We start from the raw sequence: 53,911 nt of genomic DNA on the forward strand, positions 1-53,911 counted from the left end.
GCTTCCCCTCCTCAAGTCGCCCGACCCCTGCGGCCGGACTGTCGACGCGCGCAATGTATCCGGTGGCCCCAGGCGGACGTCCTGCCGGTTCGGGCCGGCGCGCGCGAACCGCTCACCGGGGCATCCCGCTCCGTTTATCGGATTGGTAAAGAACGCCCGCCTCATCTGTTCTCAGCCACCACACAGGCGCAAGGATCCCCCGTACTGATCGAATCTGCTCGAATCGATGTGCGGGAGGCCCCACTTGAGAAGGACCCCAGGGACCAGACGGACGGCGGTGCTCGGTTCTGCGGGTGGCCTCGTCGCGGCGACGCTCATAGCCGGCGCCGTCGCGGCGCCGACGGCGAACGCCGAGGCCGGTGCGGGCAACGGTGTCGCGGCCCGCTCCGGCAAGGACCGTGAGGCCCGCGGTGCCGCGCTCGCCGCCCAGCGCGCGGCGAAGGCCGGCATCGACTGGCGGGACTGCCCCGCCGACTGGGGGCTCGAGAAGCCCATCCAGTGCGGCTGGGTCACCGTCCCGCTGGACTACGCCAAGCCCGACGGCAAGAAGATCAAGCTCGCCGTCGACCGCATCGGCAACACCGGTGACAAGAGCGACCGCCAGGGTGCCCTCCTGTACAACCCGGGCGGCCCCGGCGGCTCGGGCCTGCGCTTCCCGCGCCGGGTGACCACCAAGAGCGAGCTCTGGAAGAAGACCGCGAAGGCCTACGACTTCGTGGGCTTCGAGCCGCGCGGCGTCGGCCACTCCGCGCCCGTGTCCTGTGTGGACCCGCAGGAGTTCGTGAAGGCCCCGAAGCCGGACCCGGTCCCCGACAGCGAGGCCGACAAGCGCGCCCAGCGCAAGCTCGCCGCCGAGTACGCGGATGGCTGCCAGGAGCGCAGCGGTCGCCTCCTCCCGCACATGACGACGCCCAACACCGCCCGTGACCTGGACGTCATCCGCGCCGCACTCGGCGAGAAGAAGCTCAACTACCTCGGTGTCTCCTACGGCACCTACCTGGGCGCCGTCTACAGCACCCTGTTCCCGACCCACATCCGCCGCATGGTCTTCGACTCCGTGGTGGACCCGTCGCGGGACAAGATCTGGTACCAGGTCAACCTCGACCAGGACGTCGCCTTCGAGAAGCGCCTGGCCGACTGGATGAAGTGGGTCGCGAAGAACGACTCCGCCTTCCACCTCGGCACCACCGTCGGCAAGGTCCGCGCCCAGTGGGACAAGCTGCGCGCCACCGCCAAGAAGCAGCCCCTGGACGGGGTGGTCGGTCCGGCCGAGCTCATCGCATACTTCCAGAGCGCGCCGTACTACGACTCCTCGTGGGTCGAGATCGCCACGAACTGGAGCAAGTACGTCGCCGGGGACCCCAAGCCCCTCATCGCGGCGGCGAGCCCCGACCCGAGCGACAAGGCCGGCAACGCCGCCTCGGAGAACAGCAACGCCGTCTACACGGCCGTCGAGTGCGCGGACGCGAAGTGGCCGCGCAACTGGCGGACCTGGGACCGCGACAACTCCCGCATCCACCGGACGAGCCCCTTCATGACCTGGGCCAACGCCTGGATGAACCTGCCCTGTGCGACCTGGTCGAGCAAGCAGCAGACCCCGCTGGAGATCCGCAGCCACAAGGGTCTGCCGAAGACGCTGATCGTGCAGTCCACGCGTGACGCGGCCACCCCGTACACGGGCGCCGTCGAACTGCACAAGCGCCTCAAGGGCTCCCGCATGATCACGGAGAAGGGTGCCGGTTCCCATGGGGTCACCGGACTCGTCAACCCGTGCATCAACGACCGTGTCGACACCTACCTGTTGACCGGCAAGTCGGACGCCTCCGACGTGACCTGCGGCCCGCACGCCACGCCGAAGCCATAAGGAACTGACGCCGCACCGGCCGTCATCGGGTGCACCATCCCGGTGGCGGCCGGTTCCGCGTACGGCCTCAGGCCTTGCGGTCCGCCAGCCAGGCGTCCTCCGCCGCGTAGTCGAAGAGGTCGGTCGACGGGTCGTAGGCCGCGGCCATCGCCGGGAACGCCTCGCGCCAGTCCCGGCCCGCCAGCCGCCGGGTGATCCAGGAGACGGTCTCCTCCAGCGCGTCGTCGTACGTCGTCACCGCGCGGTAGCCGAGTTCGCGCTCCGCGGCGGACATGTCGTAGACCACCGGATGCGCCGTGGACCACGGTGTGACGCCGACGTTCGGACCGGGCGCCGCACCGGGCACCGTCACCGTCTCGCTCCCGAAGCCCATCACGGCGTCGACGGCCGCGCCGATCTCCGCGACCGTGGGCGCGTACGGATCGCCCGCGTTGATCACCCGGGAAGCGGGCTGCGCGGCCGCGAGCCGTACCAGCTCCGCGATGTTGTGGACGCTCACCGGGTGGAAGCGGCTGAGTCCGCCGTACGAGAGCACGCGTGTACGCCGCCCGTCCAGATTCCGTTTCACGAAGTACAGCTCGCGCGGCGCCCGGCCGTGCGGCCCGTGGATCGCGCCGGCCCGCACCATCGTCACCGGCAGCCGCTCGCCCAGCGCGAGCAGTGCACGCTCCAGCTCGACCTTGCGGGTGCTGTAGGTGCCCTCGCCCGGCGCCACCGTGCGCTGTGTCTCCGGAATCGGCACGGGCAGGCGGGGGAAGCCGTCCGCGTCGTCCTGGGTGTCGAAATTGCGGCCCTGCTCGTCCTCGTACACCGTCCCGCTGGAGAGCACCACGGCCGACCCGATCCGGTCGGCGAGGCGGGCGTACTGGCGGGCGTGCGACGCGGTGAACGCCACCATGTCGACCACCAGATCGACGCCGTCGCCGAGCGCTTCGGCGAGCGCCGCGTCATCCTCCCGGTCGAGGCGCACGACCCGGACGTCCTCGGGCCACCCCGCGTCACGACCCGCTCCCCGGGACGCCGCCGTCACCGCCCAGCCGTCCTGGACCAGCGCCCGAACCGTCGCGCGCCCGATCTGCCCCGTCGCACCGATCACCATCGCGTTCTTCATGATCGGACCGTACGTTCCGTGGGGCGGCCCCCGGAACGGCATCTGCTCTCAGCAGAGCCGCACCCCGGTCAGCTCAGCGGCATGCGCGGGAACTTCCGCGGTTCCCCGGCCCTCGCCGCCGCGCGTTCCGCCTCCTCCGCCTTCACGACCGCCGCGTACTTGTCCACGTACTCCTGTCCGGAGAGCCCGAGGATCGCGTACATGATCTCGTCGGTGACGGCCCGCAGCACCGCCTTCTCGTTGTCCATGCCGACGTAACGGGTGAAGTCGAGGGGTTCGCCGAAGCGGATCGTCACGCGCTTCAGCTTCGGGACCTTCCGGCCGGGCGGCTGGGCCTCGAACGTGCCGATCATGGCGCACGGGACCACCGGCACCTGCGCCTTGAGCGCCATCGCCGCGACGCCGACCTTGCCCTTGTACAGCCGTCCGTCGTGCGAGCGGGTGCCCTCCGGATAGATGCCGAGGAGCTCGCCCTTGCGCAGCACGCCGAGCCCCTCACGGATGGCGGCCTGGCCCGCCTCCTTGCCGGAGCGGTCCACCGGGATCTGTCCGGCGCTGCGGAAGAACGCGGCGGTCAGCCGGCCCTTGATGCCGGGACCCGTGAAGTACTCGGCCTTCGCGAGGAAGGTGATCCGGCGCTTGATGATCGCCGGCATCAGGAAGTGGTCGGAGAACGACAGATGGTTGCCCGCGACGATCGCCGCGCCGTGGTCCGGCATGTGCTCCAGTCCCTCGATCCTCGGCCGGAACATCACCCGGAGCAGTGGGCCGAGGATCACGTGCTTGAGCAGTAGGTAGAACATGGCGGCAGCCTTCCCCCTCGTCCCGGTGCCGACGCACAGTAGCCAATCGAGCGCGCGGATGCGAGAGCCCGTTCGGGCCCTTGCGTGCGGCCGTGCGGGGGGCCGATCGGCGCGGCGGCTGGACCGACGGCCCGTACGGGGAGTGCCCTGGCCTCTGCCCGGCGTCCCCGTCACCACGGAACGTCACCGAACCCCCTCCCGGAGGCCAGCATGATCCCGGCCGTCACGAGCCCGGTCCCCGCGAGCGCACGCTCCACCCGCGTCGGCGTGCGCTCGACGCGCCCGTTCGCCGCCCTCGCGGCCGGGACCCTCATCGCGCTCACCGCCGCCGTCCCGGCCCAGGCGGCGGAGGCCGCTCCCGCCCCGAGGCGCGGGCTCTTCCTCACCCTCTCGGGAGACGGGAACACCTGGATCCGCGGCGTACTCCTGGAGTGCGAGCCCGAGCCGTCAGGACACCATCCTGCGGCGGCCGAGGCCTGTGAGGAGATTTTCGAAGCGGACGGGGACTTCGAGGCCCTCCGGGCGGCTCCGCGCGTGTGCACGAAGGAGTTCGAACCGGTCACCGCGACCGCCACCGGCACGTTTCGCGGCCGGAACGTCAGCTGGCACAAGACCTATCCGAACGCCTGCGCCATGGAGAACGAGACCGGTCACGTCTTCCGCTTCTGACGGGCCTCACGGGCATTCACGCCGCCACACAGGCCCACGCGGGGCCGCCTCAGGGCGTCCCGCGCGACAGGACCATCGCCAGCGTGATCAGGCCGACCACCACCCAGCCGAACCACAGCCAGCCGTTGCTTCCGAGGGCCACCGTGTAGGCCGTCACCATGACCAGCCCTCCGATGGTGAACCCACCCATGGTCTTCGTGGAACTGGGCATCGCTCAGCCTCCTCCCGGCGGCCTGCGACGCCCGTGCGCCGAGACCTCGGTCCTCAGACCATCGTCACCCGGAAGGCCCCTCGGGCGCTAGCGTCCGCGAGAGGCCAGTGAGGCCAGATAGGCGTTGTACGCCTCCAGCTCCTTGTCGCCGTCGCGGTCCGCGGCGCGGTCCTTGCGCCGTGCCTCGCGGTCCTCGGACTTGCGCCACTGGAAGAGCAGGGCGACCAGGACCACCACGGACGGGATCTCGCTGAAGGCCCAGGCGATGCCGCCCGCCGCCTCCTGGTCGGCGAGCGCGTCGATGCCCAGCGAGGCGGGCGGGTGCATATAGGTGCCGATCATCGGCTGGGTGGCCATCATCAGCGCGATGCCGAAGAACGCGTGGAAGGGCATCCCGGCGAAGAGCTCCAGCATCCGCATCACGTAGCCGGGGCGGTGCGGCCCGGGGTCGACGCCCATGATCGGCCAGAAGAAGACCAGTCCGACGGCGAGGAAGTGCACCATCATCGCGATGTGGCCCGCCCTGGAGCCCATCAGCGTGTCGAAGATCGGCGTGAAGTACAGCGCGTACAGGCTCGCGATGAACAGCGGGATGGTGAACGCGGGGTGCGTGATGATCTTGATGTACCGGCTGTGCAGCAGCCAGAGCAGCCACTCGCGCGGGCCCTTGCTGCCGCGCGCCGCCACCGGCAGCGCCCGCAGCGCCAGCGTGATCGGCGCCCCGAGCAGCAGCAGGATCGGCGAGAGCATGCTGATCACCATGTGCTGGGACATGTGCACGCTGAACATGACCATGCCGTAGTCGTTGAGCTTGGTGCACATCACGAGCAGCACCGTGAAAATGCCGATCACGAACGCGATCGTGCGGCCGACCGGCCACTTGTCGCCGCGCCGCACGAGCCGGGCCACGCCCCACCCGTACAGGGCGAGGGCCACCAGGCAGCCGATGAGGAAGAAGGGGTCGGCCGAGAGTTCCAGGCCTCGCCCCAGCGTGAACGGCGGCAGATCCATGTTCATGCCGTGCCCGCTGTGATCCATCCAGTGGCTCCTGATTCGTGCGGATTGTGCGACGTGTGTCCGCACCAGACTAGAACCGCCCCCGGCCGCTGACACGACCGGGGGCGAGTAAGGCGAGGGGCGCCGGATCTACAGCACGCACTCCGCTTCCGCGTACCGCTCGTCGGGCACGGTCTTCAGCGTCTCGACGGCCTCGGCAAGCGGCACCATCGTGATGTCCGTGCCGCGCAGCGCCGTCATCCTGCCGAACTCGCCGCGGTGCACGGCCTCCACGGCGTGCCAGCCGAAACGGGTGGCGAGAACGCGGTCGTACGCGGTCGGGGTGCCGCCGCGCTGGACGTGGCCGAGGATGACCGGCCGCGCCTCCTTGCCCAGGCGCTGCTCCAGTTCGAGGGAGAGCTGCCGGGCGATGCCCGCGAACCGCTCGTGGCCGTAGATGTCCTTGGCGCCCACGTCGAACTCCATGGAGCCCTCACGGGGCTTGGCGCCCTCGGCGGCCACCACGATCGCGAACTTCTTGCCCGCCGAGAAGCGTTCACCGACCTTCGCCGCGAGCTCCTCGATGTCGAAGGGGCGCTCCGGGACGACGATGGCGTGCGCACCGGCGGCCATGCCCGAGTGGAGGGCGATCCAGCCGGTGTGCCGCCCCATGACCTCGACGATGAGGACGCGCTGGTGCGACTCGGCGGTGGTCTTCAGCCGGTCCAGCGCCTCGGTCGCCACGCCCACGGCGGTGTCGAAGCCGAAGGTGACGTCGGTGACGGCGATGTCGTTGTCGATCGTCTTGGGCACCCCGACGATGGGAAGACCCGCGTCGGACAGCAGCCGGGCCGCCTTCAGCGTGCCCTCACCGCCGATCGGGATGATCGCGTCGAGGCCGAGGTCGACGACGTGCCCCTTGGCGCGCTCCACGCCGTCCCGCAGATGGGCGGGCTGGACGCGCGAGGAGCCGAGAATCGTTCCGCCGCGGGCGAGGATGCCGCCCACCGCGTCGAGGTCCAGCTTGCGGTAATCGCATTCCAGGAGGCCTTTCCAGCCGTCGTGGAAGCCGATGACCTCGTCGCCGTGGTCCGCCACCGCGCGGTGCACGACGGAACGGATGACGGCGTTCAGGCCGGGGCAGTCGCCGCCGGAGGTCAGCACACCAATGCGCATGGCCCGGAATACCTTTGCAACGTGGGTCGATGACCGGACCACGTCGTCCGGCTGGATCCCCGCCACCCTATAGGCGCCGGGGGGCGGGGCCGCATCAGCCGTCCGAGGGCTGGACGGCCCCGCTCACATGTGCGGGCGGGGCGTCAGGCGGGCTCTACTCCCGCATGTCGCGCGGGCTCTTCTTCCGGGGTTACGCGGGCTGCTGGGCGGCCGCGATGCGCTCGTTGCGCAGCGCCTCGTACCAGCGGTCGTCCGTGGGCGGCAGCGCGTTCACGTCGAGGGCCAGCTTCAGGAGCAGGTCCGCGATGAGCGGGTTGCGGGCGAGGACGGGCCCGTGCATGTACGTACCGAAGACGGTGCCGTTGTACGCGCCCTCGGTGCCGTCGCCCGTGCCGTTGCCCCGGCCGAGCGTGACGCGCGCGAAGGGGCGCGCGGACGGGCCGATGTGCGTGATGCCCTGGTGGTTCTCGAAACCGGTCAGCGGGGGCAGGCCCAGCTGCGGGTCGATGTCGCCGAGGACGTCGCCGACGCACCGGTCGCCCTCGCCGCGGGTGGAGACCACATCGAGCAGGCCGAGGCCCGGCTCGCGCTGGCCGAGGTCGTTGATGAACTCGTTGCCGAGGATCTGGTAGCCGGCGCAGACCGAGAAGACGATCGCGCCGTTGCCGACCGCCCGCTGCAGGCCGCCGTCGCGGCGCAGCCGCTCGGCCGCGAGGCGCTGCGGGCGGTCCTCGCCGCCACCGATCAGGTAGATGTCGCCGGAGGTGGGCACCGGCTGGTCGCTGCGCACGTCGTAGCGCTCGACCTGGAGGCCGCGCTGGTGGGCGCGGCGCTCCACGACCAGGGCGTTGCCCTGGTCTCCGTACGTGCTCAGCAGGTCGGGGTAGACCCACACCAGCCGCAGGCTGTTGTCGCTCATGCTCATTTGTCCCTACGAAGATCTGGAGAGGCCGGGCGGGTCAGTTGCCGACGCGGCGGCGCAGGTCCTGGAACGCGGTGTAGTTCGCGATGGTCTCGATGCGTCCGGGCGGGGCGAGCTGCACGGCCTCGTCGAGGCTCTCGCAGACGCGGAAGTCGAGGTTCGCGACCTCCAGGCGCACCGCGAGGTCCAGCTTGCGGTCGCCGAGCACGAAGATCGGGTGACCGGCCAGGCGCGTGTAGTCGACGTCCCACAGCCAGGAGGTGTCCGTGCCGTCCGCGCCGCGCGCGTTCACCGAGAGGATCACCGGGGTCGGCGGCGGATCGATCAGCGAAAACGTTTCGAGCCAGCCCGCGGGGTTCTTCGCGAGCAGCAGGCGCAGGTCGCGCCCCTGGAACTGCACGACGTCGTAGCGACCGGCGACGGCCTGCACCTGGTACATGCGCTCCAGGGCGACCTGCGGCGGCACGCCGAACACGGCGGCGACGGCCGCGGAGGAGGCGGCGTTGGCCTTGTTCGCCCGGCCCGGCAGCTGCAGGTGGATCGGCCAGGCCGAGCCGTGCGGGTCCAGGACGTGGTCGCCGGAGAGCACCCAGCTGGGCGCCGGACGGCGGAAGCCGCACTCGCCGCAGAACCAGTCGTCCCCGGGGCGCTGCATGACGCCACCGCAGGAGGGGCACGACCAGGCGTCGTCCTTCCACTCCTGGCCCGCGGCCACCCACACCACGTTCGGCGAGGAGGAGGCCGCCCAGACGACCAGCGGGTCGTCGGCGTTGGCGATGACCACGGCCTTGGAACCGGCCAGGCCCTCGCGCCAGTGCTCGGCGAGCATGCGGGTCTCCGCGGCGCGGTCCAGCTGGTCGCGCGAGAGGTTCAGCAGCGCGATCGCCTTGGGGTCGACGTCACGGGCGACGCCCGCGAGGTACTTCTCGTCGACCTCGATCACGCCGAACCGCGCGTCAGAGCCGCCCGCGAGGGCGGAGGTGATTCCGGCGGGCATGTTCGCGCCCAGCGCGTTCGAGACGACCGGGCCGCTGGCGCGCAGCGCCTCGGCGATCAGACGCGTGGTGGTCGTCTTGCCGTTGGTGGCCGACACGAGGACCACGTCCAGGTGCGTGGCGAGCCGTCCGAGCAGTTCGGGGTCGAGCCTGAGCGCGACCTTGCCGCCGATCACCGATCCGCTGCCGCGGCCCGCCGCGCGTGACACCGCCGCGGCCGCCTTGCCCGCCGTCACGGCCAGCTTGGCCCGCGGCGACAGCGGGTCCGTGTTGCCTGACATCTGTCGAGATCCTCCTTGCGTACGGCGCCGCGCCTGCCCCCGGCATCGATTCGCTGCCCAGCCTATCGAGATCCACAGGCAAGCCCGAATCACGGCACCACCGCGACACCTCGCCGGTGCCGCTCCTGTCCCTGGACCGTACTCTTGCCGCCATGCGACACGGCACGATCCCGGGCGCCTCGGGGCGCGTACGACCTCTGACCCTGCTCGGTGACCCCGTGCTGCACGCGCCGTGCGAGGAGGTCACCGACTTCGGTCCCGAACTGGCGGAGCTCGTCGAGGACATGTTCGCCACGATGTACGCCGCCCGGGGGGTGGGACTCGCCGCGAACCAGATCGGCGTGGGCCGGCGGGTGTTCGTGTACGACTGCCCGGACGACGAGGACGTCCGCCATCTCGGGCACGTGGTGAATCCGACGCTCGTCGAGGCCGATGGAGTGATCGTGCGGGGCCCCGAGGGGTGTCTGTCGCTGCCCGGTCTGGAGGCGGGCACGCCGCGCTTCGACCACGCCGTGGTCGAAGGCCTCGATCTCCGCGGGGAGCCGACCCGGGTGCACGGCACGGGCTGGTTCGCGCGCTGTCTCCAGCACGAGTGCGACCACTTGGGCGGCGGTGTCTACACCGACCACGTCACGGGCTGGCGGCGCCGCAGGGTGCTGCGGGCCGCAGCCAAGGCCCCCTGGAACGACTGAGGTCAGAACCCGGGGCCGCCGACGCGGTTGCCGGCGGCGGCGAGCCGGCCCCACAGCAGATCGGCGAGGCTGCGCACCAACTGGGCGCGCGGGCACGGCCGTTCGCCGAGCCACCAGTCGCCGGCGGCGTGCATCATGCCGACGATGCCGTGCCCCCACACCCGGGCGAGCTCGGCGCCCTCCGGGCCGAGGTCGACGCGCTCCTCGATGACCTCGGCGAGCTCCTCGCCGAGCCGGCGCAGCAGCGGCGCGGAGTGCAGTCCGACGTCGAAGCCCTGCTCACCGGGGGAGGGGGCCTCGGACGGGTGCATCAGGAAGCGGTAGACCTGGGGCCGGGCCTCGATGGCCGCGAGGTAGGTGTCGAGGGTGGCCTCGACGCGTTCCCTGCGCTCGGCGGGGGCGTCGAGCGCGGCGCGCAGGGCTTCGAGGAGGGCGTCCGTGTGCCGCTTGGCGAGCGCCGCGTACAGGCCGCCCTTGTCGCCGAAGTGGCGGTAGAGGATCGGCTTGGTGATGCCCGCCTCGGCGGCGATGGCGTTCATCGAGGCGCCGGGGCCGTCGCGGAGCACCACCCGGTCCGCGGCCTCGAGCAGCTCGCGCCGTCGATGCTCCGCGGACCGCTGCTGATCGGTCCGCTGCGTGGTCTCCATCGTTTCTCCCCGCCCGTGCTGAATCGGTGACGCACGCGCAACGTAACACCCGCCGGCGGGTGCCCATCGAACGGGCTGCCGGGAGTTGACATGGACTACTGGCCGGTAACACACTGCGGTTACCGCAAGTAACGTCGCAGTTGATCGCAGGTCCTGGAGGGGTCATGGCCGAGTTCACCATGGAGCTCAACGACGAACAGAAGGAGGTCCGGGACTGGCTCCACGGGTTCGCCGCCGATGTGATCCGCCCCGCGGCCGCCGAGTGGGACGAGCGCGAAGAGACCCCGTGGCCCATCATCCAGGAAGCCGCGAAGATAGGGATCTACTCGCTCGATTTCTATGCCCAGCAGTTCTTCGACCCCTCGGGCCTCGGCATCCCGATGGCGACCGAGGAGATCTTCTGGGGCGATGCCGGCATCGGCCTGTCCATCATGGGCACGGGTCTGGCCGCCGTCGGTGTCCTCGCCAACGGCACCGAGGAGCAGATCGGCACCTGGATCCCGCAGATGTACGGCGACGTGAACGACGTGAAGGTCGCCGCCTTCTGCTCCTCCGAGCCGGACGCCGGATCCGACGTGGCGGCCATGCGGACCCGCGCCGTCTACGACGAGGCCAAGGACGAGTGGGTCCTCAACGGCACGAAGACCTGGGCGACCAACGGCGGCATCGCCAACGTCCACGTGGTCGTCGCGGTGGTCGACCCGGAGCTCGGCTCCAAGGGGCACGCCTCCTTCATCGTCCCGCCGAACACCCCCGGCCTGTCCCAGGGGCAGAAGTTCAAGAAGCACGGCATCCGCGCCTCGCACACCGCCGAGGTCGTCCTGGAGGACGTGCGCGTCCCCGGCCACTGTCTGCTCGGCGGCAAGGAGAAGCTGGACGAGCGCATGGCCCGCGCGCGGGAGCGCGCCAAGTCGGGCGGTGAGCGGGTCAAGAACGCCGCGATGGCCACCTTCGAGGCCTCCCGCCCGGCGGTCGGCGCCATGGCGGTGGGCACGGCCCGCGCCGCGTACGAGGAGGCGCTGGAGTACGCCAAGACGCGTACGCAGTTCGGCCGCCCGATCATCGACAACCAGGGCATCGCCTTCCAGCTCGCCGACATGCGCACCCAGATCGACGCGGCCCGCCTCCTGGTGTGGCGCGCCTCCTGGATGGCCTCCACCGGCAAGAAGTTCGAGTCGGCCGAGGGCTCCATGTCGAAGCTGTACGCGAGCGAGGTCGCCAAGAAGGTCACCGCCCAGGCGGTCCAGATCCTGGGCGGCAACGGCTTCACCCGCGAGTACCCGGTGGAGCGGATGCACCGCGACGCCGCGATCTACACGATCTTCGAGGGCACCAGCGAGATCCAGCGCCTCGTCATCGCGCGGACGCTGTCGGGGATGCCGATCCGCTAGCGCCGGCGTGGACGGCCGCGGCGTCATCGGTGCCGGTCAGCGCACCAGCAGGTCGATCACGCCGGTCAGGTCCTCCTCGCCGCTGCCCTCGGCCAGGCGACGGCGCATCAGGGCGAAGTAGGGGCTGAGCAGTTCCGGGCTGACGCCCTGCTGCTCGGCCGTGCTCAGGAAGGTCGGCGTGCCGGCCACCTGCATGGCGAGGTTGGAGACGACGCCCTCGGTGTAGTCACCGCTGCGCAGTTGGCCGGCGGTCTGATGCACCGCCGGGGCCATCGCGACCAGCCAGTCGGCGAGCAGCGGGGCGAGCGAGGCGGGGTCGATGTCCTCCTTGCGGATCAGGGCGAAGGCGTGCGCGGCCCCGGCGAACATCCCGTACATGGCGCTGAGCAGGGCCACGTCGTGCAGGGCCGCGAAGCCCGCGTCCTCGCCGACGTAGGTGGCGCCGGCCGGGACGCCCAAGGTCTCCCGGTGCTGCTCGAACAGTCCTCGCGAGCCGCTGTAGAAGACGTAGCCGCCGGCCTCCGGGGCGCCGATCATCGGGGGGACGGCCATGATCCCGCCGTCGAGGTAGCGGGCGCCGCGCCGGTCGGCCCAGACGGCGCGGGCGCGGGCCTGGGCGGGGGTGCTGGTGATCAGATTGACCAGGTCCTTGCCGGTCAGGTCGGCGCCGGCGAGGACCTCGTCGGCGGAGGCGTCGTCCAACAGGCAGACGACGACCAGGGTGTTCGCCGCGACCGCGTCGGCGGCGCTGTCCGCGAGTCTCGCGCCCTCGGCGGCGAGCGCCGCGGCGCGGGCCGGGGTGCGGTTCCAGACGGTGAGCGGGTGGCCCGCCGCAAGCCAGGTACGGGCCAGCGCGGTGCCCATCGCGCCGAGGCCGAGCAGGGTGACGGAGGTCTTCTCAACGGGGTGCTGTGTCATGCCGTCAAGGCTGGTCACAGGCCCGCAGCCGCTCAAGTACGCACTTTGGAGTGGGTGGTTACCCTGAGGTGAGCGAGCACGTCAGAAGGGTGGGGGCATGACGACGCTGAACCGGCCGGGCGCACCAGAGGGACACGTCTGCGGGATCGACAGCGCGATGGAAGTGATCGGCGGCAAGTGGAAGGTGCTGATCCTCTGGGCGCTCCACGAGTACCCCTGCCGCCGCTTCGGCGAGCTGCGCCGGCTGCTTCCCGGGATCACCGAGAAGGTGCTGGCCTCGCATCTGCGCGAGATGGAGACGGACGGCGTCGTGTGCCGCGTTTCCTACGACGAGGTGCCGCCCCGCGTCGAGTACTCGCTGACCGGGGACGGCCTGCGCCTCAACGAGGCACTCCAGCCGCTGGCCGCCTGGGGGCGTGAGCGGTCGACTTTGTCTGTCCGCAGACCTTGACAACTTGATTGGTCTGGACCAGCTTTGCCCGCAGTAGCGGTGGCCACCGTCGTTCACTTCCGTGCTGCACCTCTCCCTGGAGGTAATCCGTGGACCGTGTACGTCAGGGCCGCCCCGGCATTCGCCGGAGAATCGGCGCGGTGATCGGCGTCGGCGCGGCCGCCGCGCTCGCCGTCACCGTGCTCGCCGCACCCGCGCAGTCGGCGGACGCCGCGGCGGCGGACGTCAATGTCGCCAAGAACGCCGGGTTCGAAGCGGGGCTGAGCAACTGGACCTGCGCCGCCGACAGCGGCGCCTCCGTCACCTCACCCGTGCACGGCGGGGTGAAGGCCCTCAAGGCCGCTCCGTCCGGCCAGGACACCGCCGAGTGTTCCCAGACCGTCGCCGTGAAGCCCAACTCCACGTACAAGCTCAGCAGTTGGGTGCAGGGCAGCTACGTCTACCTCGGTGCTCGCGGCACCGGTACCACCGACGTGACGACCTGGACGCCGGGCAACTCCTCCTGGCAGCAGCTCTCCACCAGCTTCAGCACCGGCGCGAACACGACGTCGGTCACCGTGTACACGCACGGCTGGTACGGGCAGGGCGCGTACTACGTCGACGACGTGAGCGTCCTCGGGCCCGACGGGGGCGGCGGCACCGACCCGGTGGAGATACCGCCCGTGCCGGCCGGCCTCGCGGCGGGCGCCACGACGTCGACCTCGGTGGACCTTTCCTGGACGCCGGTGTCCACCGCCACCGGGTACACCGTCTACCGCGACGGTACGAAGGTCGCCTCGGTCGGCGGCGCGTCCACGACCGTCGCCGGCCTCACGCCGGACACCGCGTACAGCTTCCAGGTGAGCGCCGTGAACGCCGCAGGCGAGTCGCCGAAGTCGGCGGCGGTGTCCGCACGGACCGCGAAGGCGGGCGGCGGGGACGGCGGCCCCGTGCCCAAGCACGCCCTGACCGGCTACTGGCAGAACTTCAACAACGGCGCGACGGTGCAGAAGCTGCGGGACGTGTCGGCGCAGTACGACATCATCGCCGTTTCCTTCGCCGACGCCACGTCCACGCCGGGCCAGATCGCCTTCAACCTGGACCCGGCCGTCGGCTACTCCTCCACCGCCGACTTCAAGGCGGACATCGCCGCGAAGCGCGCCGCGGGCAAGTCCGTGATCCTCTCGGTCGGCGGCGAGAAGGGCAGCATCTCGGTCAACAGCGACGCCTCCGCCACGGCGTTCGCGGACAGCGCCTACGCCCTGATGCGGGAGTACGGGTTCGACGGCGTCGACATCGACCTGGAGAACGGCCTCAACCCCACCTACATGACGAAGGCGCTGCGCCAACTCGCCGCGAAGGCGGGCCCGAAGCTGGTCCTCACGATGGCGCCGCAGACCATCGACATGCAGTCCACGTCCGGCGGGTACTTCCAGACGGCGCTGAACGTGAAGGACATCCTCACGGTCGTCAACATGCAGTACTACAACAGCGGTTCGATGCTGGGCTGCGACGGCAAGGTCTACAGCCAGGGCACCGTCGACTTCCTGACCGCGCTCGCCTGCATCCAGCTGGAGGGCGGCCTCGACCCGTCACAGGTCGGTATCGGCGTGCCCGCGTCGACGCGCGCCGCGGGCAGCGGCTACGTGGCCCCCTCCGTCGTGAACAACGCCCTCGACTGTCTGGCCCGCGGCACCGGCTGTGGCTCCTTCAAGCCGTCGAAGACGTACCCGGGACTGCGCGGCGCCATGACGTGGTCCACGAACTGGGACGCGACGGCGGGCGGCGCGTGGTCGGGCTCCGTCGGCCCGAAGGTGCACGGCCTCCCGTAACGAATCCGGTGGGAGAGCGGGCGGGCCGTGCGCGGGCCCGCCCGTTTTCCGTGCCGTCGATCCGGGGTGCGGGTGCGGGTGCCGGTGCCGATGCCGAGGGATGGTTCAGGTCGACAGGGAAGTTTGCAAGTTTGCCTGTCAATTCCGTACGGTAGAGACATGAGCGAGCACCTGGGCGATCCCACGCCGGAGCAAGTCGCCGCCGACCTCACGAACGTCGTCGGGCGCTTCGTGCGCAGGCTGCGCGGCGCGTCGCCCGGCAGCGGCCTCAGCCCCACGCAGCGGTCCGTGCTCGCCCGGCTCGACCGCGAGGGCCCGGCGACCACCGCCGGCCTCGCACGCGCGGAATTCGTACGACCGCAGTCGATGCGGATGACCGTGAGCGCCCTGGAGTCCCTGGCGCTCGTCGAGCGGACGCCCGACCCGGACGACGGGCGGCAGTCCGTGCTCTCCCTGACCGACGAGGGCCGCCGCACTCTCGCCGACGCGCGCGCCGCCAAGCAGAGCTGGCTGTCGGTGGCCGTCGCCGAGGAGCTCGACCCGGCCGAGCGGCGCCGACTGGCCGACGCCGTCGAGCTCCTGGAGCGACTGGTGGGCAAGTGAGAGCCGCATCTCCCGCACGGGCGGACCCGGCGGCGCAGGAGCGGCCCGGCTTCGGCGCGCGGCTCACCGCGCCCCTGCTCCTCGGCTCCCTGCTCAACCCGCTCAACACCACGATGATCTCCACCGCCCTGGTGGCGATCGGTCACGACTTCGGCATCGGCGCCTCCGACACCGCCTGGCTCGTCTCCGTGCTCTACCTCGCGAGCGCCGTGGGCCAGCCCGTCCTCGGCAGACTCGCCGACAGCATCGGACCACGTCGGGTCTTCCTCGGCGGGCTCGTGGTCGTCGTCGCGTCGGGCCTCGTCGGGGCGCTCGCTCCCGGTTTCGGCTGGCTGCTCGTCTCCCGGCTGCTGCTCGGCGTCGGGACGTCGGCCGCGTACCCGGCGGCGATGGCCGTCCTGCGCGGCGAGTCCGTACGCCTCGGCCGCCCCACGCCGCGCACCGTCCTCGGGCGGCTCTCCTTCGCGGCGCTCGGCAGCGCGGCCGTCGGGCCGACGCTCGGCGGCCTCCTCGTCGCGACCGCGGGCTGGCGCGGCATCTTCGCCGTCAACGTGCCGGTGGCGCTCCTCGCGTACGGCAGCGCCCTGCGCTGGATCCCGAAGGACCCGCCACGCGCGGGCGCCAGGACCGCGGGAGGCGGCGGCCGGGCCGGCGCGCTCGATCCGCTGGGCATACTCCTGTTCACCGGAGCGCTCTGCTGCCTCGTCGTCTTCCTCCTCGACCTGCGCGCCCCGATGTGGTGGCTGCTCGCCCCCACCGCCGTGCTCGGCGCCGTGCTCACCTGGTGGCAGCTGCGCCACCCGAGCCCCTTCATCGACCTGCGCATGCTGGGCGCCAACCGCGCGCTCGCCCGCACCTATCTGCGGCACGGCCTCAGCTACCTCGTCGTGTACTGCGTGATGTACGGCTTCACGCAGTGGCTGGAGGAGGAGCGCGGCTACTCGTCCCTGCACACCGGGCTCGTGATGCTGCCCATGTCCCTTGCCGCGCTGGCCTGTTCGCTGATCGGGGCGCGGACGAAGGGCATCCGGGCGCCGCTCACCGTGGCCGCCGTGCTGCTCGCCGCGGGCAGCGCGCTGCTGCTCGGCACGTCGGGCGCCACACCGCTCGCCGCGCTGCTCATCACCGGCGCGTGCTTCGGCGTTCCGCAGGGGCTCATGGGCACCGCCAACCAGGCGGCCGTGCAGCAGTACGCGCCCGCCGACGCGATCGGCGCCGCGGCGGGCCTCCAGCGCACCGCCCAGTACCTCGGTGCCATCACGGCCTCCGGTCTGATCGGCCTCGCCTACGGGCAGCGGGCCGACGACGGCGGGCTCCACCTGATGGGCGCCGTCGGGGGCGTCCTGGCGCTGGCCCTGATCGTCCTGACGGTGTCGGACCGGGCGCTCCGGTCCGGCCGCCCCGGGCGCCCCGGCCGCACGAAGCCCGCCCCCTGACCGACCTGCCCGAACCCACCCGACAAGCAAGAGCACCAGCGAAAGGCACCCCCATGACCGCCACCGTCCTTGACCCCACCACCGCCCTCGTCGTCGTCGACCTCCAGAAGGGCATCACCGCCCTGCCGACCGCCCACCCCGCGCAGCAGATCGTCGAACGGTCCGCGGCACTGGCCGACGCCTTCCGTGACCGTGGCCTGCCCGTGGTCCTGGTCCGGGTGACCGGCGGCGCCCCGGGCCGCACCGAATCCCCGGCGCGCGGCGGCGACGTGCCCGCGGACTGGGCGGAGCTGGTGCCCGAACTGGGGCGCACCGACGGCGACATCGTCGTCACCAAGCAGCAGTGGGGCGCGTTCTACGGCACCGACCTCGACCTGCAGCTGCGCCGCCGAGGTGTCACCCAGGTCGTCGTCACCGGCATCGCGACCAGCATCGGCGTGGAGTCGACGGCCCGCGCGGCGCACGAGCACGGCTACCACGTCACCGTGGCCGTCGACGCCGTGACCGACATGGACGCCGACGCCCACCGCAACAGCGTGGAGAAGGTCTTCCCGCGCCTGGGCGAGACGGACACGGCGGAGGCCATCGCCAAGCTGCTCGGCTGAGGCCGGGCGCCCGGCGCGCCGGACTCGGCGGCTACGGCCGGTACACGTACGGCGTGGTGGTGCAGAGCGTGCTGAACCCGAGCCGGTCCAGGATGGGGCGGCTGTCGTCCGAGGCGTCGACCTGCAGGTAGCGGTAGCCGCGCTCGGCGGCGATCCGGGCGCGGTGGGCGACCGTCGCGCGGTAGATGCCCTTGCCGCGCCACCGCGGATCGGTGCCGCCGCCCCAGAGGCCGGCGAAGTCGGTGCCCGGGCGGAGCTCGATCCGCGCGCCGCACACGGGCCGCTCCCCGGCCATGGCGACCACCGCGACGATCTCGTCCGGGGTTTGGGTGAGCCGGTCGAGCACGCGCCGGGCCAGGCGCTCGCTGAGTTCGGCGTCGTCCTCCCCGAAGGCGGCCAGATGGGCCTCGGCCATGAGCCGCGCGCCCGCCGCGTCCGTCACCGTGAGCAGCCGGACGCCGTCGGGGAGGCCGGGGCCCGGGGGCAGGGCGTCGACCTCGGCGACCATGAGCGTCTCCACCGGCTCGGCCTCGAACCCGGCGGCCAAGAGCCGCTCGGCGAGGTCCGCGGGAGGGTCGTACGAGTGCAGCTTCCACTCGAACTCCCTTCCCGCGTCGGTGAAGTGGCGCACCTGTTCCGCGATCACGGCGTCGGCCGTCGCCGAGTCGATGTCGGCCCACAGGACGCCACTCCAGTCGTGCGCCGCCCCCGTCGCCCGTACGACACCGCCGACACGCTCGATCCGCGTCCCGCCGCCCTCGCCCACAGCGCTCTGCCGCATCTGCAGGTCGTACGCGGCCAGCGCCGCTGCGTGATCCATGGGGTCACCTCAGCAGGCGGGAGGGGCGACGGCAATCGGATTTCGGGCGGTGGGGGAGGCGGTCAGGTCTGACGCAGCCAGCGGGTCAGCCGGTCCAGGTACTCCGGCGCGGGCTCGGTGGCGCCCGGCAGCCGCAGCCGATGATCCGCTCCCGGCAGGACCTCCACCGTCAGCGTCGCCCGGCGGTGACGGGACGGGTGGCACGCGGCCCCGCCGAGCGCGCGGAGGCTGTCGGCGACGGGAACGAGCGGGTCCGCGCCGCCGAAGAACGCCAGGTGCGGGCAGCGCAGCCCGAGCAGATCGCGGACCGGATCGTGGTCCTGCTTCCGCTTGAGGAACGTCCAAAGACGGTCGTCCATCCCGTCCCAGTAGTACGCGAGTCCCGGCGGCGCGCCCGCCGCGTCCACGAGCGCGGCCGCCGTCGCGAAGTCAGCGTCGCGTCGGCCGGCTTCGACGAGACGGTCGTACAGGGCCAGGACGCGTTCGACGGCACTTCGGCTGTTGGCGTGCGCTTGGCTGTTGGCGTGCGCCCCTTGTACGTACCGGGCCAGCGCGTGGCGTTCCTGCACCGCCGGTGTCGTCGCGGGGCAGCCGCTGGTGACGACCCAGGGAATGTCGTCCCGGCCCGTCGCCGCGCGCAGCACGACCCAGCCGCCCTCACTGTGGCCGAACAGTCCCGCCGCGTCGGACCGCACCTCGGGCCGGGACCTGAGGAAGGCCAGGGCGGCGGCCGCGTCGGCCGCCAGGTCGGCCAGAGTCGCGGCGCGCCAGTCACCGGACGACTCGCCCACGCCCCGTTTGTCGTAGGAGAGCACGGCGAACCCCGCGTCCAGCAAGCGCCGCCGCAGCGGCGGGAAGAAGGTGTCGTTGTCCCGGTCGGACGACCCGGACCCGCCCACCAGCACCACGCCGCCGCGGACGGATTCTCCCCGCCGCGGCAGCCCCAGCGTGCCGGCCAACTGCACGGGCCCGGCGGCGAACGTGACGTGTCGTATGTCGACGGGTTCCATCGCGTCAGTCTCTGCCCGCGCACCGGCCGCGTACACAGCCCCGAGCCGGGCCGAGCCGGGAGGTCGCCGGGAAACGCCGAGGTCTACGCCTGCCAGCGGCACCGCAGCGCTGCCGCCGCGAAGCCGGGCCCGAATGCGATGGCGGCGCCCTCCGCGCCGTCCGCGGGCGGATCCGCGTGGGTGCGTTCCAGTACCCGCAGGATGCTGACTCCGCCGAGGTTCCCCTCGTGGCTGAGCGTGTCCGTGGAGTGCCGTGCCGCGTGCTCGTCCAGGCGCAGGGCCGCGATCGTGTCGGCGATGATGCGGGGGCTGCCGGGGTGGAGCACGGCGAAGTCCAGCTGCCGCGGTCCGAGCCACTCCAGCAGGCGGGGCATCACGTCGGTGACCGCCGCCAGGACCTGCTTCGTGGAGTCGAAGTGGATGCCGTCCGTGGCCATCCGGCCGCGCTGGCGCTCCAGGCTGTCCGGCAACACGTACTCGAAGGTGTCGTCGACGGCGAGCCCCGGCCCCAGCGGGGTGTCGGTCACGACCGTCGCGGCCGCCGCGTCGCCGAACAGCGCCTTGTAGATCATGGACTCGATGCCGGTGTCGCTGTGGTGGTAGATGCTGGAGAGCACCTCGGCGGCCACCACGAGCACCTTGCTGCCCGGCCGTGCCGCGAGGAGGTCGGCGGCGCGGATGAGCGCCTGTGTGCCGCCGGGACACGCCACCGTGCTGAGCGCGACCCGGCGCACATCCGGGCGCAGGCCGAGCCGGGACACCAGATGGACGTCCAGATTGGGCACGGTCCAGCTGGTGGTGTGCGTGGTGACGACCGCGTCGACGTCCGACGGGGCGAGCCCCGCGGCGTCCAGCGCCGACACCGCGGCGCGCTCGGCCATCGTGAGCGAGTCGGCGAAGGCGATGCGCCCGCGCTCGCCGACGTCGGTGGTCCCGGACACCGTGGGGGAGTCGAGGGGCCGGGTGAAGTAACGGGTCTGCACCCCGCTGTTGCCGATCACGCGGAGCAGGGCGCGCAGGCGCGGATGGTCGGCGTGGTGCGCGCTCACGTCGTCGGCGATCTCGGCCGTGGTGACCTTGTGGTCACCGACGACGGTGTGGGGCCTGAGTATGTGAGCAGTCACGGGGCGGCTCCCCGGGGTGTGCAAAAGGACAGCTGTGGCCAACGTACTGCACTGTGCGGCGAGTGCCCTGTCGAGATCCGGATCGCTGCGGTCCGGTGCCCGGCGGCCACGCTTGTTCGAATATACGTACGGGTCGGGAAGGCGCCGTGAACGTTACTGAGGGGTCACTCCGAGCGGAGTATCGGCGCGCGCGTGGGGCTGCGCCGCGCACCGGAGTGGAAGACCAGGATCATCAGCCGGGAGCCGGGCGCCGTCATGGGCTGCGCCGCGCACATGGTGACCCAGCCGGGACCCTCCAGTGCGTGCAGCAGGGGGCGCTCGTCCCCGTCGGGGTGCGGATGCGAGTTGCCGGTGGCGTACAGGTCCGCGGTCTCCGGATCGGCGAGGACCTCCTTCTCGATCTGCCGCAGGATGTCGTCGTCCGGCCGGGCGGCCAGAGCGGCGCGCAGCTGCGGCAGCACCATCGGGGCCCAGGCGGCGTGCCAGTCCAGCAGAGTCTCGCGGCCGCACGGGTCGAGGAGCATCCACCGCAGGGTGTTGGCCGGCACCTTGCCGTTCGGGAACATGCCCGCGAACGCTGTGTTGAAGGCGAGCATCTCCCAGGACGCGTCCGTCACGTACGCCATGTGTCCGATGCCGTCGACGGCCTCCTGCCAGACGCCGGGCACCTCCTTGCCGGAGGAGAGGTGCAGCGGCCCCGGCGGGTCCTGCAGCAGTGCGTAGCGGCAGAGGGAGACCCACTCCTGTTCGTTGAGGCCGAACAGCCGGGCGACGTCGCGGAGAAGTGAGGTCGGCGGGTTGGGGTAATTACCGGATTCCAGCCGGTGGTACGTCCCGAACGTGCGGTGCAGGAGCTGGTCGACCTGGTGCTGCGACAGGCCGGGCGCGCGCCGCCCCTGACCCGTCGGGCGGGCGAAGCCGTGCGCTTCCGGGGCTATGAGGCCGCGTCGTTCGCGGAGCAGAGCGCGGAGCGCCGACTTGTTCATGGTGGGTAATCCCCTTGGTGCACGCCGAGTTGGAGCGTGATCAGTCTAAATATTCACATCGGCTTTGGTAGTAAACATTGCCCGAAGAAAACGATCAGTTGCTCGGGCATCATGGAGTGTGCGGGGTCACCGACCTGCAGGTTTGATCGTCGGCGGGCACCCGTGCGCAACAGCGGGGCATCTTGTCCGGGGAGCTTGAGAATGGCTGAAATTCCCCGGCATTGGGTACCCCCTAGGCCTATGGGGCCGATGTGGGAAGCGTGTGGGACAACTGTTCGTATTCCGGTCTGCGTGGACGGAATCGGAGCAGTACGGGACCGCGCGGCTCTTCTTCCCGCACCGGTTTGATAGGGCCACCGGCTGCGGTCGGTGCCGTCACTCGCCATTACGTAGCGGCCACGGTACCGACCGCCCGTGGTTGTTCACGCGGCCGCGAGGCACTCCTCCGCCCGCGCCAGGATCTCCGTGACCCGCAGTCCGAACCGCGCGTCGCACGGATGCGCCGTGCCGCTGCTCGCGCTCGCGACGAGTTCATCGACGGCCGTCCGGATCGCGTCACCCGTCTCCTCCCACGCCGGCATGACCACCGTCCCGCCCTCGCCACGGAGTTCGACGGTCAGCCCGGCGCACTTGGCGGGCGCGGTGAGACTGAGTGCCGCGGTGCTCGACGCCCCGCCGGTGTGCCGCAGGATCAGATGGACGGTGTCCCGGGGCCCGGCTGCCGCCGTCACGGCTGTCACGTCGCCGAGCACGGGCAGCAGCATCGACAGCGCGTGCGGGCCCACGTCCCACAGCCCGCCCCGGCTCGCGCGCCACGGTGAGGAGTACGGGGCGTCGCCGTCCGGAGCGTAGAAGGCGCCGTACCAGTCGGCGCGGCCGGTGAACCAGCCGCCGGCGGCGGCCTGTTCGGTCACCCAGGCCGAGGTGACGGCGGCGAAGCGCAGCGTGAAGAAGACCACGGACGCCACCGCGGCGCGCTCGACCGCCGCCGCGAGTTCGCGCGCCCCCTCCACCGTGGTGGCCACCGGCTTGTCGAGCAGCAGATGGCAGCCGGCCGCCGCGGCCCGCGCCGCGAGCGGTGCCTGGACGTCGGGCGGCACCGCGAACGCCACGGCGTCACTTGCGGCGAACAACGCGTCCACGTCCGAAAAGGCTCTGGTCCCATGGGCGTCGGCGAGCTCGGCGGCGGCCTCGGGGCGGCGCCCCCAGACGCCGCCGAGCTCGACGCCGGGGTGCCGGGCGAGGGCGGGGGCGTAGGTCGTGGAGGCCCAGGGACCCGTGCCCACCAGGCCGATACGGAGTCGGTTCATGGGCGGCAGTATGACCGACGCCGTGCGGCGACGGGCTCCCCGGCCGAAGCCGTTCCGCGCGAGGAGGCGGTCGACGGCCACGACGCGCCACCGCGCCCGCCGCAGCCGACCGGCCCGTACGCGGCGAGTCGTGAATCCGCCGGGGCCCGCCATTTCTCTCCCCATTGCCGCGGGGTGAATAGGCATTCACCCGCTATGGTGAATTCGAATTCACCTTGGCCGGGGTGGACGAGTGGGGGGAGACGTCATGGGGAGCGTTCCGATACCGGGTGACGCGCGGGACCTGCGCGCCAGGCTGGCCGTCCCGGTGCTGGCCTTCGGCGGCATCCTGATGGCCGTCACCCAGACCGTGGTCGTGCCGCTGCTGCCCGATCTGCCCCGCCTGACGCACAGTTCGGCGGGCGCCGTCTCCTGGCTGGTCACCGCCACCCTGCTGTCCGGAGCCGTCCTCACACCCGTACTCGGACGGGCCGGCGACATGTACGGCAAGCGGCGCGTCCTGCTCATCGCCCTCGGCCTGATGGCCGGGGGCTCGGTGCTCTGCGCGCTCACCTCCGACATCCGGCTGCTGATCGCCGCGCGCGCCCTGCAGGGCGCCTCCGCCGCGGTGGTGCCCCTGTCCATCAGCATTCTGCGCGACGAACTCCCGCCGCAGCGCACCGCGTCGGCGGTCGCCCTGATGAGCTCCACGGTGGGGATCGGCGCCGCGCTCGGGCTGCCGCTCGCCGCGCTCATCGTGCAGTACGCGGACTGGCACGCCATGTTCTGGGCGACGGCCGCACTCAGCACCGGCGGGCTCCTGCTCGCGCGGTGGGCCGTGCGGGAATCACCGGTGCGCTCGGCGGGGCGCTTCGACACCTGGGGCGCGCTGGGCCTGGCCGCCGGACTGGTCTGTCTGCTGCTCGCCGTGTCGCAGGGCGGCCAGTGGGGGTGGGGAAGCGGTCCGATCGTCGGGCTCTTCGTGGGATCCGTCGTCATCCTCTGCCTGTGGTGGCGGATGCAGCTGCGGTCCGAACATCCCCTTGTGGACCTGCGGTTGGCGTCCGGGCGGCGCGTGGCGCTGCCGCACGTGACCGCGCTCCTCGCCGGATTCGCCTTCTACGCCAACTCGTTGGTGACGGCGCAACTCGTGCAGGCGCCCGCGGCGAGCGGCTACGGCCTGGAGCTGTCCATCGTGGCGACCGGCCTGTGCCTACTGCCCAACGGGGTGATCATGCTGGTCCTCTCGCCGGTGTCGGCCCGCGTTTCGACGGCGCGCGGACCCCGGGTGACCCTGGCCGTCGGCGCGATGTTCATGGCGCTCGGATACGCCGTACGGATCGTCGACAGCAGGGAGTTGTGGGTGATCATGGTGGGCGCCGCCGTGGTGTCGACCGGGACCACCTTCGCGTACTCGGCGCTGCCCACCCTGATCCTGCGGGCGGTGCCGGTCGAGCAGACCGCCTCCGCGAACGGGGTGAACGTCCTGATGCGGACCATCGGGCAGAGCGTCTCCAGCGCTGCCGTCGCCGCGATCCTGGTGCACCACACCTCGACCGCGGGCGGCCTGCGGTTCCCCACCCTGGGCGGCTACCAACTCGCCTTCGCCATGGCGGGAGCCGTGGCGCTCGTCGCCTGCGCGGCCGCCCTGGCCATACCCTCGGACACGGTCCCGAAGGGTGGGCGGACGTCCACCGGGCCGGGCGGCCCCGCCCAGGAGACCGCCCTGGAGGGAAGATGACCGACGTGAACGGGAACGCGCCGGCGGGCCGGAGCGCGAGCAGGAGCGGGGACGCGCACGGGGGCCCGGCCCCCGTCGGCCGCAGGGACGCCGAGGCGACCAAGAGCGCCATCGTGCGCGCCGCCCGCCATCTCCTGGCGCGGCATGCGCACGGCGACATCACCCTCAAGGCGGTGGCCGAACGGGCCGGGGTGAGCGCCCCGTTGATCCTCAAGTACTTCGGCAACAAGGACGCGCTGTTCTCCCGGATCATGTCGTTCGACGCCGACGCCGCGGAGTTCCTCGACGCACCGCTCGCGGAGCTCGGCCGACACATGGTCCGCCATCTGCTCACCGGCCAGGCGGAGCGGGGCGCCGACCCGATCCTGCGCATCGTCTTCGCCCCGCTCCACGGGGAGCAGGGCGACATCCTGCGCGCCAACTTCCGCGCCCAGGTGGCCCAGCGGTTGAGCGAGCGGCTGCCGGGGCCGGACGCTGGGCTGCGCGCGGAGCTCGCCGTCGGCATGCTGCTCGGTCTCGGCGTGATGTACGGCATCGCCCGTGGCCCGCATCTGCGCGCCACGGACATCGCCGAGATCACCGACCGGTACGCGCCCGCGGTGCAGGACTTCCTGACGCCCGGCTGACCCGGGCCACCGGCGGGGCCGCACGGCGCGCATGCGAAGCACCGCCCGCGGCACGGCCACCCCGCCGGACCACGATCACCGCCGCGAGCCCGACGGCGAGACCCGCCATCGTCTGCGGGCCGAAGGGCTCACCGAACATCAGGGCGCCCCACAGGGCCGTCACCGGGGCCATGAGGAACATCAGCGTATTGACCTGCGTGACGCCCGAGCGCCGCAGGATCAGCCAGTACAGGCCGTAGCCGCCGAAGGTGGAGAGCGCGACGAGCCAGCCGATCGCCGCCCAGAAGGAGGCCTCGGCGGGCGGCGTGGCGGCGCCCGTCGCCAGGGCGAGCCCCGTGAAGACGACGGCGCTGGTGACGCAGTGGACCGTCAGCGACACCGCGGGGCCCACGGCCCGGGGCGCGCGCCGGTCCAGGAACGTGGCGGCCACCAGGGAGAACATGCCGAGGAACGGCACCAGATACGCCCACCACACGGCGTCGCCGCCACCCGAGACGTCGGTCGCGGTGACGATGACGACACCGCTCACGCCGAGGGCGAGGCCGACCCACTGGGTGCGCGAGACGTAGTGGCCGAGCAGCGGCCCGGCGAGCGCGCCCGCGACCAGTGGCTGGGTGCCGTCGATGAGCGCGGTCGTCCCGCTGGAGACGCCGAGCTGGATGGCGTAGTACACGGTGAGCAGGTAGCCGCTCTGCGACAGGGCGCCGACGGCGGCCTGCCGGCCGAGGTCGCGCACCGTGAGTCCGCGCCACGAGGCCCGCGCGCAGAGCGCGGCGACGAGCCCGAGGACGACGGCCAGCGGCAGGAACCGCCACATCAGCACGGTGACCGCGGACGCGCTGCCCGCACCCAGCTTGGCCCCGATGAACCCGGAGCTCCAGGTGAGCACGAAGGCGGTCGAGAGCAGGACGTTCATGGATTTCTCCCGTCATGCGTCGTGGTACTGCGGATCGGAGCGAGTAAACCGATCTGTTTACCCGCCGCCGAGTATACAGATCGGTATACAGGTCGGTATACGGATCGGTTTACTATGGGAGGCATGGCTGACGATGCGAGCACGGGGAACGGCACGGGGAACGGCACGGTGAGCGAGGCGGCGACGCCGCGGCGCATCGCCATGACGCCGGGGGCCCGGCGCGCCCTCGACGCCGCGAGCCGGCTCTTCTACGAACGCGGCATCCATGCCGTCGGCGTGGATTTGATCGCCGCCGAGGCAGGCGTGACGAAGAAGACCCTCTACGACCGGTTCGGCTCCAAGGAGCAGATCGTCGTGGAGTACCTCGCCGACCGGGACGAGCGCTGGCGTGCCTTCCTCGCCCCGTACCTGGCGGCCGCGACGACACCCGAGGACCGGATCCTGGCCGTCTTCGACGCCGTACGCGACTGGGCGGAGGACCATCTGGCCAAGGGGTGCACCATGGTCAACGCGCACGCCGAGATCAGTGACCCCGCCCACCCCGCGTACCCGATCATCACCGGCCAGAAGGCCTGGATGCTCGCGCTCTTCGCGGAACTCGCCGGGGAGATCGCCCCGTCGAGGGCCGCCCGGCTGGGGCGGACGCTGATGCTGCTGCACGAGGGCGCTCTCGTGGCGCACGGACTGCGCATCTTCCCCGCCGCCCTCGACGAGGCGCGCGAGGACGCGGCGGACCTGCTGCGGCTCAGCGGGGCGGGCCGCTGAGATAGCGGTGGAGCATGGCCACGAGTTCGTCCTCGAACCGGCGCAGGTCGATGGGGTCGGGCGCCGCGATGACCTGGTGGATCACGAGCTCGACCGTGGTCACGAGAAGCCGCGTGGCGGTGTAGATGTCGTCCACCCCGACCTCCGGGTGGTGTCGCAGCAACTCCTCGGTGTACGCGAGGCGTTCCGCCTGGTGTGCCTCCACCTTCGCGAGCAACTCGGCTGAGCGGGGAGCCTGTTCGACCATGATCCGCAACAGCCGCGGATCGTCCAGGTGGCTGTCGATCGTGGTCCGCACGAAGACGCGGAGCATGTCCTCCAGGGACTCCGGCAGCTCCTGCGCCTGCGTGCGCGAGATGGCGGCTCGTCCGGCGTCGAGGTGGCGGGTCAACAACTCGACCAGGATCGCGTCCTTGTTCGGGTAGTACTGATACAGCGAACCGATCGACACCCTGGCGTGCTCGGCGATCCGGTTGGTGGTCCCCGCGGCGTATCCGTACTCGCCGAAAACGTGAGCAGCCGCCTCCAGGATGCGCTCGCGGGTCAGCTCTGCCCGGACCTGCCTGGGCTGTTTACGTGGGGCGAGTCCGCGTCGGTCGGACGGCATGGGACCTCCTGATCCGCACCGCGAAAGCGAGTAACAAAAAAGCTGAGTAATTGCTCAAAATACTGTCATGAACTGCGGCGGAACCGCCCACGACGGGCATCCGCGGGCGGGGTGCGCGGCGTGCTCCCGGCCGTCGCCGACCGCGGGGCCACCGCGGCCCGCCCGCTCCTGCCGTACCACCGGAAGGACCACTTCATGACGCACACCGTCTCCCGCCCCCGGCGCATTTCCCCCGGCGAGGTCCGGGCGAGCCTCGGGGAGCCCGACGCCATGAACGCGGCGAAGAAGACCGGCGGACTCGACCGGCACGTCTGCCGGTTCATCGCCCACTCGCCGTTCCTGACGATGGCCACCGCGGACGCCGAGGGGCGCGCGGACTGCTCACCGCGGGGCGACCACCCGGGCTTCGTGAAGGTCCTCGACGAGCACACCCTCGCCCTGCCCGACCGGCCCGGCAACAAGATCGCCGACTCGTTCGCCAACCTCGCCGAGAACGACGGCATCGGGCTGCTCTTCCTGATCCCCGGGGTGCGCGAGGTGCTGCGGGTCAACGGCCACGCCCACGCCACCGACGAGCCCGACGTCCTCGCCCGGATGGAGACGCAGGGCAAGCGGCCGGTGCTCGCCATCGTCGTCGAGGTGACCGAGGCGTTCTTCCACTGCGGCCGCGCCCTGATCCGGTCCCGGCTGTGGGACCCCGCCAGTCAGGCGCTCGCCGACGAAATTCCTCGGGTCGGTGAGGTCGTCACCGATCAACTCGGCCTGGACGTCGCACCGGAGGCGTTCGAGGCGCAGCTAGAGGACGCCTACGGCAAGCTCTACTGACCGGCCCCGAAGGGACCCCCTGATGACAACACCGACCCAGGCGACCGTAGTCGACCGCATCGACCCCGTCGCCGAGGACGTCGTCTCCCTGACCCTGCGCGGCGCCGACGGACCGCTCGCCCCCTGGGAGCCGGGTGCCCACATCGACCTGCGGCTGCCCAACTGGCTCACCCGGCAGTACTCCTTGTGCGGAAATCCGGCCGACCGGGACACCTATCGCGTCGCCGTGCGCCTCGACCGCCTCAGCCGGGGCGGCTCGGAGTACATCCACCGCCATCTGCGCGAGGGCCGCCCGCTCGCCGTGTCGACCCCGCGCAACCACTTCCCGCTGCTGCCCGCGCGGCGGTATCTGTTCCTGGCCGGCGGGATCGGCATCACGCCCGTCGCGCCGATGCTCCGGGCCGCCGCGCGTGCGGGGGTGCCGGCGGATCTGGTGTACGCGGGGTCCTCGCCCGAGGCCATGCCGTTCGCCGCCGAACTCCTCGCCGAGCACGCGGAGTCGGTGCGTGTCGTCGCCACCCGGAGCCAGGGGAGGCCGGACCTGGCAGCGCTGGCCGCGGAGTTGGACGCGGACACCCTGGTGTACTGCTGCGGCCCGGCCTCGCTGCTGGCCGCGGCCGAGGAGGTGTTCCCCGCGGAACGGTTGCGCGTGGAGCGTTTCCGGCCGTCGGCCAGACCGGTCGGCCCCGACGTCGCGTTCGAGGCCCTCTGCCGCAGGTCGGGCAGGACGGTCCCGGTCCCGGCGGACGAGTCGCTGCTCGACGCGCTGACCCACGCCGGGTATCCACTGTCCGCCGGCTGCCGGGAAGGCGTCTGCGGCAGCTGCGAAATCACCGTCACCGAGGGCGACATCGACCACCGCGACGACATCGGCGCCCCCGCGGGCCGGATGTATCCGTGCGTCTCCCGCGCACGCTCTGCGCGCATCGTCGTGGATCTGTGAGCTGGCGGGGAGGCGGCTTCGAGGTGTGACACCGGCGACGCCGATCGTGGACAAGTCTTTGCCCGTGGCCGGAATCCTTCGTTCCGGCCGGGTCCTCGCCTCCGAACCCGCCGGGTGAGCGGGTGTGGCGCCCTCGCGAGACGTCGTCTCGCCCTGGTAAAGAGCGGCCGAAATCGTTGGGGTCGGAGGGAAGGCCGCGTTCCGGGCGGCGTTGACCGTACGCGGTCGCAGGCGCACGCTGCAGAGGTAGGTGCTAGTTACATCTAGTGCGGCAGCGGAAGGGAAGCGCATGTGCGGCATCACCGGCTGGGTCTCCTTCGACCGTGATCTGACGGTCGAGTCCACCACTCTGGACGCCATGACGGAGACGATGTCCTGCCGCGGTCCCGACGACCGCGGCACCTGGACCGGCGGGCCCGCCGGCCTCGGGCACCGCCGTCTGGCGATCATCGATCTGCCCGGCGGCCGGCAGCCCATGACCGTCGAGACGCCCACCGGAACCGTCGCCCTCGTCTACTCGGGGGAGACGTACAACTTCACCGAGCTCCGCCGCGAACTGGCCGACCGCGGCCACCGGTTCACCACCGCGTCGGACACCGAGGTCGTGCTGCACGGCTACCTCGAATGGGGCGAGGCCGTCGCGGAGCGCCTCAACGGCATGTACGCCTTCGCCATCTGGGACGCGCGTGACGACAAGCTCGTCATGATCCGCGACCGCATGGGCATCAAGCCCTTCTACTACTACGAGACCCCCGACGGCGTCCTGTTCGGCTCCGAGCCCAAGGCGATCCTCGCCAACCCGCTGGCCCGGCGGCGCGTCACCCTGGACGGCCTGCGCGAACTGTTCGCCACCGTCAAGACGCCCGGCCACGCTGTGTGGGACGGCATGCGCGAGGTCGAGCCAGGCACCGTCGTGAGCGTCGACCGCTCCGGACTGCGCCGGCACGTCTACTGGTCGCTGCGGACCCGTCCGCACACCGACGGCCGCGACGCGTCGATCGCCAAGGTGCGCGAGCTCCTCGAGGACATCGTGCGCCGTCAGCTCGTCTCCGACGTGCCGCGCTGCACGCTGCTCTCCGGTGGCCTCGACTCCTCGGCAATGACCGCCCTCGCCGCCCGGCGACTGGCCGAAGCGGGGGAGACGGTACGCAGCTTCGCCGTCGACTTCGTCGGCCAGGCCGACAACTTCGTCGCCGACGAGCTCCGCGGCACGCCCGACACGCCCTACGTGCACGACGTGGCGGCGTCCGCGGGCACCGAACACCGCGACATCGTCCTGGACTCGCACGCCCTCGCCGATCCCGACGTACGCGCCAAGATGATCCGTGCACGGGACATACCCATGGGCTTCGGCGACATGGACGCCTCCCTCTACCTGCTGTTCCGTGCCATCCGCGAGCACTCCACGGTGGCGCTCTCCGGGGAGTCCGCCGACGAGGTCTTCGGCGGCTATCTGCAGTTCTTCGACGAGGAGGCGCGGGCCGCCGACACCTTCCCGTGGCTGGTGAAGTTCGCCGACCACTTCGGGGACGACTCCAGTGTGCTGCGCCCCGAACTCACCGCCGCGCTCGACCTGCCGGGCTACGTCGAACAGAGCTACGCGGCGGCCGTCGCCGACATCCGGCGCCTCGACGGCGAGAGCGACTTCGAGTTCCGGATGCGGAAGATCAGCTACCTGCACCTGACCCGGTTCGTGCGCATCCTGCTCGACCGCAAGGACCGCGCCAGCATGGCCGTCGGCCTTGAGGTGCGGGTGCCCTTCTGCGACCACCGGCTCGTGGAGTACGTCTACAACACGCCCTGGGCGCTGAAGTCCTTCGACGGCAGGGAGAAGAGCCTGTTGCGCGAGGCGACCGCCGACGTGCTGCCGCGCTCGGTCTACGACCGGGTGAAGAGCCCGTACCCCTCGACGCAGGACCCCAAGTACGCCGTCGCCCTCCAGGAGCACGTCAAGAAGCTGCTCGCCCAGCCCGAGCACCCGGTTTTCCGGCTGGTGGACCGGGAGCGGGCGGCGCGGGCCGCCGAACGGGGAGCGCCGCAGATCACCCAGGCCTCCCGGCGCGATCTGGAGCGGACCCTGGACCTGGCGATCTGGCTGGAGCTCTACGAGCCGGAGATCGTCCTGTCCTGAGTCTCCTCACCGGCCGGCCCGGCCCCGCACCGCCCCGAGCCGTCGTCGCGCTCCGCCGACGTGGCGAGAATGTCGAGGAATCGCTGGAGCGCCGGGGTCCCGTCCGGTCCGAGGCCGCGCTGGACCGGTGGCACGGCCGCTCCGCGCCGGGTGTCGGACGACTGGCACGGGCCGGGCTGCTCCTCGGCCCGGACGGTCACGGCGCGGCGGATGAACTCGGCCACCGGCACTCCGAGCCGGTCCGCGTGGCGCACGATCGCGGCGTACTCGTCGGGCGTGAACAAGACCTGCACAGGCTTGGCACCGTCCATGGACGCATGATGCCGCTCGGGCGTGTGTGACGCGGTGCGGTTGGCATATTCGCCCTCGAAGGCGTGAAAACGACGGAAGACGCCCACGTCAATGGAGTGTGGCCCCGACCGGACGGGGGAATCTCGGTCGGGGCCACATCATGTTCAACGATAAACCATGGGCGCACGTTCCCCGGCCGGGGGTCCCGGGGTGTGAGCTGTGTTACGCGTGGGGCGCCGCGCCCCCCGTCGCGGTCGGCGTCGCCCCTGGCCCGTTCCCCGTGCCGTCACTGACGTACGAGCATGATCACCGAGGCCGTGACGCCGACGACGACGATGAAGGCGCGCATCGCCACCGGGGGGAGCCTGCGGCCGTAGCGCGCGCCGATCAGACCGCCCGCCGTCGAGCCCAGCGCGATCAGTCCCGCGGCCGTCCAGTCGATGTCCGCCACGACGATGAAGAGGACGGCGGCGACGCCGTTCACGAGCGAGGCGAGCACGTTCTTCGCGGCGTTCAGCCGCTGCAGGTCGTCCAGGAGGAAGGCGCCGAACAGGCCCATGAGCAGGACCCCTTGGGCGGCGCCGAAGTACCCCCCGTAGATGCCGGTGGCGAGGACCCCGCACCACATCGGTATCCCGCCGTCCTTGCGTGCGGGAGTCTCCCGTTCCTTGAGCCTGCGGGCCAGCCGGGGCTGCAGCAGGACGAGGGCGCACGCGGTCAGGATGAGGACCGGGACCACCGCCTGGAAGGCGTCTGCGGGCAGCTTCAACAGGAGCAGCGCGCCGATCAGACCGCCGATGAGGGAGGCCGTGCCGAACCGCACCAGACGCCTGAACTGCCCCTTCATCTCCCGCCGGTAGCCGTACGCGGCGCTCAGCGTGCCCGGCACCAGGCCGATGTTGTTCGACACGTTGGCGAGGACCGGCGGGAAGCCGAAGGCGAGCAGGGTGGGGAAGGTGATGAGGGTGCCGGACCCGACCACCGCGTTGAGGCTGCCTGCCGCGACGCCGGCGATTCCGACAGCCACCATTTCGAGCGGTTCCACCTGTCACCTTTTCCTGCCGTGTGGAGGTAGCGACGATCTTGGTGCACATCGGAAACCCAAGTCAATCCTCGGGTTCACTTGCACCGCCCCAAGGGATACCTGGGAGTGTGGGGAGCCGGTGACACGGATACCCGGAAACACCTTCACGCTTCTCCGGCCGGCAGCCGGGCGGCGCGCGTCTGCAGATAGTGGGCCTCGGGGCGGCTGAGGGTGCCCTGGGCCGCCAGACGGTAGGCGGCGCGAGCCCCTTCGGTGTCGCCCGCCTTCTCCAGGAGGTGGGCGCGCACCGCCTCAAGACGGTGATGGCCCGTCAGGCGGTCCTCCAGCGCGGCCAGTTCGGATAGGCCGGCGTGGGGGCCGTGCACCATGGCGCAGGCCACCACCCGGCCGAGCTCGGCCATCGGCTCATGGGTGCGGCGCACGAGATGGTCGTACAGCGCGAGGATCTGCGGCCAGTCGGTGGCGTCCGCACTCGGGGCCTCGTCGTGCAGGGCCGCGATCGCCGCCTGCAACTGGTAGGCGCCCGGCGGGCCTTGGGAGAGCGCCTCCTCGACGAGCGCCGTGCCCTCGTCGATCGCCCGCCGGTCCCAGCGGCCGCGGTCCTGTGCGTCGAGCGGGATCAGCTCGCCGTGCGGTCCGGTCCGCGCGGCTGTGCGCGCCTCGGTGAGCAGCATCAGCGCCAACAGGCCGGTCACCGCGCCCTCGTGGGGCAGCAGACGGCGCACGGCGCGGGTCAGCCGGATCGCCTCCCGGGCGAGCTCGGCGCGGTGCAGCGCGTCTCCGGAGGTCGCCGTATAGCCCTCGTTGAAGATCAGGTAGAGCACCTGGAGGACCGCGGCAAGCCGGGCGTCGCGATCCTCCGGCCCCGGCTGCCGGAACGGCACCCCCTTGATCCGTCCCTTGGCCCTGCTGATGCGCTGCGCCATGGTCGCCTCCGGCACCAGATGCGCCCGCGCGATCTCGGCCGTCGTGAGACCGCCGACGGCCCGCAGCGTCAGCGCGACCTGCGCGGCCGGGGTCAGCTCCGGGTGGCAGCACAGGAACAGCAGCGTGAGGGTGTCGTCGTCCGCCGGGGCGCGGCTCTCACCCGGCGCGGGCGCGGTGAAGGCGTCCCTGGGGGTGAGCAGCGCCGCGTCCTCCTCGCGCCGTCGCCGCGCCTCGTCCGCGCGCAGCTGGTCCGTCAGGCGGCGCGAGGCGACCTTGATCAGCCAACCGCGGGGGTTCTCGGGCAGGCCCTGCTGGGGCCACTGCCGGGCGGCGGCGAGCAGCGCCTCCTGGACGGCGTCCTCGGCGGCGCCGAAATGCCCGTAACGACGCACGAGCGCGCCGAGGACCTGCGGCGCGTGCAGGCGCAGCAGGTCCTCGACCTCGGTCGTACGTCTCAACATTCGCCTCCCGCGGAGTCCGGCACCGACCGGATGACGACGGGCGGCTCGACGAGGCCCTCGGGTCCGGGGCACTCCAGGACGCGCTGGGCGATCTCGGTGACCCGCTCCAGGCTCGCGCATTCGAGCAGCCAGTACCCGGCCAGCACCTCCTTCGTCTCGCCGTAGGGGCCGTCGGTGATCACCGGTCGGCCGTCCTTGCCCTTGCTGACGAAGCGGGCCTGCACGGGCTCGGTGAGCCCCTGCGCGTCGATGAGCTCGCCGGACTCGGCCAGGTCGTTGTTGAGCTCGCCCATGAAGGCGAACATGGCCTGCAGCTCCTGCTCGCTCCAGGTCGGGCGGTCCCCGGAGGGCTTGCCCGCCATCGCCTCGTAGTCGGCCTGCGATCCCTGGACCATCACCAGATACTTCATGACTTCGCTCCTAGGCTGCGCCGTCGCCCCTGGTGGGCGGCTTTCACAGGGGACGTCGGAGCGGACGGCGCGTTCTCGACAGCTCTCGGGAAAGAATTTCCGGGACAGGGCGGCGGAGGAGCTGACGCTCAAATCCTATCGGCGGGCGGCGGTCCGTTCCTGGTGGAACGCGCCACGCCCCCGGAAGGGCGGGCCGCCCGCACCCCACGGCTCACCCGATGTGTACGGGGGCCGCGCCGTCGGCCGTCTCCTGCTTGCCGGCCGTGATGGCCAGGCCGGTGACCAGGAGCCCCGCCAGGAACATCACGCCCGCACCGACGAAGGCCAGCGTGTAGCCGTGCGTCAGCGCATCGGCAGCCTTGGCCACCAGGGCGTGGTCCCCGGTGGCAGCGCCCCGGTAGAGCGAGGCGGCGGCGTCGGGCAGCCGGTCGTCGGCCGCCGAGGTGGAGACCGTCGCCAGGACGGCGAGTCCCAGGGCGCCGCCGATCTGCTGGGCGGTGTTGAGGAGCGCAGAGGCGATGCCCGTCTCCTGGTGGTCGACGCCGCTGACGGCGCCCAGCGTCATCGGTACGAAGCCCATGCCGAGGCCGAGCGCGGTCACGAACATCGCCGGCATCAGATGGCCCGTGTACGACGAGTCGGGGGTGAGCGTGGCGAACCAGAACATGCCCGCGGCCGCCACCAGCAGACCGGGTCCGGCGATCGCGCGCGGGGCGAGCCGGGTGACCAACTTGGCGGAGAGGGCCGCCGCGACACCCATGCCGAGGCTGAACGGCAGGTTGGCGAAGCCGGTCTTGACCGCGCTGTAGCCGAGGATCAGCTGCATGTAGAGGGTGAGGAAGTAGAAGGTCGCGATCATGCCGGCGCCGATGAACAGCATCGTGGCGTACGACCCCGAGCGGTTGCGGTCCCGGAAGAGCCGCAGCGGCATCATCGGGTGCGCGGTGCGGGCCTGGATGAACAGGAAGGCGCTGAGCAGGACGGCGGCGACCGCGAAGCAGGACAGGGCCGGACCGTCGGTCCAGCCGTGCTCACCGCCGCGGGTGATGCCGTAGACCAGGGCGAGCAGGCCGCCGGTGCCGGAGATCGTGCCGGGGACGTCGAGGCGGCCCTGGTGACGCTCGGCCTCGACCAGTGTCCTGGTTCCGGCGAGCACGGCCAGGCCGATGGGGATGTTCACGAAGAACACCCACCGCCAGTCCAGGGCGTCGGTGAGGACGCCGCCGAGCAGCAGTCCCACGGTGGCGCCGATGCCGGCCATCGCGGCGTAGACGCCCATCGCCTTGTTGCGCGGCTTGCCCTCGGGGAACGTCGTGGCGATCAGTGACAGGGCGCTGGGTGCCGCGACGGCCGCGCCGACGCCCTGCAGGATGCGGGCGCCGATCAGCAGGCCCTCGTTCGGGGCGAGGCCGCCGAGCAGCGAGGCCAGGGTGAACAGGGCGATGCCCACCTGGAACATCCGCCGGCGTCCGAAGAGGTCACCGGCCCGGCCGCCGAGCAGCAGGAGGCCGCCGAAGGCCAACGCGTAGGAGTTGACGATCCAGGCCAGATTCGCGTCGGACACGTGCAGTGCGGTCTGGATGCTCGGCAGGGCGATGTTGGTGATGGTGCCGTCGAGCACCACCATCAGCTGGGCCGCGGCGATCACGAAGAGGGCCAGGCCGAGGTGCCGGCCACCGGGTGGGGCGCCGGCCGGGGCACCGAGGGAGTCCACCGGTGCGGAGGGGGCGACAGCTGTGCTGTCAGCAGGCATGAAAGGGCTCCAGAACGAGGCTCGGACGTATTTCACCGGAACGGTAAACGGCAGTGGAAGGCGCGTTTCCATTCCGGTGTGAGGGGCGCGGTGAGGCGCTGGTGCGGGGCGCGGAAATGCGGTCCTTCTGAGGACGAGAGAAAACCCTAGCACTCGATCGCCGCAGGTCGGTGCCTACTTTTCGGCAATCGATCCATACCTGTCGGCGGACTTGACTTTTTCGTCTCTTTCCTAGGCCGCGGACTTTTTCGGGGTTTCTCGATTTCACTTGCATTCTCGTTCGAGTTGTGAGCAATGGGCTTTCTGATGAGTCGTCAGAGGAGCGGCGGAGTGCTCACACTTTTCACGGAAAGGCAAGTTGAACTAATGTCGCGTCCATGGACATCGGGGTGTGCCTGCCGATTCCGGCGCAGGGCGGGCCGGGGCAGGCCGAGGACTTCGCCGCCGCGGCGCGCCGTGCCGAGGATCTGGGCTTCGAGTCGGTGTGGGCGAGTGACGACCCGGCGGGCCGCGGGTCGGCGCCGGACGCGGTGACCGCCCTGAGCGCGGCCGCGGCGGCGACCACCCGTATCAGGGTGGGCTACGGCGTCCCGACGGTGTCCGCGGAGGAGGCCAACCACCTCGCCGAGCGGCTCGCGCACCTTCAATCCCGCTCCGGTGGACGGGTGTTGCTGAGGGTGGGTGCCGGTGGCTCGTACGACGCGGGCGGCGAGGGCGACGTGGGTGTCGCCGGTGACGCCGGTGACGCCGGTGACGCGGAGGGTGGCGAGCGGACCGATCGTGGGCTGGAGAGGCTGCGCGGTCTGCTCGCGGAGAGTTACGCCGCGGGCGGCGGGGTCGGGCCCGCGCTCGTGTCACGCGTGCCGTGGCCGCCCTGTCTGATCGGCGGCCGGTCGGAGGCCTCCCTGCGGCGGGCGGCCCGTCATCACGGCTGGTTCCCCGACCTCGCCTCGGCCGCGGATCTCGCCGGTGCGCGCCCGCGGCTGAACGCCCTGGCTGCCGCGTCCCACGGCACCACACAGCCGACGATGAGCACGGCGGTCCCCGTGGCCCTGCACCCCACGGGCGCGGGCGAACGGCACGCCCCGTCGGCCGGTCACCTCCTGAGCCACTACGGCGACGACGTGGAGCGTGCCGCCGCCCTGCTGATCCGCGCCGAACCGCCCGAGGCCGCCGAGGCGATCGTCGCGTACGCGCGGGCCGGGGCGGACCGGCTCGTCCTGCGCTTCCCCGGCGCCGACTGGCGGGCCCAGTACGAACTCGCCGCGCAGGCGGCCCAGTTGGCGCGGTCCGCGCTGCCACTCCGGTCCACCGCCACCGCCGGGAACCAGACCGGCTGCGGGGGCTGGGCGCGCGTCACCCTCGACGTCGAACGGCGGGGGGAGTCCGGGGCGGGGGAGGGGGCAGAGACGTACTCCTTCATCAATCCCCTCGGCGCGGACCACCTTGAGGACGAGTTCGCGGCGGCCCTGGAGGAGGGCGTGCGCGAGGGACTCGCGGGGGAGGCCCGTACGGTCCGGGTGCACCGGGCATGGGTGCACGCGGTCGACGCGAACGAGTCGGTGTTCCGCCGGGCGGGCCGCGAGGCGGTCACGAAGGCGTTGGCCGCGGAGCGTGCGGGGGCGGAACGGTGACGGGTGGGAGGTCTGGGCGGGGGGAGTCCGGGTGGGGGACCGCGGTGACCTACTGACCCGGCAGGGGGTGGTCGGGGACATGCCACCGCTCGGCCGACCGGCACAGCCGGTTAAGGCCAGCACGCCCAGCCGACGGCCCGCCGCCCAACCCCGCCGAGCCACCCCCGCCCCCCTCACCGCCCCCGCGTAGCCCCACCCGCCCGCTCCTCGCCCTCGCCCTCATCCCCGTCCGAGCCCGGCACCCCGCCCCTGCCCCCGGACCCTCCCGTCCCCGCTCCGGCCCCCTCCCGCCTCTCGTCGCCGTGGCCGGGCCACCACGCCGCGTGGCCGATCAGGGCCGTGAGGGCCGGGGTGAAGACCATCGCCATGACGAACGCGGCGATGACGATGCCGAAGGACAGCGAGAAGCCCATCTGCGAGAGCGTCGAGTTGCCCGCGAGCATCAGCGTCGCGAACGTACCGGCGAGGATCACGCCCGCCGAGCCGATCGTCGGCCCGGAGTGACGCACCGCCGTACCCGCCGCGTCGCGCGGAGTCCGCCCCTCGCGTGCCTCCTCGCGCAGCCGCGACACCATGAGGATGTTGTAGTCCGTGCCGAGTGCGACGACGAACAAGTACATGATCACCGGCAGCATGAACATGAGCCCGGGCTGGCTGCCGATCTGCTGGAAGAGCAGCGACGTCGCGCCGAGGGTCGCGCCGAAGCCGAGCGCGACGGACAGCATCAGGTACCAGGGCGCCACCAGGCTGCGCAGCAGCAGGCCGAGGATGACCATGATGGCCAGCGCCGCCACCGGGAAGACCACCGAATAGTCGCGGTCCACCGCCTTGTTGATGTCGACGTACACGGCCGTCGTGCCGCCGACGAGTGCCCGCGTGCCGGTCGGCGCGTCGTCGCTGGCGGTGGGCCGCAGCCGGTCCTTGACGGTCGCCAGCGCCTTGTCGGAGGCGGGCGGGTCCGCGAGGATCACCGAGTACGAGGCCGTGGTGCGGTCCGGGCTGAGCTTCGCGGCGGCGACCTCGCCCACGCCGGTGATGCCGGAGAGCCGCTCGCGGAAGGCGGCGGCCGAGGACGGGGCCAGCGGCTCGTCGGCCGTGGAGGTCAGATACACCGAGGTCGGGTCGGTGGTGCCGGCCGGGAAGCCCTTCTGCAGGTCGTCCAGGGCAACCATCGACTCCTTGTCCTTGGGCAGCGAGGACCCGGCCAGGTCGAAGTTGGCCCGGTAGCCGAGCGCGCCGAGCGTGAGCGCGCCCATGACGAGCGCGGAGACCAGCGCCCACACGGCGGGCCTGCGGGCCACGGACGCGCCGAGTCGGGCGAACCCCGTGCCGTGCGGCTCCCGTTGCCAGGACTTCGAGGGCCAGAACACTTTCGTGCCGAGGAGCGAGACCACGGCCGGGACGAGCGTGAGTCCGGCGAGCAGCGTCACGAACACGGCGATGGCCAGGGCCGGGCCCATCGACTGCAGCATGCCGAGCGAGGAGAGCGTCAGCGCGGCGAAGGCGACGATGACCGCGCCCGCCGCCGAGGTGATGGCCTCGCCGACCCGCTCGACGGCGTGCACCATGCCGCCCTTGACGTCCTCGCCCGCGCGCAGTGCCTCCCGGTACCGGAAGAGCAGGAACAGGATGTAGTCCGTGCCGACGCCGAACAGGACGACGGTCAGGAGCTCCTGGATCGAGGAGTCCGCCTTCATGCCGAAGGCCTTGTTGGCGGAGGCGATCAGACCGGTGGCCATCGGCGAGATCAGGCCGATGAGGACCACGGGCAGCAGCGCGATGATGGGGCTGCGGAAGATCACGAGCAGCAGGACGACGATGATGACGATCGTGCCGACCCCGACGAGCAGGCCCGCCCGCTTCGACGCGTCGCTCTCGTCGAGCGCCTGCGCCGCCGAGCCGGTGATGCCGGCGGACAGGTCCGTGCCCTTCAACTCCGGCTGCAGATCGGCCCGCAGCCGCTTCACCGCATCCTGCTGTGCGGTGTCCTCGGGGTTGGTGATCTTCGGCATCGCGACGACCGACGTCTGCACGAGTTTGTTGGGGGAGACCTGACCGGGCGCGACCGCCTGCACCTCGGGGATCTTCCGGCTCTGCAGATCCTTGGAGACACGCCGTACGTCGGCGGAGTCGGCCGCCGTCAGCTTTGTGCCGTCGGAGCGCCGGAAGACGATGATCGCGCCGATGTTCTGCTGCCGGGGGAAGTCCTTCTCCTGCACGGCGGCGGCGCGGATCGACTCGTAGTGGTCGGGAAGGAAACTCGCCTCGTCGCTGCTGGAGGTCAGCTTCGGCGCCAGCGAGATCACCGCGCCGGCCGCGACCACCCACGCCAGGATGATCCACCAGGGGCGGCGCACCACGAATCGGCCCAGGCCAGAGAACATCGGCTACTGCCTCTCCTCGCCCCCGAGGCACAACAGTCGTGTTCCGCCAAGGATCGGCCGGACCGGGCGGCCCCGCCACTCGAACCACCGGATTCCGGTCGTTCGCGGGCGGGCGGGGCGCCCGGGACGTCTCAGAAGTTGATCATGTGCCCGGCCAGGCCGTGCACCGCTTCCTTGACGGCCTCGCCGAGGGTCGGGTGGGCGTGGACGTTGCGCGCCACCTCGTGGACGGTGAGGTCCCACTGCTGGGCCAGGGTGAGCTCGGGCAGCAGCTCGGTGACGTCGGGACCGATCAGGTGGGCACCGATGATCTCGCCGTGCGTGTCATCGCTGATGATCTTCACGAAGCCGACGGTGTCGCCGAGGCCGTGCGCCTTGCCGTTGGCCTGGAACGGGAACTTCGCGACCTTGACGTCGAAGCCCTTCTCCTTGGCCTGCGCCTCCGTCCAGCCGAAGCTGGCGATCTGCGGCTGCGAGTACGTGGCGCGCGGGATCATCGGGTAGTCGAGTTCCATCGTCTCGGCGTCCGCGAGGGTCTCCGCGGCCACCACGCCCATGGCCTCGGCGGTGTGCGCCAGCATCAGCTTGGCGGTGACGTCGCCGATGGCGTAGATGTGCGGGACGTTGGTGCGGCAGCGGCCGTCGACCTTGATGGCGCCGCGCTCGGTGAGCGCCACGCCCGTCGCCTCCAGGCCGAAGCCGCTCACGTTCGGCGCGAAACCGATGGCCTGCAGGACCTTGTCGGCCTCCAGGATCTGCTCCTTGCCGTCCTTGCCCGTGACGGTGACCTTGACCTGCTCGCCCGACTCGTCGATCGACTCCACGCGCGTGGAGGTCAGCACGTCGATGCCCAGCTTGCGGTACTGCTTCGCCAGCTCCTTGGAGACGTCCGCGTCCTCCAGCGGCGCGACCCGGTCCAGGAACTCGACGATGGTGACCTTCACGCCGTAGTTGTGCAGGACGTACGCGAACTCGATGCCGATCGCGCCCGCGCCGGCGATCACGATGGAGCGCGGCAGCGTGTCGGCGAGGATCTGCTCCTCGTACGTCACCACGCGCTCGCTGCGGCTCGTGCCGGGCAGCAGGCGGGGGGTGGCGCCGGTGGCGATGATGCAGTTCTCGAAGCCGATGGTGGCGGTCGAGCCGTCGGACTTCGCCACCTGCAGCGTGTTCGCGTCGACGAACGTGCCCCGGCCGTCGAACTCCGTGATGCCGTTCTTCTTCATCAGGAAGTGGACGCCCTTGACCCGGCCGTCCGCGACCGTGCGGCTGCGGCTGAACGCCTCGCCGTAGTCGAAGGAGACCTGCCCGTCGACCTTGATGCCGTACGTCTTCTGCTCGTGCGTGAAGAGGTGGGCGAGCTCGGCGTTGCGCAGCAGGGCCTTCGTCGGGATGCAGCCCACGTTGAGACAGACGCCGCCCCAGTACTTCTCCTCGACGACTGCCACTCGCTTGCCCAGCTGGGCGGCGCGGATGGCGGCGACGTAGCCGCCGGGTCCTGCTCCGAGCACGACGACGTCGAAGCGGTCTTCCATGGGGAGGTCCTCTCTGGGTGGTACGGGTCCGGTGGTACGGATGGCTCTGGCACGATCATCCGCCATGCGCGGGCCCACCGGGCCGCCGGGTGGGACACGCCACAGTCCGCACCGACCTCCGCACCCGGGCGGGGCCCATGGCGCCGCGCCAACCACCTTTCCCCACAAGTGTGTTGGAGATTCGACAGTTGGTTCACCCGAACGTGGATCACCGGCTAGTGTCGCGGGCAGGAACACGTTCCGTACATGCCACGGGAAAGGTGGAGGGCGCGCTGTGGAGAGTGACGACCGGTCCGAGACGATGTCCATCCCCTACGACGTCCCGACCTCGGCGCGCGGCTACGGCTGGATGCTGGGCGGCAAGGACAACTACGAGGTGGACCGCGACTTCATCCTCTCCACCGTCCCGTCCTTCCCCGAGGTCGTCGACATCTGCCGGCAGAACCGCCAGTTCCTCTACCGCGCGGTGCGTCACCTGACGCGCGAGCAGGGCATCCGCCAGTTCATCGACATGGGCTGCGGGCTTCCCACCGACAACAACGTCCACCAGGTCGCCCAGCGCTTCGCGCCCGACGCCCGCGTCGTCTACGTGGACATCGACCCGATCGTCCTGGCCCACGGCCGCGCCCTGCTCGCCGACGACTCCTCGACCACGGTCATCATGGGCGACATGCGCGACCAGGACGCGATCCTGGACCACCCCGACGTGCGGCGTCTCATCGACTTCGACGAGCCGGTCGCCACGCTCTTCCTGTCCGTCGGGCACCACCTCGTCGACGCCGACGATCCCCGCCGCATCCTGCGCACCATCATCGACCGCGCGGCGCCGGGCAGTTTCGTCGGCTTCTCGCAGGTCATCTGCGAGGACCCGGCACGCGGCGCGAAGATGACCGAGCACATCGCCGGCGGCGGCGTCCCGTGGCAGACCCGCACGCCCGCCGAGGTCGACGTCCTGCTCGAAGGCCTCGAAGCCGTGGATCCCGGCGTGGTCAACCTCGTCGACTGGCGCCCCGACCCCGACCAGCCCGCCCTGGAGCCGGTCGACGCCGACCTCGTGCCCTACCTCGGCGTGACCGACGCCAACAAGGGGATCTATGAGTACGGCGGAGTGCTGCGCAAGCCGTGACGCCCGGTTGACCTGGGGGATCGACGGCCCCACAATGGCGACCATGATCCAGCACCTGACCGCCGCGGCACGGACGTTCAACGTCCCGTGGCGATGTGGGTGCGAGCGATCGGGCCGCTAGCTGCACGGAGCCCCGCTCCGTCCAGCCCGTCCGTTCGCTCCCGCACTCCAAGGATCACACCCATGACTGCCACACCGCGGTTCCCCGCGACCGTTGCACTGCGCGAGGCCCGTATCCCCGCCGACGGCATGTACGAGGGCCGCCGTACCCTGCGCCGGTTGCCCGAAGGCTGGCGGGAACACCCCTACGAGCTCCTCGACGTCGTGCCCCAGGGCCGCCTCATCGGCGCCGAGATCCGCGGCGTCGACCTCGCCCGCCCCCTGACGCCCGCCCTGCGCGACGAGTTGAACCGGGCCCTCCTTGAGTGGAAGGTGCTCTTCTTCCGCGGCGCCCACATCACCCCGGAGCAGCAGCGAGCGTTCGCCCTCAACTGGGGCGACCTGGAGACCAATCCGCTGCTCGCGCGCGGCTCCGCCGACGACGTCGTCCGGTTCGACAAGGGCGGCAGCGCCGTCCCCACGTACGAGAACGTCTGGCACGCCGATGTCACGTTCCGCGAACGGCCAGCCTTGGGCGCGGTGTTGCAGCTGCGTGAGGTGCCGCCGTTCGGCGGCGACACGATGTGGGCGGACATGGCGGCCGCGTACGACAACCTTCCCGACACCGTGAAGGCGCGCATCGACGGTGCGCACGCCGTGCACGACTTCATCCCCGGCTTCGCCCGCTTCTACGGTCCCGACAAGCTCGCCCCGCTCCAGGACCGCTTCCCGCCCGTCACCCATCCCGTGGTGCGCACGCACCCGGAGACCGGGCGGCGGATGCTCTTCGTCAACACCTCCTTCACCACGCACATCGTCGGGATGGAGCGCGAGGACAGCGACCGGCTCCTCGGCTATCTGGTGCGGCAGGCGCACGTGCCGGAGTACCAGGTGCGGTTCCACTGGCAGGCGGGCGACGTCGCGTTCTGGGACAACCGCGCCACGCAGCACTACGCCGTCGACGACTACGCCCCGCACCGCCGGGTGGCGGAGCGCGTCGCCATCGCGGGGGACCGGCCCTACTAGCGGGGCCCGTGCCGGCTCGCCCTCACAGACTCAACTCCCAGCGGATCTCACCGTCCTGGACCACATCGGTGGCGGTGAGACCCGCTGCCCGCGCGACGGCTGCGGACGCACCGTGGTCGGGGTGGACGTGCGCGACGACCGTGTGCACGGCCCGCGCCGCCAGCCAGTCCACCAGGCCACGGGCCGCCTCCGACGCGAGACCGCGGCCCTGCCACGGCGTCCCGACGACCCAGGCGATCTCCGCGACCCCGTCCGCGCCGACGGTCGCCTGGACCGTCCCGGCCAGGCACGGCCGGTCCTCCTCGCGCAGCCGCAGCACCCAGTTGCACCAGGAGACATCGGGGTCCGGGGCGCCGGCGAGCATGCGGCGGTAGCGGGCGCGCAGGGCCTCGACGTCGTCGGGGGCGCCGCCGATGAAGGTGTGCAACTCCGGATCGCCGAGGACGACGGCCATCTCGTCGGCGTGCTCGACGCGCAGGGGTACGAGGTCGAGCCGGGCGGTGTGCGTCTCGGTGGGGATCATGGACGCATCATGCCCGCAGGCCGGCCCCGGCGGCCACCCGGCCCCGGCGGCTCTTGACCGGCTGATCATGCGGCTCTTAGCCTCAGTCGATCCGCAACTCCGTCGCCACCATGAGCTGGGTCTGCCGAGGTCGTACTGATGACACATCCGCCTGCCGGCGCCCTCACCGAGCTCAGGGTGCTCGATCTGTCCCGGGTCCTCGCCGGGCCCTACTGCGCTCAACTCCTCGCCGACCACGGAGCCGACGTCATCAAGGTGGAGCCGCCGGCCGGTGACGAGACACGGGGCTGGGGCCCGCCGTTCGTCTCGCCGGACACCTCCGCGTACTACCGGAACCTCAACCGGGGCAAGAAGAACATCGTCGTGGACCTGTCCGTGCCGCAGGGGCGGGACATCCTCGACACGCTGCTGAGCGAAACCGACGTGCTCGTCGAGAACTTCAAGGCCGGGACCCTCGCCAAGTGGGGTTACGCCGACGAGGAGTTGCGGCGCCGCTTCCCCGCCCTCGTCCACTGCCGCGTCACCGGTTTCGGCACGGACGGGCCGCTCGGCGGACAGCCGGGCTATGACGCGGTGCTCCAGGCGTACGGCGGTCTGATGAGCGTGAACGGCGAAGCGGACGGAGAGCCGCTACGGGTCGGTGTCCCGGTCGTCGACCAGGTCACCGGCATCCTCGCCTTCTCCGGCATCTTGCTGGCCCTGTACGAACGCCGGAGCTCCGGCCTCGGCCAACTCGTCGACTGCACCCTCCTGGACACCGCGATCAGCCTGCTCCACCCGCACTCCGCGTCGTGGCTCGCCGACGGCACGGTGCCGCGGCGCACCGGCTCCGCGCACCCCAGCATCGCCCCGTACGACTCGTTCCCCGCCGCCGACGGACCGCTCTTCGTCGCGGTCGGCAACGACCGGCAGTTCGGCGCGCTCACGGACGTCCTCGCGGTGCCGGAGCTGGCCGCGGACCCGCGCTTTCGCACCAACCCGGACCGCGTCCGCCACCGTCATGAGCTGCGGGTGCTCCTGGAGAAGGCGATCGGCGCGCGGCCTCGCGCGGAGCTCACCGACCTGCTCACCGCCCGGGGTGTCCCGGCCTCGCCCGTCCACGATGTCGCCGAGGCGCTGACCGCACCGCAGGTGCGCCACCGGGGCCTGGTCGTGGAGGAGGGCGACTACCGCGGGCTCGCGTCGCCGGTATCCCTGTCCCGCACGCCGGCCCGGGTCCGCCCCGAGGTGCGGGGCGCGGGCGCGGACACGCGCGAGGTGCTGGCCTCCGGCGGCCTCGACGAGGCGGCGATCGACGAGGCGGTCGGACGGGGCGTGGTGCGGGCCGCCACGGACAGGCGAACCCCGCCGTCCGGGGCCGGGGCCCGGTAAGGCAGTGCGGGCGCACACACTGCGGCCCCCGGTGTCACCCGACACCGGGGGCCGCCCCGCGTCCCGGCCGCCTTCCCCCACGAAAGGTCACCGGGACTTCCCCTGAGTGTGGTTCAGGGCTTGGTCCGCTCAGAAGGAGAGTGCGACACCCTCCCCGAGACCAGCCTTCATCTCACACCGGTTCCCGAAGGTCTTGGACCAGTTGACGTGCTTGCCGTTCCACACACCGGCGACGGTCACGGTGACCGGCCGCCACTCCTTGGTACACATCACGTCGGGCGCGCCGCCGACCAGCTGGGCGAACTCGCCGCCGACCTTGCTGAGTTCGGCGCATGCGGCGGCCGCAGCCGGGTGGGTGCCGGCCGGGCGCGGCGCGCAGGTGAGCGTCACGGCGCGTTCCACCGCGACGGAGTCGGCGTCCTCGCCCTGGCCGACCGTGAGCACCAGGGCGGACGGCGCGTAGAGGCTCTTCGTCTGCGGGGCCTCGGCGTGCGCGGTGCCTGCTGTCGCGGCGAGGACGCAGGTGGCCGCCGCGGCGGCTGCTCCCACGGCCTTGAGGGTGCGACGCATGGTGGACTCTCCTTCGATCGAGTGGTTGGTGACTGCGCTGAGGAGTCTTGCCGGTGCGGAGAGTGAATGCCATGTGGATGGTCGATTTCCGGATGTGCCGGTCCGGTGAGCGGTGTCCGTACGAGCGTTCGGGCAGCTCAAGCGCGGTGGAACCGGTTTCCCGACCTGCGTCCACCATGTGGACAATTGCCATTGGTATAACCGAGAACCATCCGCTGAACTGCGTGAACGCAAAATTGGTTTCCTCTTCGACGATCTGCATCGACTGGAAATCGCCGCTGAATCATCCGTCACCGCCCGTTTTGTGACCCCTCCGGACCTTCCTGACGGCCCGGCAGATGCGCCGGATCGGCGGTCGCGCCCTCGGTGCTGATCAGTACGAGGGTGGCCGCGGGCCCGAGGCCCAGCTCGGCGCGGCGCCCGGCCGTGCCCCGGCCGATGAGCGCGGCACGGACGCCGGCCAGCGGGGCCGCGCCGCACGGGCCCGACGAGACCCCCAGCTCCGTGAGATCCCGTACCGCCCTCGCGCCGTCGGCCTCGGTGACGGCTACTGCCGCGTCCAAGCCGTCGCGCAGCACGGGCCAGGCCAGGGCGGAGGGGGTCCCGCAGTTGAGCCCGGCCATGGCTGTGACGCCCGTCGGCACGCTCGTGAGGCGTCCGGCGCGCAGACTCTCCAGGACGCAGGCGGCGCTCACCGGCTCCACCGACAGCAGGGCGGGGGGTCCGCTCTCGGGGTCGGCGTCCGTCGTTCGCGCGCCGCGGTAGTGCCCGACGGCGGCCTGGGCCAGCGACCCGACGCCCACCGGGACGGCGACCAGGGAGGGCGCACGTACGCCCGCGGCGCGCAGTTGGGCGTCGACCTCGGCGAACAGGGTGGCGTACCCCTCGACGACCAGCGTCGGGATCTCCTCGTACCCCTCCCACGCCATGTCCTGGACGAGGATCGCGTCGGGCGTCGCGGCGGCGTCCCGCGCCGCCCGCACGGCCGCGTCGTACGACCCTGCCACGGCGGTGACCTCCGCACCCTCGCCCTCGATGGCGGCCACCGCCTCGTCCGGCACCCCGTCGGGGACGAACACCAGCGACCGATGGCCGAGTCGGCGGGCGGTCCGTGCCACGGCCCGGCCGTGATTGCCGTCGGTGGCGGCGACCAGACACAGGGATGGGGCGCCGGTGCCCCGCGGCGCTCCGACCGCCCGCGTCTCCATGATCCGGTGGATCGCCCACGACACGCCGAGCGCCTTGAAGGCGGGCAGGCCGAGCCGCGACGACTCGTCCTTGACGAAAACCCTCGCCGCCCCCAACTCCTCCGCAAGGGACGGCAGTTCGTGCAAGGCCGTGGGTGCGTATCCGGGCAGCGAGGCGTGGAAGCGGTGGGCGTCCACCGAAGGTGGTGCACAGGTCCAAGTGCGGGCGGCGGGCCGCGCGTACCAGGGGAGAGGGGAGGGGGATCCGGCCACCGGGTCAGTCGCATGATCGGTCACGGGACCAGCGTGCGGCGCGGCCCCGCGCCGGTCCAGTGCGGTGACCCAGGCGCTTGCGCGCGGCCGGCGTCGCCGGTCAGCCCCTGGTGAAGGCCAGGACGGTCGCCAGGTTCATGGGCTGACGTGTCGACACATAGACATACGGCGCGCCTCCCCAGGCGTTGCGCAACTCGATGCGCAGCGCGGTGGGGACGTAGGAGCGCAGGAGCAGCAGCGCGTACGGGTTCGCCCGGACGGTGCGCCACTCGAAGGCCTCCCGCTCGTCGAGGATCTCCGTCACGCCGAGTGCCTCGATGGGGATGGTGCGTTTGCCGACGACGAGATGGCCCGGCGTGACGAGGATGCGCACGCTGCCGTGCAGGTGCACCAGCGCGGCGGACACCGCGATCCCGATCGCCGCAGCGATCACCGCGGCGAGGAGCCCGAAGGGCATCGCCCCCACGCCGAGACCGAACCCGCCCAGCGCCACAAGTCCCCACCAGGAGCGGGGCACGCTCAGCCGCTCTTCGTAGATGTGCATGACCGCATATTGGCAGGCCCGCACGGCCTCTACAGAGCGGGGGGTTCGTGTGAGGGCGTGATCCGCGCCCGCGCCAGCGCATGGGCCCGGTCGAGCGCATCGGCGGCGTCACAGGGCACGTCGGGGCGGACGCCCGTGCCCTCCCAGTTGGTGCCGGACACGGGGTTGACCGCCTTGCCCATCGGGATGGTCGCCTCCAGGTGGGGATGGACCGTCCACCCGTCACACGGGTGGGCCCCACCACGTGTCGTCTCCCCGACGATGACGGCGCGCCCCAACTGCTGGAGGTCGTACGAGAGTTCCTCGGCCGCCGAGAAGGTGCTTGCGCTGGTCAGCACGTAGAGCGGTTTGCTGCCGCCGAAGCGCCGGCCCGGCACGTGCGCGGGGCTCCAGGACTGTTCGAGGCGGTCGCCGTCGCGCCAGTACATCGTGTTGAGATGGGTGCGCTCGTCGAGCAGATGCCCGCAGACGAACGCGACCGTGTCCGGGTCCCCACCGCTGTTGGCCCGCAGATCGACGATGAGCGCCTCGGCCGGGGCGACCAGCGTGAGCGCGGCGGTCAGCGTCTCGGCGCACCAGTCCAACGGGAAGAGCGCCGGCGACAGTTCGAGGAGCGCGACGTTCCCGTCCAGCAACTCCGTCCGGGGCGCGCCGCCCAGCGACGCGTCCATCTTCGCGCGCATCATGGTCAGCGTCGCGGCACCCTGGTCCGCGGGCACGGGCCCGTCGTGGTGCTTGAGCCGCAGGTGCGGGTCGCCGTTGAGTGACTGGAGATCCGTGGTGACCAGGCGCGCCAGCTCGGCGGGCTCCTGGACGTCGTACGCGCCGTCGGCCAGCCGGCGCCGCAGCAGGGCGCCCAGTTGGGTGGCGGCCTCCGGGAACACGTAGTGGTCCAGCAGGAGTTGGGCGGTCTCGTCGACGATGTCGGCGGTTCTGAGGGGGTGCGTGGCAGTGGTCATGGCAGAGGAGTAGAGCAGCCCTCTTCCCAAAGCGTCAAGAAGATTGGACACTTGATTCATGCCCGAGCACCATCAGGAGTCCCCGCCCGACCCCGTCATCGAGATCGACTCACCCGAGCAGCACGCCGCCCTGGCCCACCCCCTGCGGCAGCGCCTGCTCTTCTCGCTGGCCCATCGGCCCGCCACCATCAGCCAGTTGGCGGCGCGCCTGGACGTCGGCAAGGGAAACGTCTCCCACCACCTGAAGGTCCTGCGCACCGCCGGACTGGTCCACATCGCCGAGACCCGCAAGGTCAGGGGCGGCACCGAGCAGTACTACCAGCGGGTGGCCCGGCGCATGGCCGTCTCCGAGCCACGGGCCGAGGGCACCGCCGCGATGCTCGGCGCCGTGGCGCAGGAACTGGCACGGTCCGACCAGCCCACCCTGTCCCTGCGCCACGTACGCCTGAGCCCCGACAAGGCGCGCCGCCTCGCCGAGACGCTGGCCGCACTGGTCGACGAGGCGGAGGAGGACGGGGACGAACAGCCGGTGCACGGCGTGCTGGTGGCGCTGTACGAGCAGGCGGCGGCGCCGGCGGGTGCGGCGGACACACGTACGTAAGGTGCTCCCATGCCCACACCCGCCACCGCGCCCGAGCTCCAGCTCCTCCGCCCCGGCCACGCGCCCGCGCTGCTCTCCTTCGAGGAGGCGAACCGCGCCTACTTCGCCGCATCGATCCCCGACCGGGGGGACGCCTACTTCCGGGACTTCGACGCCCGGCACCGCGCCCTCCTCGCCGAACAGGCCGAAGGCGCCTGCTACTTCCACGTCCTGGTGGGGGAGGGTGACGAGATCCTCGGGCGGGTCAACCTCGTCGACGTCGCGGACGGCGCCGCCGAGCTCGGCTACCGGATCGCGCAGAAGGCGGCGGGCCGGGGCCTCGCCACCCGGGCGGTCCGGCAGGTCTGCGGCCTCGCCGTCGCCGCGTACGGCCTGACAAGGCTGCGTGCCGCCACGACGCACGACAACGCGGGCTCACACGCCGTGCTCACCCGGACCGGCTTCGTGCCGGTCGGCGACGTCCGGCTTGACGGGGTCCCGGGGACCGGTTATGCCCTGACGCTCTGACGCCCGCTCCAGGAAGCGGAGGAGTTCGACGGGGAAGGGCAGGACGAGGGTGGAGTTCTTCTCGGCGGCGACGGCCACCACGGTCTGCAGGAGCCTCAGTTGGAGCGCGGCCGGTTCCTCGGCCATCTCGTGGGCGGCCTCGGCGAGTTTCTTGGAGGCCTGGAGTTCGGCGTCGGCGTTGATGACGCGGGCGCGGCGCTCGCGGTCGGCCTCGGCCTGGCGGGCCATGGAGCGCTTCATCGTCTCGGGCAGCGAGACGTCCTTGATCTCGACGCGGTCGATCTGCACGCCCCAGCCGATGGCCGGCGAGTCGATCATCAACTCCAGGCCCTGGTTGAGCTTTTCGCGGTTGGAGAGCAGATCGTCCAGGTCACTCTTGCCGATGATGGAGCGCAGCGAGGTCTGCGCCATCTGCGAGACCGCGAACCGGTAGTCCTCCACCTCCACGACCGCGTTGGAGGCGTCGACCACCTTGAAGTAGATGACGGCGTCCACCCGGACCGTGACGTTGTCGCGCGTGATGCCGTCCTGCGCCGGCACCGGCATCGTCACGATCTGCATGTTCACCTTGCGCAGCCGGTCGACGCCGGGAACCACCATGGTGAACCCCGGGCCGCGCACCGAACCGGAGAGCCGGCCGAGGCGGAAGACCACACCGCGCTCGTACTGCTTGATCACGCGGCCCGCCGCCAGCGCGTAGACCACGCAGCCGGAAGCGACCGCCGCTCCTGCCGTCAGCAGTTCCTGGACCATGGCACGACCCCCTGCCGTCCGAGCCGACCACTGACTCAACGATATGCCCGCATATGTCCTCCGGTCGAGGGGCTGCCCGAAGGGCTTTCCGAACGAGCCGGAGGACATACACGGGGTTCTGGTCGGGCTGTCAGTCCGTGCGGGGCCGCGACTCGTGCAGCCGCGTGTGATAGCGGCCCTCCGCTTCGTACTCCGTGGGGTCCTCACCTGCGAGGATCACCTGGCGCACGGCGTCGCGGCGCTCCTCGGGGCTGGTGAAGAGCCGCTGCGCATACGTCCGCGAGGTGTCCGTCACGGTGGTGAGGCCGTGCGCGGCGAGGGTGTCGGCGATGCGCTGGTACGGCACGGTCCGCAGGACGAACGCGCTCACCCACAGTGGCCGCCGCGCACAGCCGAGCAGGGCGTCGAAGGTGCGCTCCGAGATGTACCCGATGCCGCCCGTGACCGTGATCAGACCGGTCCGGGCGACCGCGCGCCGCAGCCCTTCGCTGGGCGGGTGCCGCTCCAGGTTCTCCGCATACGCCTCGTCGAGCAGACCCGCGTCCAACGCGTAGCGAGTGGCGTTTGCCGCCATGTCGAGACCGATGACCGGCGTGGCGTCGGGGCGCCGCCGCGACGCGTAGAACTCCTTGTCGCGCTCGACGAGTTCGTGCGGCGTGAGCGCGGCGGCCTCCTCGGAGGTGTAGTGCGCGTACAGGTCGGCGAGGGTGAGGTCGTGATTGAGCAGCGCCGCGTTGATGCCGTACGAGCAGCACACGTCGAGGACCGTCACCGGGCCCTCGTCGGCGGCCTGCCGGGCCCGCAGGTCGCGCGTGCGGCGGAACACCGCCTGGGCGTGCTGCGGGATCTCGTACGCGTAGGGCGCCAGCGTACGGAAGTAGGCGCGCGGGTCAGGCCGGTCGTAGATGTCGTCGAACCGGGTCTTGCCCGATGCGGTCCTTGTCCTGTGCCGGTCTGTGGCCATGGGGCACCTCCGGGAGAGAGGAACGGGTCTGGGGCAGACGTGCACCTCTACCCGACCCGTCCCGGCCCCCGATAGACCTCCTGGCGCTATCCGGCCACGGCACCGCTCCGGCGCGGACCCGCCAGGACCGCCCCCTGGCTACCCTGGAGCCGATGTTCTCCTCCCAGGGTCCCACGCTGCGTGAGCTGGCCGTTCAGGCGCTCTCGTCCACCGAGCACGGGTACGACCTGCTCGCCCCGAAGTTCGACCACACCCCCTTTCGTACGCCTGGCCGGTTTCTGACCGCCACGGCCGACGTCCTGCGCCCCGTCGGCCCCTTCGACGCGGGGCTCGACGTGTGCTGCGGCACCGGCGCCGGGATCGGGGCGCTGCTGCCGCTGTGCCGGGAGCGGGTGACCGGCGTGGACTTCAGCGAGGGGATGCTCGCCGCCGCGGCCCGGTCGCTGCCCCAGCCGGGGCCCGGCGGCCCCACCGTCGACCTGGTGCGCGCCGACGCCCGCGCCCTGCCCTTCCGCGGCGACTACGACCTGGCCGTCAGCTTCGGGGCGTTCGGTCACTTCCTGCCCGCCGAGCGGCCCGCCTTGTTCGCCGGCGTCCACCGGGCGCTGCGCCCCGGCGGCGTCTTCGCGTTCCCGATCGGCGCCCCGCAGTCCTTCGCCTCGCCCTGGTACTGGGCGCTGCGCGGCTTCGACGGCGCGATGCGGGTGCGCAACCTGCTGTGGCGTCCGCGGTTCGTCATGTACTACCGGACGTTCCCGCTCGGCGGGGTGCGCGAGGATCTCGCCGCGGCCGGGTTCGACGTGCGGCTGTCTCCGCTGGAGGAGTTCGGGCGGCGTGCCGACGGCAGTCCGCGCTGGCGGCTTGTCGTGGCCCGGAAGGCGTAGGCGCCGGGGTCGGGTCAGGGCGCCTTGCCGTCGGCCGCCGCCTGCAGCGCGGCGACATCCAGCTTCTTCATGCCGAGCATCGCCTGCATCGCGCGCTGGGACCGCTCGGGATCGGGGTCGGTGATGAGCTCGCCGAGCACGGCGGGCACGACCTGCCAGGACAGCCCGTACTTGTCCTTGAGCCACCCGCAGGGGCCCTCCTCGCCGCCCTCGGAGAGCTTCGTCCAGTAGTGGTCGACCTCCGCCTGGTCCGCGCAGTCGATCTGGAAGGAGACGGCCTCGGTGAAGGTGAAGTCCGGGCCGCCGTTGATCGCCGTGTAAGGCTGTCCGTCGAGCTCGAAGTCCACCGTCAGGACGGTGCCGGCCGGACGCGGGGCGCCCTCTCCGTAGTACGAGACGTTCTTGATCTCGGAGTTCGGGAAGACCGAGACGTAGAACTGCGCGGCTTCCTCGCTCTGCAGGTCGAACCAGAGGTTGGGCGTGATCCTGGGCATGGCGCTCTCCTGTCGCGTACGCGGCGGTCCTGTCCGCCCGCATGTCTTGCCTAGATGGACCGTCGCACCGCCCGGAACTCATCGCCACACGGCAGGCAGATCGCGCCGCCCCGGTCAGCGGGGGTCGCGCACCAGCGGTTCGCGTTCGAGCACGATGCCGAAGTGCCGCTCGTACGCCGCGAGCACCTCCTCCTGAGAGCCCAGTTCGACGGTGTGCCGCTCGCC

The 53,911-nt window shown here is 71.6% G+C and carries 54 protein-coding genes (1 of these 54 only partly in view); 22 read left to right on the forward strand and 32 right to left on the reverse strand.

The annotated features are described in order from the left end of the window. Positions 1-226 precede the first annotated feature (226 nt). Positions 227-1,864 (forward strand): alpha/beta hydrolase, encoded by a 1,638-nt coding sequence (locus tag ACFYO9_RS17810; protein ID WP_358778978.1) that lies wholly within the window; start codon positions 227-229, stop codon positions 1,862-1,864. Between the two features lie 67 nt (positions 1,865-1,931). Here ACFYO9_RS17810 and ACFYO9_RS17815 read toward each other — a convergent pair whose 3' ends face one another. After that, complete coding sequence (locus ACFYO9_RS17815; RefSeq protein ID WP_358778992.1) at positions 1,932-2,963, reverse strand: NAD-dependent epimerase/dehydratase family protein; 1,032 nt, start codon at positions 2,961-2,963, stop codon at positions 1,932-1,934. Positions 2,964-3,043: 80 nt separating this feature from the next. Then, the gene (locus ACFYO9_RS17820; RefSeq protein ID WP_358778979.1) at positions 3,044-3,778 is read right to left on the reverse strand and encodes a lysophospholipid acyltransferase family protein; all 735 of its coding nucleotides are present in this window, start codon (positions 3,776-3,778) and stop codon (positions 3,044-3,046) included. A gap of 210 nt (positions 3,779-3,988) precedes the next feature. On the opposite strand from ACFYO9_RS17820, the gene ACFYO9_RS17825 reads away from it, so the two are divergent. After that, on the forward strand, positions 3,989-4,447 hold the full coding sequence (locus ACFYO9_RS17825) for an SSI family serine proteinase inhibitor (RefSeq protein ID WP_358778980.1): 459 nt from the start codon (positions 3,989-3,991) through the stop codon (positions 4,445-4,447). 49 nt (positions 4,448-4,496) lie between these two features. Here ACFYO9_RS17825 and ACFYO9_RS17830 read toward each other — a convergent pair whose 3' ends face one another. The 5 genes from ACFYO9_RS17830 to ACFYO9_RS17850 form a co-directional block, all read right to left on the reverse strand. After that, entirely contained in the window at positions 4,497-4,658 is a 162-nt protein-coding gene (locus ACFYO9_RS17830; RefSeq protein WP_358708901.1) for a hypothetical protein, read from the reverse strand. Between the two features lie 87 nt (positions 4,659-4,745). Then, on the reverse strand, positions 4,746-5,696 hold the full coding sequence (locus tag ACFYO9_RS17835) for a cytochrome c oxidase assembly protein (RefSeq protein ID WP_358708900.1): 951 nt from the start codon (positions 5,694-5,696) through the stop codon (positions 4,746-4,748). Between the two features lie 108 nt (positions 5,697-5,804). Next, positions 5,805-6,830, reverse strand: coding sequence for a 6-phosphofructokinase (locus ACFYO9_RS17840; RefSeq protein ID WP_358708899.1), 1,026 nt, complete (start codon positions 6,828-6,830; stop codon positions 5,805-5,807). A 190-nt stretch (positions 6,831-7,020) separates the two neighbouring features. Then, entirely contained in the window at positions 7,021-7,749 is a 729-nt protein-coding gene (locus tag ACFYO9_RS17845; protein ID WP_355806914.1) for a glutamine amidotransferase, read from the reverse strand. Positions 7,750-7,789: 40 nt separating this feature from the next. Continuing rightward, complete coding sequence (locus ACFYO9_RS17850) at positions 7,790-9,028, reverse strand: MurT ligase domain-containing protein (RefSeq protein WP_355806916.1); 1,239 nt, start codon at positions 9,026-9,028, stop codon at positions 7,790-7,792. A 152-nt stretch (positions 9,029-9,180) separates the two neighbouring features. On the opposite strand from ACFYO9_RS17850, the gene def reads away from it, so the two are divergent. Beyond that, positions 9,181-9,720 carry a peptide deformylase gene (gene def, locus ACFYO9_RS17855; protein WP_358778981.1) on the forward strand — a complete coding sequence of 180 codons (540 nt, stop codon included), beginning with the start codon at positions 9,181-9,183 and terminating at the stop codon, positions 9,718-9,720. A 2-nt stretch (positions 9,721-9,722) separates the two neighbouring features. On the opposite strand, the gene ACFYO9_RS17860 is transcribed toward def, so the two are convergent. Then, a complete protein-coding gene (locus tag ACFYO9_RS17860) occupies positions 9,723-10,367 on the reverse strand; it encodes a TetR family transcriptional regulator (protein WP_355806920.1) in 645 nt (214 codons plus the stop codon). Between the two features lie 164 nt (positions 10,368-10,531). Between ACFYO9_RS17860 and ACFYO9_RS17865 the strand changes: the two genes are divergently transcribed. After that, entirely contained in the window at positions 10,532-11,758 is a 1,227-nt protein-coding gene (locus tag ACFYO9_RS17865) for an acyl-CoA dehydrogenase family protein (protein ID WP_358778982.1), read from the forward strand. Between the two features lie 36 nt (positions 11,759-11,794). On the opposite strand, the gene ACFYO9_RS17870 is transcribed toward ACFYO9_RS17865, so the two are convergent. After that, positions 11,795-12,676, reverse strand: a complete 882-nt coding sequence (locus tag ACFYO9_RS17870) for an NAD(P)-binding domain-containing protein (protein WP_358778983.1) — start codon at positions 12,674-12,676, stop codon at positions 11,795-11,797. 97 nt (positions 12,677-12,773) lie between these two features. Between ACFYO9_RS17870 and ACFYO9_RS17875 the strand changes: the two genes are divergently transcribed. The 5 genes from ACFYO9_RS17875 to ACFYO9_RS17895 all read left to right on the forward strand — a co-directional run bounded on the left by ACFYO9_RS17875 (position 12,774) and on the right by ACFYO9_RS17895 (position 17,582). Further along, positions 12,774-13,127 (forward strand): helix-turn-helix domain-containing protein, encoded by a 354-nt coding sequence (locus tag ACFYO9_RS17875; RefSeq protein WP_355806926.1) that lies wholly within the window; start codon positions 12,774-12,776, stop codon positions 13,125-13,127. Positions 13,128-13,216: 89 nt separating this feature from the next. Next, entirely contained in the window at positions 13,217-14,938 is a 1,722-nt protein-coding gene (locus tag ACFYO9_RS17880) for a glycoside hydrolase family 18 protein (RefSeq protein ID WP_358778984.1), read from the forward strand. Between the two features lie 159 nt (positions 14,939-15,097). Further along, complete coding sequence (locus ACFYO9_RS17885) at positions 15,098-15,541, forward strand: MarR family transcriptional regulator (RefSeq protein ID WP_355806930.1); 444 nt, start codon at positions 15,098-15,100, stop codon at positions 15,539-15,541. Next, on the forward strand, positions 15,538-16,977 hold the full coding sequence (locus ACFYO9_RS17890; protein ID WP_358778985.1) for an MFS transporter: 1,440 nt from the start codon (positions 15,538-15,540) through the stop codon (positions 16,975-16,977). The genes ACFYO9_RS17885 and ACFYO9_RS17890 overlap by 4 nt, the downstream gene beginning before the upstream one ends. A 53-nt stretch (positions 16,978-17,030) precedes the next feature. After that, positions 17,031-17,582: an isochorismatase family protein gene (locus ACFYO9_RS17895; protein ID WP_358778986.1), complete on the forward strand. Its 552-nt coding sequence runs from the start codon at positions 17,031-17,033 to the stop codon at positions 17,580-17,582. 31 nt (positions 17,583-17,613) lie between these two features. Here ACFYO9_RS17895 and ACFYO9_RS17900 read toward each other — a convergent pair whose 3' ends face one another. From ACFYO9_RS17900 to ACFYO9_RS17920, 5 genes are all read right to left on the reverse strand, one after another. Continuing rightward, positions 17,614-18,402, reverse strand: coding sequence for a GNAT family N-acetyltransferase (locus ACFYO9_RS17900; RefSeq protein ID WP_358778987.1), 789 nt, complete (start codon positions 18,400-18,402; stop codon positions 17,614-17,616). A 62-nt stretch (positions 18,403-18,464) separates the two neighbouring features. Beyond that, positions 18,465-19,412, reverse strand: a complete 948-nt coding sequence (locus ACFYO9_RS17905) for an alpha/beta hydrolase (RefSeq protein WP_358778988.1) — start codon at positions 19,410-19,412, stop codon at positions 18,465-18,467. An 83-nt stretch (positions 19,413-19,495) separates the two neighbouring features. After that, positions 19,496-20,536, reverse strand: a complete 1,041-nt coding sequence (locus ACFYO9_RS17910) for a PhlD (RefSeq protein WP_358778989.1) — start codon at positions 20,534-20,536, stop codon at positions 19,496-19,498. Positions 20,537-20,700: 164 nt separating this feature from the next. Continuing rightward, positions 20,701-21,522: a helix-turn-helix domain-containing protein gene (locus ACFYO9_RS17915; protein WP_355806941.1), complete on the reverse strand. Its 822-nt coding sequence runs from the start codon at positions 21,520-21,522 to the stop codon at positions 20,701-20,703. 422 nt (positions 21,523-21,944) lie between these two features. Beyond that, entirely contained in the window at positions 21,945-22,832 is an 888-nt protein-coding gene (locus ACFYO9_RS17920; RefSeq protein ID WP_388666400.1) for a Gfo/Idh/MocA family protein, read from the reverse strand. 247 nt (positions 22,833-23,079) lie between these two features. Between ACFYO9_RS17920 and ACFYO9_RS17925 the strand changes: the two genes are divergently transcribed. Both ACFYO9_RS17925 and ACFYO9_RS17930 read left to right on the forward strand, forming a co-directional pair. After that, the gene (locus tag ACFYO9_RS17925; protein ID WP_358779243.1) at positions 23,080-24,552 is read left to right on the forward strand and encodes an MFS transporter; all 1,473 of its coding nucleotides are present in this window, start codon (positions 23,080-23,082) and stop codon (positions 24,550-24,552) included. Next, positions 24,549-25,178: a TetR family transcriptional regulator gene (locus ACFYO9_RS17930; protein ID WP_358708871.1), complete on the forward strand. Its 630-nt coding sequence runs from the start codon at positions 24,549-24,551 to the stop codon at positions 25,176-25,178. Before ACFYO9_RS17925 ends, ACFYO9_RS17930 begins: the two co-directional genes overlap by 4 nt. Here ACFYO9_RS17930 and ACFYO9_RS17935 read toward each other — a convergent pair. Then, positions 25,129-26,094, reverse strand: a complete 966-nt coding sequence (locus tag ACFYO9_RS17935; RefSeq protein ID WP_358779244.1) for a DMT family transporter — start codon at positions 26,092-26,094, stop codon at positions 25,129-25,131. The two genes, ACFYO9_RS17930 and ACFYO9_RS17935, sit on opposite strands and share 50 nt — an antisense overlap. 201 nt (positions 26,095-26,295) lie before the next feature. Here ACFYO9_RS17935 and ACFYO9_RS17940 point away from each other — a divergent pair, with 201 nt between their 5' ends. Continuing rightward, positions 26,296-26,859 carry a helix-turn-helix domain-containing protein gene (locus tag ACFYO9_RS17940; protein ID WP_358779262.1) on the forward strand — a complete coding sequence of 188 codons (564 nt, stop codon included), beginning with the start codon at positions 26,296-26,298 and terminating at the stop codon, positions 26,857-26,859. On the opposite strand, the gene ACFYO9_RS17945 is transcribed toward ACFYO9_RS17940, so the two are convergent. Continuing rightward, positions 26,840-27,466 carry a TetR/AcrR family transcriptional regulator gene (locus tag ACFYO9_RS17945; protein WP_358779245.1) on the reverse strand — a complete coding sequence of 209 codons (627 nt, stop codon included), beginning with the start codon at positions 27,464-27,466 and terminating at the stop codon, positions 26,840-26,842. The genes ACFYO9_RS17940 and ACFYO9_RS17945 overlap by 20 nt on opposite strands. 195 nt (positions 27,467-27,661) lie before the next feature. On the opposite strand from ACFYO9_RS17945, the gene ACFYO9_RS17950 reads away from it, so the two are divergent. The 3 genes from ACFYO9_RS17950 (at position 27,662) to asnB (ending at position 31,365) form a co-directional block, all read left to right on the forward strand. Further along, positions 27,662-28,291, forward strand: coding sequence for an MSMEG_1061 family FMN-dependent PPOX-type flavoprotein (locus ACFYO9_RS17950; protein WP_358779263.1), 630 nt, complete (start codon positions 27,662-27,664; stop codon positions 28,289-28,291). Between the two features lie 22 nt (positions 28,292-28,313). Continuing rightward, positions 28,314-29,234 carry a PDR/VanB family oxidoreductase gene (locus tag ACFYO9_RS17955; protein WP_358779246.1) on the forward strand — a complete coding sequence of 307 codons (921 nt, stop codon included), beginning with the start codon at positions 28,314-28,316 and terminating at the stop codon, positions 29,232-29,234. Positions 29,235-29,523: 289 nt separating this feature from the next. Further along, complete coding sequence (asnB, locus tag ACFYO9_RS17960; RefSeq protein WP_358779247.1) at positions 29,524-31,365, forward strand: asparagine synthase (glutamine-hydrolyzing); 1,842 nt, start codon at positions 29,524-29,526, stop codon at positions 31,363-31,365. On the opposite strand, the gene ACFYO9_RS17965 is transcribed toward asnB, so the two are convergent. The 5 genes from ACFYO9_RS17965 to ACFYO9_RS17985 all read right to left on the reverse strand — a co-directional run bounded on the left by ACFYO9_RS17965 (position 31,338) and on the right by ACFYO9_RS17985 (position 36,252). Then, on the reverse strand, positions 31,338-31,676 hold the full coding sequence (locus ACFYO9_RS17965) for a plasmid mobilization protein (RefSeq protein ID WP_355806959.1): 339 nt from the start codon (positions 31,674-31,676) through the stop codon (positions 31,338-31,340). The genes asnB and ACFYO9_RS17965 overlap by 28 nt on opposite strands. Before the next feature lie 266 nt (positions 31,677-31,942). Beyond that, a complete protein-coding gene (locus ACFYO9_RS17970; RefSeq protein WP_388666403.1) occupies positions 31,943-32,686 on the reverse strand; it encodes a sulfite exporter TauE/SafE family protein in 744 nt (247 codons plus the stop codon). 158 nt (positions 32,687-32,844) lie between these two features. Next, complete coding sequence (locus ACFYO9_RS17975; protein WP_358779248.1) at positions 32,845-34,089, reverse strand: sigma-70 family RNA polymerase sigma factor; 1,245 nt, start codon at positions 34,087-34,089, stop codon at positions 32,845-32,847. After that, on the reverse strand, positions 34,083-34,499 hold the full coding sequence (locus ACFYO9_RS17980) for a YciI family protein (RefSeq protein ID WP_358779249.1): 417 nt from the start codon (positions 34,497-34,499) through the stop codon (positions 34,083-34,085). Before ACFYO9_RS17980 ends, ACFYO9_RS17975 begins: the two co-directional genes overlap by 7 nt. 211 nt (positions 34,500-34,710) lie before the next feature. Beyond that, positions 34,711-36,252 carry an MFS transporter gene (locus tag ACFYO9_RS17985; protein ID WP_358779250.1) on the reverse strand — a complete coding sequence of 514 codons (1,542 nt, stop codon included), beginning with the start codon at positions 36,250-36,252 and terminating at the stop codon, positions 34,711-34,713. Positions 36,253-36,629: 377 nt separating this feature from the next. Between ACFYO9_RS17985 and ACFYO9_RS17990 the strand changes: the two genes are divergently transcribed. After that, positions 36,630-37,886, forward strand: coding sequence for an LLM class flavin-dependent oxidoreductase (locus ACFYO9_RS17990; RefSeq protein ID WP_358779251.1), 1,257 nt, complete (start codon positions 36,630-36,632; stop codon positions 37,884-37,886). A gap of 173 nt (positions 37,887-38,059) precedes the next feature. On the opposite strand, the gene ACFYO9_RS17995 is transcribed toward ACFYO9_RS17990, so the two are convergent. After that, the gene (locus tag ACFYO9_RS17995) at positions 38,060-40,270 is read right to left on the reverse strand and encodes an MMPL family transporter (RefSeq protein ID WP_358779252.1); all 2,211 of its coding nucleotides are present in this window, start codon (positions 40,268-40,270) and stop codon (positions 38,060-38,062) included. Positions 40,271-40,401: 131 nt separating this feature from the next. Beyond that, the gene (gene lpdA / locus ACFYO9_RS18000; RefSeq protein ID WP_358779253.1) at positions 40,402-41,805 is read right to left on the reverse strand and encodes a dihydrolipoyl dehydrogenase; all 1,404 of its coding nucleotides are present in this window, start codon (positions 41,803-41,805) and stop codon (positions 40,402-40,404) included. 274 nt (positions 41,806-42,079) lie between these two features. Between lpdA and ACFYO9_RS18005 the strand changes: the two genes are divergently transcribed. Continuing rightward, the gene (locus tag ACFYO9_RS18005) at positions 42,080-42,931 is read left to right on the forward strand and encodes an SAM-dependent methyltransferase (RefSeq protein ID WP_358779254.1); all 852 of its coding nucleotides are present in this window, start codon (positions 42,080-42,082) and stop codon (positions 42,929-42,931) included. A 249-nt stretch (positions 42,932-43,180) separates the two neighbouring features. Further along, positions 43,181-44,056, forward strand: a complete 876-nt coding sequence (locus tag ACFYO9_RS18010; RefSeq protein ID WP_358779264.1) for a TauD/TfdA family dioxygenase — start codon at positions 43,181-43,183, stop codon at positions 44,054-44,056. 22 nt (positions 44,057-44,078) lie between these two features. On the opposite strand, the gene ACFYO9_RS18015 is transcribed toward ACFYO9_RS18010, so the two are convergent. Beyond that, complete coding sequence (locus ACFYO9_RS18015; protein ID WP_358779255.1) at positions 44,079-44,579, reverse strand: GNAT family N-acetyltransferase; 501 nt, start codon at positions 44,577-44,579, stop codon at positions 44,079-44,081. A 138-nt stretch (positions 44,580-44,717) separates the two neighbouring features. Here ACFYO9_RS18015 and ACFYO9_RS18020 point away from each other — a divergent pair, with 138 nt between their 5' ends. Next, positions 44,718-45,950, forward strand: coding sequence for a CoA transferase (locus ACFYO9_RS18020; protein ID WP_358779256.1), 1,233 nt, complete (start codon positions 44,718-44,720; stop codon positions 45,948-45,950). A 129-nt stretch (positions 45,951-46,079) separates the two neighbouring features. Here the strand turns inward: ACFYO9_RS18020 and ACFYO9_RS18025 are convergent, their stop codons facing one another. From ACFYO9_RS18025 to ACFYO9_RS18040, 4 genes are all read right to left on the reverse strand, one after another. Next, positions 46,080-46,520, reverse strand: a complete 441-nt coding sequence (locus ACFYO9_RS18025) for a subtilase-type protease inhibitor (RefSeq protein ID WP_358779257.1) — start codon at positions 46,518-46,520, stop codon at positions 46,080-46,082. 290 nt (positions 46,521-46,810) lie between these two features. Continuing rightward, a complete protein-coding gene (locus ACFYO9_RS18030) occupies positions 46,811-48,004 on the reverse strand; it encodes a diaminopropionate ammonia-lyase (RefSeq protein ID WP_358779258.1) in 1,194 nt (397 codons plus the stop codon). Positions 48,005-48,080: 76 nt separating this feature from the next. Continuing rightward, positions 48,081-48,524, reverse strand: coding sequence for a DUF3093 family protein (locus tag ACFYO9_RS18035; RefSeq protein WP_358708843.1), 444 nt, complete (start codon positions 48,522-48,524; stop codon positions 48,081-48,083). 29 nt (positions 48,525-48,553) lie between these two features. After that, positions 48,554-49,483: a S41 family peptidase gene (locus ACFYO9_RS18040; protein ID WP_358779259.1), complete on the reverse strand. Its 930-nt coding sequence runs from the start codon at positions 49,481-49,483 to the stop codon at positions 48,554-48,556. Between the two features lie 58 nt (positions 49,484-49,541). On the opposite strand from ACFYO9_RS18040, the gene ACFYO9_RS18045 reads away from it, so the two are divergent. Both ACFYO9_RS18045 and ACFYO9_RS18050 read left to right on the forward strand, forming a co-directional pair. Next, a complete protein-coding gene (locus ACFYO9_RS18045; RefSeq protein ID WP_358779260.1) occupies positions 49,542-50,084 on the forward strand; it encodes a winged helix-turn-helix domain-containing protein in 543 nt (180 codons plus the stop codon). 9 nt (positions 50,085-50,093) lie between these two features. Beyond that, entirely contained in the window at positions 50,094-50,591 is a 498-nt protein-coding gene (locus tag ACFYO9_RS18050) for a GNAT family N-acetyltransferase (protein WP_358779261.1), read from the forward strand. Here the strand turns inward: ACFYO9_RS18050 and ACFYO9_RS18055 are convergent. Beyond that, positions 50,499-51,344 (reverse strand): slipin family protein, encoded by an 846-nt coding sequence (locus tag ACFYO9_RS18055; protein WP_359330693.1) that lies wholly within the window; start codon positions 51,342-51,344, stop codon positions 50,499-50,501. The two genes, ACFYO9_RS18050 and ACFYO9_RS18055, sit on opposite strands and share 93 nt — an antisense overlap. Before the next feature lie 130 nt (positions 51,345-51,474). Beyond that, on the reverse strand, positions 51,475-52,308 hold the full coding sequence (locus ACFYO9_RS18060) for a hypothetical protein (protein ID WP_358777065.1): 834 nt from the start codon (positions 52,306-52,308) through the stop codon (positions 51,475-51,477). Between the two features lie 152 nt (positions 52,309-52,460). Here ACFYO9_RS18060 and ACFYO9_RS18065 point away from each other — a divergent pair, with 152 nt between their 5' ends. After that, on the forward strand, positions 52,461-53,192 hold the full coding sequence (locus ACFYO9_RS18065) for a class I SAM-dependent methyltransferase (RefSeq protein WP_358777064.1): 732 nt from the start codon (positions 52,461-52,463) through the stop codon (positions 53,190-53,192). Between the two features lie 14 nt (positions 53,193-53,206). On the opposite strand, the gene ACFYO9_RS18070 is transcribed toward ACFYO9_RS18065, so the two are convergent. Both ACFYO9_RS18070 and ACFYO9_RS18075 read right to left on the reverse strand, forming a co-directional pair. Next, the gene (locus tag ACFYO9_RS18070) at positions 53,207-53,686 is read right to left on the reverse strand and encodes a VOC family protein (protein ID WP_355806993.1); all 480 of its coding nucleotides are present in this window, start codon (positions 53,684-53,686) and stop codon (positions 53,207-53,209) included. A gap of 114 nt (positions 53,687-53,800) precedes the next feature. After that, positions 53,801-53,911 carry the final stretch of an arylamine N-acetyltransferase gene (locus tag ACFYO9_RS18075; protein ID WP_358777063.1) on the reverse strand. The gene runs 672 nt beyond the window's last position, so 111 of the gene's 783 nt are visible here — the last part of the coding sequence; the start codon falls outside the window, past its right edge; it ends in the stop codon at positions 53,801-53,803.

Source organism: Streptomyces sp. NPDC005863 (assembly GCF_042871345.1).
Lineage (GTDB): Bacteria > Actinomycetota > Actinomycetes > Streptomycetales > Streptomycetaceae > Streptomyces.

What these genes read in the sequence shown, in the direction of transcription:
- ACFYO9_RS17900 (WP_358778987.1), bottom strand. Translation starts at nt 18,402, where the DNA reads ATGGATCACGCAGCGGCGCTGGCCGCGTACGACCTGCAGATGCGGCAG.
- ACFYO9_RS17865 (WP_358778982.1), top strand. Translation starts at nt 10,532, where the DNA reads ATGGCCGAGTTCACCATGGAGCTCAACGACGAACAGAAGGAGGTCCGG.
- ACFYO9_RS17870 (WP_358778983.1), bottom strand. Translation starts at nt 12,676, where the DNA reads ATGACACAGCACCCCGTTGAGAAGACCTCCGTCACCCTGCTCGGCCTC.
- ACFYO9_RS17830 (WP_358708901.1), bottom strand. Translation starts at nt 4,658, where the DNA reads ATGCCCAGTTCCACGAAGACCATGGGTGGGTTCACCATCGGAGGGCTG.
- ACFYO9_RS17885 (WP_355806930.1), top strand. Translation starts at nt 15,098, where the DNA reads ATGAGCGAGCACCTGGGCGATCCCACGCCGGAGCAAGTCGCCGCCGAC.
- ACFYO9_RS17850 (WP_355806916.1), bottom strand. Translation starts at nt 9,028, where the DNA reads ATGTCAGGCAACACGGACCCGCTGTCGCCGCGGGCCAAGCTGGCCGTG.
- ACFYO9_RS17915 (WP_355806941.1), bottom strand. Translation starts at nt 21,522, where the DNA reads ATGAACAAGTCGGCGCTCCGCGCTCTGCTCCGCGAACGACGCGGCCTC.
- ACFYO9_RS17840 (WP_358708899.1), bottom strand. Translation starts at nt 6,830, where the DNA reads ATGCGCATTGGTGTGCTGACCTCCGGCGGCGACTGCCCCGGCCTGAAC.
- ACFYO9_RS17980 (WP_358779249.1), bottom strand. Translation starts at nt 34,499, where the DNA reads ATGAAGTATCTGGTGATGGTCCAGGGATCGCAGGCCGACTACGAGGCG.
- ACFYO9_RS17905 (WP_358778988.1), bottom strand. Translation starts at nt 19,412, where the DNA reads ATGGAACCCGTCGACATACGACACGTCACGTTCGCCGCCGGGCCCGTG.
- ACFYO9_RS17970 (WP_388666403.1), bottom strand. Translation starts at nt 32,686, where the DNA reads ATGGTGGCTGTCGGAATCGCCGGCGTCGCGGCAGGCAGCCTCAACGCG.
- lpdA (WP_358779253.1), bottom strand. Translation starts at nt 41,805, where the DNA reads ATGGAAGACCGCTTCGACGTCGTCGTGCTCGGAGCAGGACCCGGCGGC.
- ACFYO9_RS18070 (WP_355806993.1), bottom strand. Translation starts at nt 53,686, where the DNA reads ATGCCCAGGATCACGCCCAACCTCTGGTTCGACCTGCAGAGCGAGGAA.
- ACFYO9_RS17990 (WP_358779251.1), top strand. Translation starts at nt 36,630, where the DNA reads ATGGACATCGGGGTGTGCCTGCCGATTCCGGCGCAGGGCGGGCCGGGG.
- ACFYO9_RS17950 (WP_358779263.1), top strand. Translation starts at nt 27,662, where the DNA reads ATGACGCACACCGTCTCCCGCCCCCGGCGCATTTCCCCCGGCGAGGTC.
- ACFYO9_RS17935 (WP_358779244.1), bottom strand. Translation starts at nt 26,094, where the DNA reads ATGAACGTCCTGCTCTCGACCGCCTTCGTGCTCACCTGGAGCTCCGGG.
- ACFYO9_RS17860 (WP_355806920.1), bottom strand. Translation starts at nt 10,367, where the DNA reads ATGGAGACCACGCAGCGGACCGATCAGCAGCGGTCCGCGGAGCATCGA.
- ACFYO9_RS18055 (WP_359330693.1), bottom strand. Translation starts at nt 51,344, where the DNA reads ATGGTCCAGGAACTGCTGACGGCAGGAGCGGCGGTCGCTTCCGGCTGC.
- ACFYO9_RS17845 (WP_355806914.1), bottom strand. Translation starts at nt 7,749, where the DNA reads ATGAGCGACAACAGCCTGCGGCTGGTGTGGGTCTACCCCGACCTGCTG.
- ACFYO9_RS17815 (WP_358778992.1), bottom strand. Translation starts at nt 2,963, where the DNA reads ATGGTGATCGGTGCGACGGGGCAGATCGGGCGCGCGACGGTTCGGGCG.
- ACFYO9_RS17895 (WP_358778986.1), top strand. Translation starts at nt 17,031, where the DNA reads ATGACCGCCACCGTCCTTGACCCCACCACCGCCCTCGTCGTCGTCGAC.
- def (WP_358778981.1), top strand. Translation starts at nt 9,181, where the DNA reads ATGCGACACGGCACGATCCCGGGCGCCTCGGGGCGCGTACGACCTCTG.
- ACFYO9_RS17985 (WP_358779250.1), bottom strand. Translation starts at nt 36,252, where the DNA reads ATGCCTGCTGACAGCACAGCTGTCGCCCCCTCCGCACCGGTGGACTCC.
- ACFYO9_RS17920 (WP_388666400.1), bottom strand. Translation starts at nt 22,832, where the DNA reads ATGAACCGACTCCGTATCGGCCTGGTGGGCACGGGTCCCTGGGCCTCC.
- ACFYO9_RS17875 (WP_355806926.1), top strand. Translation starts at nt 12,774, where the DNA reads ATGACGACGCTGAACCGGCCGGGCGCACCAGAGGGACACGTCTGCGGG.
- ACFYO9_RS17810 (WP_358778978.1), top strand. Translation starts at nt 227, where the DNA reads ATGTGCGGGAGGCCCCACTTGAGAAGGACCCCAGGGACCAGACGGACG.
- ACFYO9_RS18045 (WP_358779260.1), top strand. Translation starts at nt 49,542, where the DNA reads ATGCCCGAGCACCATCAGGAGTCCCCGCCCGACCCCGTCATCGAGATC.
- ACFYO9_RS17965 (WP_355806959.1), bottom strand. Translation starts at nt 31,676, where the DNA reads ATGGACGGTGCCAAGCCTGTGCAGGTCTTGTTCACGCCCGACGAGTAC.
- ACFYO9_RS17925 (WP_358779243.1), top strand. Translation starts at nt 23,080, where the DNA reads ATGGGGAGCGTTCCGATACCGGGTGACGCGCGGGACCTGCGCGCCAGG.
- ACFYO9_RS17975 (WP_358779248.1), bottom strand. Translation starts at nt 34,089, where the DNA reads ATGTTGAGACGTACGACCGAGGTCGAGGACCTGCTGCGCCTGCACGCG.
- ACFYO9_RS18060 (WP_358777065.1), bottom strand. Translation starts at nt 52,308, where the DNA reads ATGGCCACAGACCGGCACAGGACAAGGACCGCATCGGGCAAGACCCGG.
- ACFYO9_RS17995 (WP_358779252.1), bottom strand. Translation starts at nt 40,270, where the DNA reads ATGTTCTCTGGCCTGGGCCGATTCGTGGTGCGCCGCCCCTGGTGGATC.
- ACFYO9_RS17825 (WP_358778980.1), top strand. Translation starts at nt 3,989, where the DNA reads ATGATCCCGGCCGTCACGAGCCCGGTCCCCGCGAGCGCACGCTCCACC.
- ACFYO9_RS18050 (WP_358779261.1), top strand. Translation starts at nt 50,094, where the DNA reads ATGCCCACACCCGCCACCGCGCCCGAGCTCCAGCTCCTCCGCCCCGGC.
- ACFYO9_RS18010 (WP_358779264.1), top strand. Translation starts at nt 43,181, where the DNA reads ATGTACGAGGGCCGCCGTACCCTGCGCCGGTTGCCCGAAGGCTGGCGG.
- ACFYO9_RS17930 (WP_358708871.1), top strand. Translation starts at nt 24,549, where the DNA reads ATGACCGACGTGAACGGGAACGCGCCGGCGGGCCGGAGCGCGAGCAGG.
- ACFYO9_RS17940 (WP_358779262.1), top strand. Translation starts at nt 26,296, where the DNA reads ATGACGCCGGGGGCCCGGCGCGCCCTCGACGCCGCGAGCCGGCTCTTC.
- ACFYO9_RS18040 (WP_358779259.1), bottom strand. Translation starts at nt 49,483, where the DNA reads ATGACCACTGCCACGCACCCCCTCAGAACCGCCGACATCGTCGACGAG.
- ACFYO9_RS17820 (WP_358778979.1), bottom strand. Translation starts at nt 3,778, where the DNA reads ATGTTCTACCTACTGCTCAAGCACGTGATCCTCGGCCCACTGCTCCGG.
- ACFYO9_RS17955 (WP_358779246.1), top strand. Translation starts at nt 28,314, where the DNA reads ATGACAACACCGACCCAGGCGACCGTAGTCGACCGCATCGACCCCGTC.
- ACFYO9_RS18035 (WP_358708843.1), bottom strand. Translation starts at nt 48,524, where the DNA reads ATGCACATCTACGAAGAGCGGCTGAGCGTGCCCCGCTCCTGGTGGGGA.
- ACFYO9_RS18020 (WP_358779256.1), top strand. Translation starts at nt 44,718, where the DNA reads ATGACACATCCGCCTGCCGGCGCCCTCACCGAGCTCAGGGTGCTCGAT.
- ACFYO9_RS18025 (WP_358779257.1), bottom strand. Translation starts at nt 46,520, where the DNA reads ATGCGTCGCACCCTCAAGGCCGTGGGAGCAGCCGCCGCGGCGGCCACC.
- ACFYO9_RS17835 (WP_358708900.1), bottom strand. Translation starts at nt 5,696, where the DNA reads ATGGATCACAGCGGGCACGGCATGAACATGGATCTGCCGCCGTTCACG.
- asnB (WP_358779247.1), top strand. Translation starts at nt 29,524, where the DNA reads ATGTGCGGCATCACCGGCTGGGTCTCCTTCGACCGTGATCTGACGGTC.
- ACFYO9_RS17945 (WP_358779245.1), bottom strand. Translation starts at nt 27,466, where the DNA reads ATGCCGTCCGACCGACGCGGACTCGCCCCACGTAAACAGCCCAGGCAG.
- ACFYO9_RS18065 (WP_358777064.1), top strand. Translation starts at nt 52,461, where the DNA reads ATGTTCTCCTCCCAGGGTCCCACGCTGCGTGAGCTGGCCGTTCAGGCG.
- ACFYO9_RS18015 (WP_358779255.1), bottom strand. Translation starts at nt 44,579, where the DNA reads ATGATCCCCACCGAGACGCACACCGCCCGGCTCGACCTCGTACCCCTG.